This is a genomic window from Flavobacterium luteolum (genome assembly GCF_027111275.1).
In the GTDB taxonomy this organism is placed as follows: Bacteria; Bacteroidota; Bacteroidia; order Flavobacteriales; family Flavobacteriaceae; genus Flavobacterium; species Flavobacterium luteolum.
Map to the genome: position 1 here is coordinate 3,791,541 of NZ_CP114286.1, position 57,671 is coordinate 3,849,211.

Sequence of the window (57,671 nt, forward strand, 5' to 3'; positions counted from 1 at the left end):
GCCAAATGCAGTAACTGTGGTTGCAAAAGTTAATGATTATTGTTTGAATGCTCCAGTTTCTGTAGCAGTTTCGGGATTAGGAAGTTTAACCAACGCTAGTATCTCTTATACGTTGTCTGAAAGCAATTCTTCATCTGTTCAAACTATTACTAAAGCTGTAACAAATGGTAAATTAGATTTTATAATTCCGGCTGAATTGCTTTTAAATACAGGCACCACAAAAATTACATTATTGAATTTAATCAATACGGTTACAAATTGTGATGTAGACTTAATCAATGTTACAGATGATTTCATAATAAATCCAATTCCGCCAGCGCCAATTGTTCTAGATCAGAATTTTTGTAAAGTTGATGAAGCGGTAATTGCTAATTTAGAACCAAAAGGAACTCAATATAAATGGTATAATTCGGCAACAGCAACAACATCGCTTGCTGCTGATTATGTTTTAAAAACAGAAGATTACTTCGTTAGAGAAACTTCTACAGCAGGCTGTGTTTCAGAACCTGCCAAGGTTACGGTAGTTATTTACGATACTCCTGCACCGGAAATGAATGAAACGGCAGATTTTTGTGGATTGGCAAACCCGAAAATAAGTGATTTGTCTAATAAAACAAATGTTCCGACAACAGTAGCTTGGTATGATGCTGTAGATGGAAATCTATTGGCTTCAACCACCATGTTAGTTCATAATGCAACTTATTATGGGTACGATTTAAATGAAATAACAAGATGCCTATCAGAAAATTATAAAGAAGTAAAAGTTTCACTTCAGGACTGTGAGGTTGCTCAATATGAATTCTTTATTCCAGACGGATTTTCGCCAAACGGAGATGGAGTAAACGATTCGTTTGTGATAAAAGACATTGAATTTTTATATCCAAATTATACACTTGAAATTTATAACAGATACGGAAACGGAATGTATAAAGGAGATAATAATAAACCAGCTTGGGATGGCAAAAACTATGAAAAGAGCGGTATCGCTGGAGGTATTGCGCCCAACGGAGTTTATTTTTATGTACTGCATTTCAATAAAGACAATAAGCCTCCAAAACAAGGACGTCTTTATTTAAATCGCTAAATCTCTTTTACATTTTTAATATAATTTTCAAATGAAAAAAATAATACTCTTTATAAATTTCCTTTTCTGTTTATCCATTTCTGCCCAGCAAGATCCCGAATACACGCATTATATGTACAATATGAGCGTAGTCAATCCAGCTTATGCTACAGGTATTCCTGCCATGATGAATTTTGGAGGATTGTACAGAACACAGTGGGTAGGAGCAGTTGGAGCTCCTAAAACATTTACATTTTTCGGTCACACCGCCATTTCAGATAAAATAGAAGCTGGTATCTCATTTATTTCAGATGATATTGGAGATGGTGCAAAAAAAGAGAATAATGTGTATGCTGATTTTGCATACGTTTTAAAATTGGGCGGACAAAATAAATTATCATTGGGTTTAAAAGCAGGTTTTTCATCCATGCAGACCAATTTTAATGGTTTTCAGTTCACAGATCCTCAGACCGATTTAGCTTTTGCAGAAAATATAAATGCAACAAAACCAAACATTGGAGTAGGAGCCTATTATTTTAGAGATAATCTATATGTTGGATTATCCGTGCCAAATCTGCTGAAATCCAAATACATTGAAGAAAAGTCAGGAATTAATGCTTTTGGTTCCGAAGAAATGCATACTTTTTTAACTGCAGGTTATGTTTTTCAGCTGAACGACGCATTGAAATTGAAGCCAGCATTTATGTCAAAATTTGTAAAAGGCGCACCAATAACATTAGATGTTACAGCCAATGTTCTGTATAACGAAAAATTTGAATTTGGAGCCGCCTATAGAATCGATGATTCGGTAAGTGCATTATTTAATATTAATGTTACGCCGACCCTAAGAGTGGGGTATGCTTACGATTATACCCTCACAAACTTCGGACAGTTTAATTCAGGAACACATGAAATCATGCTGCTGTTCGATTTAGATTTGTTAGGAAAAGGATTTGATAAATCACCAAGATTCTTCTAAAATGAAAAATATGAAAAAACTACTCGTTATTGTATTCGTATTTTCAATACAGTTTATAAGCGCCCAAAGTCAGGAATTAAGCAGAGCAAAACGATTTTTTGACAAAACGTATTACAGCGAAGCTATTGTTTTGTATCAAAAATTAGCAGATGAAAAACCTTCGCAAGAAGTCATTAAAAATCTGGCTGATTCTTATTTCTATACAAACGATTTAGTAAAGGCACAGCGATATTATCGTCTTTTGGTTTCAAGTTACAGTAATAATTTGGATCGAGAATATTATTTTAGATACGCGCAAACTTTAAAAGCAACAAATAGAGACGATGATGCAAATGCCAATTTAAAAGAGTATTATGCTAAATCTGCCAATTCTGAAGATCTTGCCAATTTTGAAAAAGACCTTAAAACTTTAGAAAATGTTACCGCAATTGGTAAGCGTTTTGAAATTAAAAACTTAGCGATAAATACACCGAATTCTGAGTTTGGAGCAGTGAAATACAAAGAAGATCTTGTTTTTGCAGGTGTTAAATTGAAGCCTGGTCTATTCGATAAAAAATACAAATGGGATAACGAAACCTATTTGAATTTGGTTTCAGTTCCGCTTAAAAACATTAATTCGGCAGATTCTATTGTTCATTATTTTGCTAAAGAATTGAAAACCGGAATGCATGAATCGAATGCTGTTTTTACAAAAGATGGCAAAACAATGTATTTTACTCGAAACAATTCTAAAAACGGAAAGAAGAAAAAAGACGATAAGAAAATTTCCAATCTTCAGATTTTTAAAGCAGAATTGGTTGATGGAAAGTGGACTAAAATTACGTCCCTTCCATTCAACAGCCCGAATTATTCGGTTGAGCATCCAGCCTTAAGTCCAGACGAAAAGGTCTTGTATTTTGCTTCAGATATGCCTGGGTCTTTAGGATCTTTTGATATTTATTCGGTTAATATCAATAAAGGTGCATTTGATACTCCAAAGAATTTGGGTCCACAAATTAATACCAATAAAAGAGAGCAGTTTCCTTTTGCTTCGACAGATAATAAATTATATTTTTCTTCAGACGGACATTTGGGGTATGGATCTTTGGATGTTTTTGTTTCTGAAATAAATGGAAGTGAATATTCAAAAGCTGTAAATATTGGACTTCCTTTAAATTCTAATTTAGATGATTTTGCGTTTAATATCGATTCTAATACCAAAGAAGGTTTTTTTGCATCAAATAGAGAAGGAGGAAAGGGAAGCGATGATATTTACCAATTTAAAGAAATAAAAGATTTAATTGTTGAAGATTGCAAACAGTTTATTGCCGGGACGATTATAGATATTGATACGCAATTGGCTTTAGAAAATGCGACGGTACTATTGCAGGATTCAGAAAATAAGACTTTAAATACGATTACCACTTCGGCTGACGGAAAATTTAGTTTTACTGTTGCTTGTGAGACTTCGTATAAAATTAGTGCTTTCAAAGAAAATTATACTAACGCTTCAAAAGTACTGACATTAGACAAAACAAGAGATAAGGTTAATGATGGTTCTTTGGCATTGAAATCTTTAGACGTAATCAAACAAGAAGAAAAACAAATTGCTGAAAACAAGAGAAAGCAAGAAATTATTATTGAAGAAGAGAATAAGAAAAAAGAAGCTTTGGTTGCAATTGAATTAAAAGAAAAAGAGAAAAAGGCCAAAGAAGCGGCTATCGTAGCTGCCGAAGTTAAAAAGAATGAGAAAGTAAAAGAGATATTAGCGAAAGAAAAAGATGTTGTAAAAGACAAAGACAGATTAATCATTAAAACAGATCCGATTTACTTCGATTATGATTTGTGGTACATTCGTAAAGAATCCAAAGTGATTTTAGGCAGAGTTGTAGAATTAATGAAAAAATATCCTGAAATGGTAATCGAAATTGGATCGCATACCGATTCAAGAGGAAATGAAAAATACAATGCCGATTTATCTCAGAAAAGAGCCAATTCAACAAGAGAGTTTATTATTCAATCTGGAATTGAAGCCAAAAGAGTTTCTGCAAAAGGTTATGGTGAATCAGTGCCAATTATAAAATGTAGAACAGACGAATCGTGCTCAGAAGAAGAACACGAATTGAATAGAAGATCTGAGTTTGTAATCAAAAATTTATAAAATTATAGTAAGAAGAAAATCTTTTTTCTTTAATTTTATAGTAGTATCAATAAAATAGAAAAAATTATGAGAAATCTAGCCTTATCTTGTTTGCTTTTATCCTTTGTAGGATTGCAAAGCTGTAAAAATGAAGAAAAACAAAAAGCCGCTGAAGCTGTTAAAGCTGAAGCTGAAACAGTAGTTAGCACTGCTTGCTACAAAGCAATTTATGAAAAGGATACAATAGATTTAAAATTGAATACTTTAAAAAGCGGAAAATTAAATGGAGATATGATTATGAGAGTTGCTCCTTCGACTGTTAGAACAGGAGAAGTTGCGGGTGAGTTTCATGGTGATACTTTATTTGTAGATTATACTTTTAAAGACAATGTGAATGGAGAAAAAACATTCAAAAATCCAATGGCACTTTTAAAACGTAACAATCAGCTTATTTTAGGAAATGGAACCATGCAGACAACAATGGGAGTTACTTATCTAGTAAAAGATAAACCAATTGATTTTGAAAGCGTAAAATACAAGTTTGATTCTGTTGAATGCGCTGCGAAGTAATAAAGAAGAAAGATTTGAGAAGCAAGATGTTTCTCTATGTAGATAGAGAAAAGATTTTAGAAGGAAGATATTTCTCTGTAAAAGTAAAAAGCCGTTTCTTATATAGAAACGGCTTTTGTTATTTAGGTTTTTTAATTTTTATTGAACTTCACCTTTAATTTTAAGGGCTACTCTTCCATCAGGATAGTTTACTGCATTGGTTTCAACAGTAATTGTTTTACGAATTGGCCCTGCAACCATATTATATTTTACATCGATTTTTCCTTTTTTGCCCGGCAAAATGGCTGCGGCAGGTTTAGTAACAACGATTGAACTTACTGTAGATTCTGCACCAGTAATTAATAAAGGAGCATCTCCGGTGTTTGTAAATTCAAAGGAACGAAGTCCATTGTCACCTTTAGAAATTTTTCCATAATCAATTGTATTGTCTGGGGCTGCAAATTCAATTTTTGGGCCGTTTTGAGCATAACTTATTGCGCTAAACAATAAGGCTGCAATAAAAGAGGCTGCATTTTTCATATGAAATCTTTTTTTAATTGTAAGTAAATATACATTCTTTTAATTAACACACAAATTATTATTTCTCTTTTTATAGTCTACTTAATTATTTACTTTTGCTGTCAGTTATAAATACAAAAATTGAACCAGTTTTTTTGTTTAACTGTTTAATCGTTTATTTGTTTAATCGTTGAGATTGATTTATAAATGATTTTTTAAAACAGAAATAAGAAAACAAATCAATTTGAAATTCGATGATCAAAACCGATTAAACGGTTAAACAAATTAACGATTAAACAACCCTAGTAAATGACAATTCCAGCACAATTTGACGCTAAGACGATTGAGAGTAAATGGTATGATTACTGGATGAAAAACAACTATTTTCATTCAGAACCAGATCATAGAACACCGTACACCATTGTAATTCCGCCGCCAAACGTCACTGGAGTCCTTCACATGGGACATATGTTGAATAATACGATTCAGGATGTTTTAATTCGCCGTGCACGTCTTAAAGGTTTCAACGCTTGTTGGGTACCTGGGACAGATCACGCTTCTATTGCTACTGAAGCAAAAGTGGTAGCAAAATTAAAAGCAGAAGGAATCAATAAAAACGATTTGACCCGCGAAGAATTCCTAAAACATGCTTGGGAATGGACAGATAAATACGGTGGAACAATCTTAGAACAACTTAAGAAATTAGGTGCTTCTTGCGATTGGGAGCGCACTAAATTTACTATGGATCCAGATATGTCTGCATCTGTAATTAAATCGTTTGTAGATTTATACAACAAGGGTTTAATCTACAGAGGATACCGTATGGTAAACTGGGATCCAGAAGCAAAAACGACTCTTTCTGACGAAGAGGTAATTTATGAAGAACAACAAGGAAAATTATTTTTCTTAAAATATAAAATCGAAGGTTCAGAAGATTTCTTAACCATCGCTACAACACGTCCTGAAACTATTTTTGGAGATACTGCAATCTGTATTAATCCAAACGATGAGCGTTTTACAGATTTAAAAGGTAAAAAAGCGATCGTTCCAATTTGCGGAAGAGTAATTCCAATTATTGAAGACGAATATGTTGATGTTGAATTCGGAACAGGATGTTTGAAAGTAACTCCTGCACACGATATGAACGATAAAACTTTAGGAGAAAAACACAATCTAGAAATCGTTGATATTTTTAATGAAGATGCAACTTTAAATAGTTTCGGATTACATTATCAAGGAAAAGATCGTTTTGTAGTTCGTACCGAAATTGCAAAAGAATTAGAAGAAATTGGAGCTTTGGCGAAGACCGAAATCCATTTAAATAAAGTTGGAACTTCTGAAAGAACCAAAGCGGTAATCGAACCAAGATTATCAGACCAATGGTTCTTGAAAATGGAAGAATTAGTAAAACCGGCAATTAAGTCAGTTTTAGAAACGGGAGATATTAAATTGCATCCAAAACGTTTTGAGAACACTTATGCGCATTGGTTAAACAACATTCGCGATTGGAATATTTCTCGTCAATTATGGTGGGGACAACAAATTCCGGCTTACTATTACGGAGACGGAAAAGAAGATTTCGTAGTGGCTGAAAACATCGAAGATGCTTTAAAGTTAGCAAAGGAAAAAACTAACAATCAACAATTAACAATTAACAATTTAACGCAGGATGTTGATGCGTTAGATACTTGGTTTTCATCTTGGTTATGGCCAATGTCAGTTTTTGGCGGAATCATGGATCCAGAAAGTCCAGATTTTAAATATTATTATCCAACAAACGACTTGGTAACAGGTCCAGATATTTTATTTTTCTGGGTTGCCAGAATGATCATTGCAGGTTATGAATATGCAGGTGAAAAACCATTTACAAACGTATATTTGACTGGTTTGGTTCGTGATAAACAACGTCGTAAAATGTCTAAATCATTAGGAAATTCTCCTGATCCTTTAGACTTGATCGATGCTTTTGGAGCTGATGGTGTTCGTGTAGGATTGCTTTTAAGTGCTTCTGCAGGAAACGACATTATGTTTGACGAAGAATTATGTAATCAAGGAAAAGCGTTTTCAAACAAAATCTGGAACGCCTTCAAATTGATTAAAGGATGGGAAGTTTCTGAAACGATCGCACAGCCAGAATCATCAAAAGTGGCAATCGAATGGTACGAAGAGAAATTACAGCAGACTTTGGTTGATATTGAAGATAATTTCGAGAAATACAGAATTTCAGATTCTCTTATGGCAATCTATAAATTGGTTTGGGATGATTTCTGTTCTTGGTTCTTAGAAATGATCAAACCAGCATACCAACAGCCAATTGACAGCGTGACTTTTGCGAAAGCGATCGAAATGTTAGAAAACAACTTGAAGTTATTGCATCCGTTTATGCCTTTCTTAACTGAGGAAATTTGGCAGTTAATCGCTGAAAGAACTCCAGAAGAAGCTTTAATTGTTTCAACTTGGCCAGAGGTAAAACCATTTGACGCAAAATTAATTTCTGATTTTGAAAACTCAATTGAAGTAATTTCGGGAATTAGAACAATCAGAAAAGACAAAAATATTCCGTTTAAAGATGCAATTGAATTAAAAGGAATCAACAGCGAAAATGTTTCGACTTATTTTGATTCAGTTGTAACGAAATTAGGAAACGTTTCTGCTTTCGAATATGTTTCTGAAAAAGTAGATGGCGCTTTATCTTTCCGTGTAAAATCAAATGAATATTTCATTCCGATTACTGGAAATATCGATGTTGAAGCTGAAATCGCAAAACTGACAGAAGAATTGAATTACACAAAAGGATTCTTGAAATCAGTAGAAGCAAAACTTTCTAACGAGAAATTCGTAAACGGAGCTCCAGAGAAAGTCCTTAATTTAGAAAAACAAAAACAAGCTGATGCTTTGGCTAAAATTGCTACAATTGAGCAGAGTTTGGCTGGGTTGAAATAAGAATTAGGTTTTCTCTTAAATACAAAAGCTGTCCATTTAGGACAGCTTTTTTTGTTTTTGTCATTTCGACGAAGGAGAAATCTTCGCAAGTAACTCTGCAACGAAAACCCAATCTTTGTCGAGCTACTTGCGAAGATTTCTCCTTCGTCGAAATGACAAATATTGGGCATTTTTTTAGTTAAAAACCGATCCTATTTATTGTTTTAATAATAACAAAAATCTAAAAAAATAGTTGGTATTTTTTAATTTTTTTATTTCAAAAAGATATAATTTTAATACGATTTTACGTTAAAATAAAAAATATCATTGCAATGAAAAAATATCTGTTACTTGTGATTATTTCTTCTTTTTTATTGGGCTGTTCCAATAAAGAAAATAAAGTTAAAAATGTCGAAAGAGCCTTCTATTACTGGAAGAGTGGATCTTCTTTAAATCAGGAAACAGTCGATCAGCTAAATAAATTGCAAGTAAAGAAAATCTATTACAAATTTTTTGAGGTGGATTATAGTGAAACGATGGGAAATTTCCCCTATCAAAAAAATAGTCCTGATCGATACACATTAAAAAATCTGGATTCCGTAAGTATCGTTCCAACCATTTTTATCAAGAATGAAATCTTTCAATACAATAATGAAAAGTCACTTGATAAGCTAGCAGATAATATTGTTTTTTTAATAAATAAATACCGTAAAGGTCGTTATCAATACAACAACAACGATGAAAACAATTTCGATTTTTCAGAAATTCAAATTGATTGCGACTGGACAAAATCAACAAAAGATAAGTATTTCTATTTATTGAAAAAGATAAAGCAATTATCTAAAAAAGAAATTAGTTGCACGCTACGTCTATATCCATATAAATATCCTGATATAATGGGAGTTCCGCCTGTAGATAAGGTAACATTAATGTGTTATAATTTGATTAAGCCACAATCTCAGAAAGAGAAAAATTCAATTTTAGATATAAATGAATTAAAATCTTATTTAGATAAAAAAAGAAGTTATCCGGTACATTTGGATGTCGCGTTGCCTGTTTTTTACTGGACATTATGGTATCATAACAATCGCTTTGCCGGATTGGTCAATTTTAATTCTGCAGATATAAGCGGAATTGCTAAACAAACTAAACCAATGTGGTACGAAATGACAGAAGATTATACTTTTGAATATGAATATTATTTAAAAAAAGGTGATCAATTAAAGATAGAAGAAGTCGATTCGAAAACAATTCAGGAAGCGATTTCGATTATTAAAAAAAATGTCGAATTAGACGACACCACAACAATTTCATTATTCCATTTAGACGACAGTACTTTTAAAAAATACAATCATGAAGAAGTTTCTAGTTTTTATAGTTCTTTTAGTAAGTAGTTTTTGCAAAAGTTTTGCTTGCGGATATTCGCCCTATGGTGAAGATGTGCGATATTGTTTGTTTAAACCTCAGTATTTTAATTATGCGCAATACAAATCGTTTTTTTACAATGCAGATTTATGGGGATTTGATTATAGCAGAAATCCAGAAGATTATAAGCTGAATGTAGATTCTAATATTGCAGACTGGTATAATTATACCAATAAAAAAGTTTCGATTGATGCTATTGAAGATTTTAATTTCAATTTGTCTTACACTGATATTCATTCTAAAAGCGACAATGACTTTATAAAATATTTATATCGACATAATAAAACAACTGCAATTGCTTACGTCAAAATGGCAAAGAATTGCGAAATGATTGGTGATGCAGAAGATGTTTGGGAAAGAAATGAAAATGCAAACAATAAAAGCAAAGCTGAATTATTAGATAAAATTGTAGAAGTTACCAATAAAGAACAAAATCAATATTTTAAACGAAAATATGCTTTTTTAACTATTAGATTAGCTTATTATTCTGGAAGAAATGATATTATCAAATCGGTTTTTGAGGCTAATTTTAATAAAGCTAAAAAGGATTATTTGTACTACTGGAGTTTGTTTTTCTACACTTTTACAAAATCAAATCCGGGATATATGGTTGATGTTGCCAATTTAATGGCAAATTCTCCAGAAAAAAGTTATGCGAGCTATTTCTATTTTCATCATGATTTCAAAATTCAGGAGGCTTTGAAATATGTTGAAAGTAAGGAAGAAATCGCAAATGTTTATGCTTATGCATCGGTTCAGAAAGTAGATAAAAACCTCGATTATTTGAAAGCGATTTACGAGAATAATCCAAAGTCTCAGATATTAGGATTCTTGCTCTTGCGTGAGATTAATAAAATTGAAGATTGGGTTTATACACCTTATTATTCTAATTATAATCCGTCTACAGATTTTGGAGATTTTTGGAGAATTGACGAAAAAGTAAAAGTTACAACCGAAACCTTACGCAATCGCTCTGAAAACGATAGGCTGTATGCAAAAGAAGTTTTGAATTTTATAAATACAGTAGATGTTACTAAAACACAAAATCCGATTGTTTGGGAAGCTTCAAAAATCAACTTGCAATTTATTACAAGAAATTATACGGATTGTTTAAAAAACATTTCCCTTTTTGAAAAAGCACATCAATCTGAAAAAATAACGGCTGAAATAGAGAAAATAAAAGCGCTTTGTATTACAGCAAATCAGGAAAAAGGGAATGCAATTATCAAACCTGAAATCGAACCGATTATCTTAAAATATAAAGACGATCCACGTTTTATTTTTGCTTTAGGAAGAGAATTAGAATTTAAAGAAAATAGTACTGACGGATTGGCTTTAATGTCTCTAATTGAAGAAACAACAGAGCGATCATACGATTCAGGTGATGTAGAATGGCGAGGAAACAGAATCAAAACATCAGGTAATTTACAGGAGTTTTATGTTTATTTTGATTATTTGGATTTTGTTTATTCTGCTAAAGATTTGCAAAAGATTGTTGATCAAATTGACAAAGGTCTGTCTACAGAATTTCAAAAAATAATTTATGCAAAACTCTTGAAAGACAAAGATTATCTTAAAGATTTACTAGGTACTAAATATCTTAGAGAGAATCAATTAAACAATGCATTAATTACGTTTAGATCTTTGGATAAAAAATACTGGGATGATAATTATAATGCTTGGGAAAGAGGAAGCTTTGGAGATTATTACGTTTTTGATCAAAATCCGTTTTATGATTTTAAGTACACAAATTCTTTTATAGAGCATAAAGAAAAATATTTGGTTACTAAACTTTCTGTGACAGAACATTTAATAAAATACACCAGTTTAGCGAATAATCCAAAAACGAAAGATCGCGATTATTACTATTTTCTAATTGCAAATTGTTACTATAATATGTCAGATTATGGTAATTCCTGGATGATGAGGCGTTATTCAAGCTTTAGTTATGGAAGTAATGAAGTAAATGAATCTTATATCGACGAAATTGAATACCGAAACAAAATTAAAGCTATTGCAAATTATAAACTGGCCTATCAAAGTGCAAAGACAGATAAATTTAAAGCGCTCTGTTTGCGAATGATGGATTATGTAGAAAAAAATGAATATTCGAATTCAAAAAGAGTGGACAAAGAATTTCCGCAATTCAGTTCAGATTTATCAGGTTGCGAAAGTTTAAAAAACTACTTTACCTCGAGAAGATAATTCAACCCGACAGGTTTTTAAAACTTGTCGCCAGAAAGAAAACCGGCATATTCGCCCAAAGCTCTTTTAATATAATTGTACGATCCACCTGATTTTGGCAGCATTGTAGCCAATTCTGAATACGAATTTGCTCCTAATAAAACATACGCCCCCCCAAAGAGCCAAGAAGCAAGAATAAGCCAATAATTATTCAACATTTCTGCAATAGTTCCAGGCGTTCTTAAAATTCCAACACCAATTGTTCCGCCAATTAAAACGGCAATATTAAAACTAAGGCCTAAACTTTTTTGTAATTGGTTTTTTGTAGAATCCGACATTCTTGAATTTGGTTTTAAGTATGATAATTTTAAGCAAAAATAGTGTTAATTGAATTAGTATTGAGCTTAAAATAAAAATCCCAAGATTTTCGAGTGAAACTGAAAATCTTGGGATAAATCAAAAAAACATCTAATTCAATATTTTAGAACTTGTAACGCAGACTTGTCATAACCTGACGAGGAGCGATTGGGTTCACACTATAATTTTCGTGAACAGTATAGTTTAATTCGTTTGTAATGTTTGATAGTTTGCAAAGAATAGAGAATTTTCTCCATGTATATCCAGCTGAAACATCAATAGTTGTATAACCATCAATTGGAATTTCTCTGTGGTAGATACCATCAGGGTATTTAACAAGGTCTGTACTGTATTGATCGTTCCATCCACCTAAACGATCACCGATGTAATTTCCTACTGCCCCTAAAGATACTCCTTTAAAGAAACCGTCTTGTACAGTATAAAAGAAGCTTAAGTTTGCAGTGTTTGCTGGAGTTCTAACTAAACGGTCACCTTCGATAAAACTTCCGTTTAAACCAGATGTTTTAGTATAGCGCATATCGTTATAGCTGTAACCAGCGATAATGTTTAAGCCTTCAATTGGTCTTGCAGTAACATCAATTTCGATACCTTTACTTTTAGTTTCACCACTTAAAACTTTAATGTTTGTATCTGAGTTTAAACTTCCGTCAGCTTTAAATTCAGCTGTTTGAGCTAGATTGCTGTTTACGATTTGATAAACAGTAACATTTGTGCTTAATAATCCTTGTAAGAAGTCGGTTTTAATACCAGCTTCATATTGGTCAATAATAGATGGCTCAATTGGTTTTAAATCCGCTGTAGTTCCTGTGTTTGGAGTAAATGAAGTAGAGTAGCTACCAAATATAGAAACATCTTTTCTCGGCTGGTATATTAATCCAAATTTTGGAGAAAATGCATTGTCTAATTTTTTAGCACCAACTGTTGGAACAGCATTTTCTGGGCTTACTGTTTGTACTTTATTAGCATAAGTTTCTTTGTAAGTTGTAACCTGAGCTTCCTGCCATGACCAACGTACACCTGCCAATACTTTGAATTTTTCAGTAATTGAAATCAAATCTTGGAAATAAACACCAAAACGATTCGTTTCTGTTTTTGCAATTTGAGTTGCTCTTGCATTTGGAATATCATTTCTTTGTGTTGACGGATCAAAATTGAAAAGATTGATAGTGTCATAATTTGCAGGATCAAATGCAAAAGTATAAGCTGTTGCAAATGAGTTTTCCCAGTCTGCACCAGTAAAAATTTGATGTCTTACAGATCCTGTATTAAAGTTTCCTTGAAGGCTTAACTGGTCTCCTAAGATTTGTTCTGAGTTGTCGTTTTGAACTAAAGGTCTTGTCCAGTCTCCATTATCTTTTACAGATGATAATTGTGCTGTAGATTTTGAAGCTCTATCATAATTTTGGAAAGAAGAATTAAAGTTTAATTTCCAGTTTTTGTTAAAATCGTGATTTAATAATACAGAAGCACTAGAAGATTTAGTTGTACCATTAGACCAAAGCGCTCCGTAGAAAGTCTGACGAGGTAAATCAAGAATTTGTGTTCCAATAATTCCTGTTCCAAAGTCAGGAGTCCAATCTGCAGATAAATAATCTCCTTGTAATGTAATTTGTGTTTTAGGGCTAATTACAAAAAGCAACGATGGATTAATGTATAAACGCTCGTTTTTTACAACATCTCTAAAGCTTTCTGAATTCTCGTAAGAACCATTAAGTCTAAATGCGATCGATTTAGTCAAACCTCCATAAAAATCAAAAGCAGGTTTGTAATAAGAAAAGCTTCCTATTTGCATTGATACCTCGCCACCGCTTTTAAATTGAGGAGTTTTGGTTACTAAGTTTACAATTCCTCCTGGAGCCACATTTCCAAATAACAGGGCAGAACCCCCTTTTAGAAACTCTACTTTATCTAAACCAGAAACATCAGGAATTGATCCTGCATTGTATCGGAATCCATTTTTGAACATATTATTAGCAGATAAATCGTAACCTCTAGAAAAGAATGATTCCTGAGCCCCACCGCGAGAAGAACCAACATAAACACCGTTGGCATTTTTAAGAACTTCACTCAATCTGATGGCTTGCTGTTGTTCGATTACTTCAGAACCGATAACTTGTATCGCTTGTGGATTGTCCATTGGTTTTAATCCAGAACGAACTGCTGTTACAGGTTTTGGTTCTTTTGTTTTGGTAACCACAACCTCGTTAAGAATTTCTCCTTTTTTATTTTTTACAGTATCATTAACTGAAGAAGTAGTCTCGTTACTTGAGTAATCTTGAGCGTAAGAGCCAAAACTTAATAATCCTAATGCAAATAGTAAATTATATTTCATGGTATTTATTTAGATTCAATAAAAATTATCAAGTGCAAATATAAATAGACAAAGTCTTTAACAGGAAATTATGAAGCGATTTTCTTTATTAAAACTTACTTATTCTTTTCTTAAGATTTGCTTAATGATTTTCTAATGTTATTTTAATTTAGTATAAATAGTAACAAAAAATCCTTGCTAAGGAGCAAGGATTTTAAATTGAAATTAAAATCTAAGAATGAGATTAACTGAAATTATTTTACAGCAATTTGATACGTTGCCATTTTCCAGATTTCATCATATTTTTTTCCATTATGTTCACCAGAAGATTTATCTGTGTGAGCATATTCTACCATATAATTTCCAGACCAGATTGGTGTAAAAGAGAACTCTCCTTTATCGTTTGTCCATAATTCTTTTTCCCATCCGTTTGGAGCAATTACTTTAATTTTAGTTTCTTTTGCGATAGCTCCTTCATAAGAAGCAACTCCAGTGATTTTAGTGTCTTTTTTTGCAACATCTGCATTTTCTGAGAAAACAGCAATCTTGTTTGTGTTAGAAGCAATATTGTTTCCTGTGGCTTTGTTTCCAACAACAACAGTTGCGCTAGAATTGTAATCTAATTTCATAGTGCCATAAACATCTTTTACAGTATGATGCATTACGATCGTGTAAACGCCGTCTTCGTCTGGAGTAAAGAAAGCTTGATATTTATTATCTAAAGCTTTAGAAGTTAATTTAACCTCTTTTTTGGATGGAGAAATTACAACTAAAGAAAAATCCTTTAAATCAGAAAACCATTTATCTGCTTTTGTAATATCGTTATCAGAGAATTCTCCAAAATAAACAGAAATTTCTTGAGCTTTTCCTTTTGTTCCCGTTGCTTTAGTTTCTATCCAAAGGGCATGAGCAAAAAGCTGTGGTGCAGCAAAAAGCATTAAAAATAAAAAGCTCAGTGTTTTTAAAGTATTTGATTTCATAAGATCAAGTTTAAATTATAGAATTATATTTTTCACAAACATAAGCCTTATTTAGAATAAATAAAAATAAAATATAAAAAAACCTCGAAATGCATTTCACATTGTATAGATTTCGAGGTTTTAGAAAATATTTGATTAGGAAAACTAAAGTCTTACTGTTAGGTTTACTAATAAGTTTGCAGGAGCTTGAGCCATTCCATAAGAATCCCAATACTTTGTGTTTGTCAGGTTGTTGAATTTAACGCCAAGTCTCCATACTGGTCTGTCGTAAAATACAGTTGCACTGTAAATTGAATAAGAAGGAGCATAAAAACTTTCATCTTCAAATTTATACTGTTTGTCTACATAGTTTCCTCCAAAGCCAAATCCTAAATTTTTTAGTGTGTTTTGAAATTTATACGAAACCCAAAAATTGACAATATTTTCTGGTGCGCCGCTAGCCTTGTTGCCTTCAATTGAGGCATCAGACGATTTAACGATACGATTGTCATTATAAGCATAACCAGCTGTCAAGTTTAAACCGTTTATCGGATTGGCAATAAATTCAAAATCAATTCCTTTACTTACTTGTTTTCCGTCCTGAATATTATATCCATCAGGATTTGTTCTTGTAGCATTATCAATTGTAATGTTGTAGTAGCTAATTGTTGTGCTTAATTTTTTATTAAATCCTTCTACTTTCACACCACCTTCATATTGATTGGCATAAATTGGCTTTAAGATTAATATTGATCCGTCTGGCTGATTTACAGGTCCAGCATTTTGAAAACCATTCATATAATTTCCAAATAAAGAAACCTGTTCTTTAACCAGTTCATAAACTAAACCTAATTTTGGAGACAAAGCAGTTTGGTTGTATCCATCTGTATCTTCCAATTTTTTCTGAACAAAGTTGTCTAGACGAAGGCTTAACATTGCCGATAAGCGATCTGTAAAACTAACGACATCTGAAGCATAAACACTAAAAGTCTGCTCATTTGGAACACCAAATTGCATTTCTTTCAATTTCGGATCTACATCGCTTTTTCGAATTGGTTCGAAAGCTGTCGTTACATCAATTACATCTAAAACTTGCGTTGTGGCATATTTAAATGTGCCTTTTGTAAATCTGTAATTAACGCCCGCTAAAAGTTTATGTTTTATGCTTCCTGTAGAAAATGCACCATTAATATTTTCTTGAAAATTGGTGAAATTATTATGAATTGGCCCAAAACGCGATACCATTCTTTGAACTTCTGTTGGCGATTTCCATGAAGTATAGTATTGGTAACTATGATCTACGCGTTCGTCTACCAATGAGAATAGTGTTGTAGATTTCCAGTTGTCAGAAATTTTATATTCTGCTTGAGCAAATATTTTAGGAGAAGTTGTTTTAGCATCAAGATCATCTGCAAATAAACTCGTTCTGTAATCTACTTTTAAATCTGTTGGGTTGGTAAGTCCTGCAGCATAAGAACGTCCGTAAGTAGGGCGTGTGTTATTGGTGTTGAAAATCTCTGTGTCTAAACTCAGCGTTAATCTGTTGGTCGCTTTATAAATAATGCTTGGTGCAAATAAGACAGTTTTATTAAAACCATAATTTAAGAAGCTGTTTTCTGTATTGGCCGAAGCGTTCATTCTAAACAAAACTTTTTTATTCTGAGTCAAAGGCATATTAAAATCTACCGCAACGCGCTGCAGTCCAAAGCTTCCTCCAGTATAAGATATCTCTGTTTTGCTAGTTTCAAAAGGCTTTTTGGTAACTAGGTTGACAACTCCTCCAAATGAAGAAACAGAAGAACCAAACAAAGTTCCAGAAGGACCTTTTAGCACCTCAATTCGCTCGGCATTATCAATTGAGATTGAGCTTCGTCCAGAAAGAGTTTCCATTCCGTTTCGTGCGTTTACACCTGTACTGAATCCTCTAAAACTAATTTCAAGTCCACCAGACGGATATATTTTTGATATCGCACCAGTAGCATTTTGCACTGCGCTTCTTATGTCTACCGCAATTTGCTCTTGTAATAGTTCTTTGTGAATAACATTGTAAACCTGTGGATTTTCAAGATTCTTTAACGGCATTCTAGCAACATAATCGGTCTTTTTTGATAAATTGCTTTTCTTGCCATTTACGACCACTTCATTCAATTCTTTATTAGAAACCTTTAATTGTAAATTAGTGGTAATGGTTTCATATTCAGTGACAATTATTTCTCTTTCAAGCGTTTCATAGCCCGATAGAGATACTTGTATAATGTAAGTGCTGGGTTTTACTCTGTTAAATTCAAAACCGCCGTCGTCATTAGAAACGGTGCCGTATTTCGTATTTTTAAGAATAATATTGACACCGGCAGCGGCATCGCCATCAGATGTTGTGATTGTTCCTTTAATTTTTCCGTGGTTTTGTGCAAAGGCAGATAAAAACGAAAATAGTAGACTGACTGAAAATAGAAAACGCGTAGTTTTCAAATGGAGGTAATTCATTATTATTTTAAATTGGTTTATAATTATTAATTTTATTTAGAATAAATAAAAACAATGCAAATGTAAAAATTAAAATAGTTTTAACAATTTTATTTTTTTCTCATTTAGTGTCGAAATTGTTAAATGTTGATTTTATAGTGATTAATCAAAATTCTTATTAGAACTTGTAGTGAGATAAACTTTAAAAAGGCTTAATTTTGCAGTCTGAAAAACGATTTCATGATTTTACCATTCTTTAAAAAGATTCAAAATACGCCTCGAGGATATCGTATTGCCAATACAGTTTTTTTCTTTCTTTCTGGTTTTGGTTATTCTTCTTGGGTTTCGAGAATCCCACATATACAAGCCCAATTAAAATTATCTGAAGCCGAATTTGGAGCCGTTTTATTTGCTTTTCCAATCGGTTTAATGTTGACAATGCCTTTTACAGGAAAACTGTTAAACAAATACAGCAGCCGTTATATCATGTTACTGGGAGCGGTTATGTTCAATGTTGCTTTGTCACTGCCAGGTTTAGCGGCATTTGTTTGGCAGTTGGTTATTATACTTTTGTTCTTTGGAGCTTCTCGTAATATTTTTAATTTATCTATAAATGCACAATCTCTTGAAGTGCAGAAATTATATCCAAAATCGATTATTACGCGTTTTCATGCAGTTTGGAGTATTGCCGTTTTTTCGGGAGCGGGATTAGGCTATGTAATGGTAACACAGAAAATTGCGCCATCGCATCACTTATTGGGAGTAAGTATTTTTATGCTGGCACTAACGGCTTGTTTTTATCCGATGAGTATTCACAACGAACCTGTTCCAGTTAAAAAGAAGTTCTTCTCAATGCCAGAAAAAAATCTGGTAAAATTTTCGCTGATTTGTTTTGTTTCTATGGCTTGTGAAAACACAATGTACGATTGGAGCGGAATTTATTTCGAAAATATACTAAAAGCTTCTCCAAAATTAACCAGCGCCGCATTTGTATTTTTTGCTTCGGCTGTAACTTTAGGACGTATTTTTGGCGATTATGGCGTAACTAAATTTGGAACTAAAAAAATCCTGCTTTATAGCGGAATCTTAATAACGGCTGGTTTCGGTCTTTGCTTTGTCTTGCCGTATGCATATCCAACAATTTTTGGCTATGTTTTAATCGGATTTGGAGTTTCTTGCGTGGTTCCTTTAGTGTTTAGCATTGCCGGAAGATCTTCAAAATTAAGCAGCGGTTCTGCCTTAACTTCCATATCAACAATTGGTTACCTCGGATTTTTATTAGTTCCGCCAATGGTTGGTTTTATTTCTGAATATCTAAGCATGAAATGGGCATTTCTGATTATGGCGCTTCTAGGTATTCTGATGATTTTTATGGTGAATAAGATCGGGGAGAATGAATAATTTTTAGGTACTAAGGTTTTGAGGTTTTACATTTAGTTCTTTTTTCTTTGAAAATTATGGGTATATATATCGCACAATTTCTAGCTTCTTGTCATCATAAAAATAACCATCATTAGCGAATTCATTCACTAAATTAATGTTATAGTTTTCATTGATATGATTAAGGATTTGCAAGAAAGAAATTAAAGTCTTTCTAGTATACCTGCAATTAATGTAAAATAGCTCTTTTTCGACTTGATTTTCTATGTAATAAAACCTAAAATCGAAAGTGGTGTTCATTGATTGTTCTATTCGATTATATTTAAAAATAAAAGAAGTAATGCCACTTTGAATTAAATCGATTAAAAAAGCTCGGGTTTCATTGTATTTACTATAACCATTCCATAGTTCACTCCCAATGGTATTTAATTTTATGTCTGACATCAGAAGGTTTTTTGGGATTAATGTATAATACTATTTTGCGATCGAAATTATAAGTTGCAAACCTTATTGGAATCTGCCCCTGGTATGTATGCTTCTCATTATTAAAAGTATATTCTATAATTGGCGTATAATACGTTTCTGATACTTCTGGATTGCTTGAACTTCCTGTAGCATCTCGCCATCTTATCCTTTCTTCGAAGCGAATTATTTTGCTTTCAAGAGGTATAAAAGATTTTGGAATAAACGAATACTTTAAATATAGGACACTATTCACTAGAATAAGAAGCCCCAAAAAAGAAAAAACAAGTACAATAAACCACATTCAAAAAAGCAATTATTTCTTTGTCATCACAAACTTTTCAGAACTCGGTTTTCCGTTCAGATTCCCAGAAATCTCTGCTGTCAAAGTATTGTTTGCACTTTTTGTATAAGTGATTTTTTGAGGGTAATCGTGTTTCGGATTTTCAAAAATCAATTGTTTATCTGATTCAGAAGTAGAAGGGAAGAAAACCGGTTTGTCATCATTTTGTCCTTTTACAGTTGCTTTGTAAGTTAGTGTTTCGCCTAGTTGAGCCAAAACAATAGTTTCAAAATGCAAAGTGTCTTTTCCTTTAATAAAATAAGAAGAAGCGCTAAAAGTACTGTCGTTTAGTTTTTGCCAATTTTCAGATAAAACTCCATCTTGAGTTTTATTTTCCCAATTCCCGATTAACCAGTCGGCTTTTTTGATTTTATCTTTTTCAACCGTTTCTTTTTTCTGGCAGGAAACTGCGGCTAGTACAAGAGCTAAAAGAGTAATTTTCTGAAACATATTTATGAGATTTTTGGTTTGGTAATATGCTACTAAAGTATGAATTTTTTTTTAGCCACGAATTCACGAATTTTTCTTGATAAACGGAATGGAAAGTTTTCTGTGAATTTTTCGAATTATTATTGAAGAGTAAAATTATTTTTGGCCACAGATTAAAATGATTAAAATGATTTTGTCTCACGCAGATTTAGCAGATTCAGCAGATTTAATTTTGTACTCTGCATTATAAAAATCTGTCAAATCTGCTAAATCTGCGAGAAAAATTTTGTGGAAATTCGTGTAATTACTACGTCTGTCCCTTCGGTCGAGTCGTGGCAGAAAAAATCTGTGTGAATCCTTTTAATCTGTGGCAAAAAAATCAAACGCTAGCGCTCAAAATAGAATAAACCAATTCCTTAGTTGGTTTTTGATCTTTTAGTTTTTCACGAACTTCATCAAAAGTCACTTTAAAATCACAGCCTGATTTGTATTCAGCGCAGCCATAAGCTGTTTTGCCTTTTAGGATCGTTCCTTTTTTGCATTTCGGACACATCAAAGCATCTGAACTTTCTTTTGTTTCGGCTTTTTTATCCGTTTTCTTTGGCTCTAATTTCAGTTTGTAATTCTCTTCAAAACGAATTAAACCCTCAATAGCTCCAGAATCGGTTTTAAAGCCTTTTATATTTACTGTAGAACCTTTCTGAACCAATCTTAAATACTGACTTTCCGTAATTTTTTTATCGTGAAAAACAAAAGGCAACACAAAATCACAGCCCGATTTGTATTCGCTGCAACCAAAAGCCGATTTTCCTTTTAGTATATTTCCTTTTTGACATTTCGGACATGTTTCTGCCGAAATTCCGGCCGCTTTCTTTTTCTCTTTTTCTGCTTTTACAACAGGTTTCTGAATCGTTGCAGCATGTGAAATATTGGCATGTTTGGTTTCGCTTCGAACTTCATAAACCAAAGCTTCCACCATATGCTTCATGTTTCTGATAAACGCAGCAGCGGTGAAAGTTCCTTTTTCAATATCTTTCAGTTGTTTTTCCCAAGTTCCAGTAAGTTCTGCCGATTTTACCAATTCGTTCTGAATCGTATCGATCAATTGAATTCCCGTTAAAGTTGGTAAAACCTGTTTTTTATTTCGAACAATATACTGACGTTTGAAAAGCGTTTCAATAATATTCGCTCTAGTTGACGGACGTCCGATTCCGTTTTCTTTCATCAATTCACGTAAATCTTCGTCGTCAACCTGTTTTCCTGCGGTTTCCATGGCGCGAAGTAAAGTCGCTTCGGTAAACTGATTAGGCGGTTTGGTTTCTTTTTGAAGAAAAGATGGTTCATGCGGCCCTTTTTCGCCCACAGTAAAGCTCGGCAATAAATCGGGTTCTTTTTCTTTCGCATTCGGATCTTCAAAAACAACACGAAAACCTTTTTTTAGGATTTCTTTTCCAGTTGCTTTAAAAGTCACATCGGCAGCTTTTCCGATTACGGTTGTATTGGCAACGAGACAATCATCGTAAAAAACGGCAATAAAACGTCTTGTAATAATATCGTAAACCTGCTGTTGATTGAACGGCAGATTGTTTTGAACTCCCGTTGGAATAATCGCATGGTGATCGGTTACTTTTTTATCGTTGAAAACCTTTGGCGATTTTTTGATTTTTTTCTCCAAAACAGGCTGGGTCAACGCTGCATAATTCGTCAATTTCTGCAAAATCCCAGACACTTTCGGATAAATGTCATTCGGTAAAAAAGTCGTATCTACTCTGGGATATGTAATTACTTTCTGTTCGTATAAAGTCTGTGCAATTTTCAACGTTTCCTCTGCCGAAAATCCAAATTTCTGGTTGCAATAAACCTGTAAACCAGTTAAATCAAAAAGCTTTGGCGCATATTCGTTTCCGTTCTTTTTATCTACAGAAACAATTTCGAAATCACTTTCTTTAACTTTCGCTGCTATAATTTGTCCATCTTCTTGGTTTAGAAAACGGCCTTCTTCATAACTAAAAAGTGTTTCTCTATATAAAGTCTGCAATTCCCAATAAGGCTGAGGTTTAAAGTTTTCGATTTCTCTAAAACGATCCACAACCATTGCCAGCGTTGGCGTCTGTACGCGCCCAATAGATAAAACCTGTTTGTAACCACCATGTTTTACGGTATACAAACGTGTGGCATTCATTCCTAATAACCAATCGCCAATAGCTCTAGAAAACCCGGCGTAGTATAAATTATCGTAATTGGCTGATGGTTTTAAGTTTTCAAAACCTTCTTTGATTGCTTCTGTTGTAAGTGACGAAATCCATAAACGCTGAATTTCGCCTTTATAATGCGCTTCATTCATTACCCAGCGCTGAATCAGTTCTCCTTCTTGTCCAGCATCCCCGCAGTTGATAACCACTTCGGCTTTCTCAAAAAGGCTTTTAATAATTTTAAACTGTTTCTGAATTCCCGAATTCTGAACGACTTTGGTTTCAAATTTTTCAGGAAGCATAGGTAGATTATTCAAATCCCAACTTTTCCAATGCGGTTTATAATCGTTGGGTTCTTTTAAGGTGCATAAATGCCCGAAAGTATAAGTCACAGCGTAGCCATTGCCTTCATAATATCCGTCATGTTTGGTATTAGCGCCCAAAACAGATGCGATTTCACGTGCTACACTTGGTTTCTCAGCAATACAGACCTTCATTTTTTCCTTTTCTTATTGAAGAGCGAAAGTAACGATTTTATGGGAAAGGGGCAAAGTTTATAAGGAGCAAAGGCTTTAGCTTGGCTTTAACAAGTTTTTTATTTTTATGATTCGCTATAAATAGTAAATGATCATTTGTCAATTATTTCGCCATTAACATAATCTGTTTTTTTTATAAGTTTGCCTTTCTCATCATACCATTTAAAAGTACCATTCTCAAGATCATTTTTATAGAACCCTTCGGCTTGAAGGTTTCCATTTTCGTGATATTTAACTGCTTTTCCATTTTTTTTGCCCATAGAAAAATTCATGTCAGCTCTTAATTTACCATTAGAGTGCCATAGTTTGTAATTTCCATCAGTAAGTCCAGATTTATAAAATTGGACACCTTTTTTCTGACCATTATCGTACCATATTTCACTAGTGCCCTCTGTTTTATCATTACGCCAATTAGTACGTGTCTCGAGTTTGCCATTTTCATAAAATGATTCGTATAAGCCATTTTGCATTCCATTATTCCAGTTAGACACCTCTTTTCTTTGTCCGTTTTTATGCCAACTCTCATTTTTACCATCTATTTTGTTCTTAACATAATCCGTTGAATGAGACAATTGGCCATTTTCAAAATACCATATTTTTTTTCCTGTTCCATCGTTAAGATTATTAGACCATTCGATATTACCATTTTTATAATATCTTGTCCATTGATCTTTAATTTTATGATTTTTTACGATTGCTTTTTCAAAAACTTTTCCATTTTGGAAATAGGAGATATAAGGTCCATTGTTTATATAATATTGTGTGAAAGTATCAGATTTAGTTAGCGAATAATGAATTAATTTTTCATTTAGATCATACCAATAAATCGTATCGATATTTTTACCATTTTTCAATTTTCCTTTTTCGTAAATTGTTCCTTTGGCATAAAAAGAAATATATTTTCCATTTTTAACTGTAGTTTGATCACTAACAGGAACCCAAGATGCTTCACCAGTTTTGGAGTCAACCCAATAAACCCAGTTTTCATTTCTTTTATCTTTGTCGTTTAAGTCTGCTTTATTGCAACTATAGATTAAAATTGAAATTAATAATATTATTTTTTTTGTCATGAGTTGATGATGGTAGTTGAAAGAGATAATGCTCAATCAAAATTCAGTTGTAAAAGTTAAATTAAATTCTGGTTTTTTGATGGCAAGTTCCTTGCATTTTTTTTCAAACTCCATTTTATTGAAAGGGCCAAATATGGGTTTGTCCTGAAAAATGCTTTTTGTTCTTTCAATAATATAATAGTGCGTTATGTTTAAATTTATTTTGTCTTTGGAATTCTTTAAAAGTGGATGCTGTTTTGAATAAATATATTTAGAATTGTATCCTGTGGCAAAAACAAAAGCAGGAACTAATATTTCTACTTTTTTCAAAGACCTTGATTGATGTATATCAATCCAAAGAACCTCGTAGTCGTCTACGATGGTCTCAATTTCGTAATCATGAAAACCAAAACAAGAAGTTAATGTAATAGAGGTTAAAACTGCAAAAACGAATTTTTTCATGAGTTTAAATTCTCTTTTCTATAATTTATTTTAGATGATTTAAAAACAGATTTGGATAATTTCAGAACCGTTAAGCTATTTACACTTTAAAAATATCAATTCTTCTCATCCAGAAGATTTCCGATTCTAAAAATTGAAGTTTTGTCTTCACTACTTTATCACTTTTGTCCCTTGCATTTTTAGTGACAAATCTTGCTGTAGAATGGCTAAAATCTAAAGTATATTTTTCATCTAAGTCTGTTTTTTTATCAGACGAAAAAGTAATCAGATTGTCTTTTGCACTCCATTTTCCTTTTCCATACAAGTTGCCTTCCTCTGGATTTCCGCCTTGCATATTGGAATACGAATGAAACTCAAATGTTCCATCTTGACTTAAAGTAAGTTTATATTCAATTTTATGTTTTTCTGTAGAAAGAGAACGAGTGTAATCTCCTGCAAACTGATTAGACTGTGCAAATAAGTTTAATTTTATAATTAAAAGTAATGCCGTAAGTATTAGTTTCATTGGTTTTGTTTTTCGGATAGTTTTAAGAGTTTTTTCAAAAATAAATGGTTTAGAATCAAAATCCTTACGTAAAACCGTATTGATAAATTTATAATTTTTTTATTGTCAGAAAATAAGCTTATCTTGCTAACAGATTACAATTAACATCATAATGATCACTGCAAATTTTTATTTAATAAACAGCTGTTTAATGTGCTTAATGTGCACATTGCTGTATTTGCATGACGATACTTTCTTGAAAAGCTCAAAAGAGTTTATTTCTTTTGCCCTGTCACAACTCTAGGCAGGGGATATTTTACCATTTTAATTTTATTATTTAATCTCATTTATTCAGGATATGATATCGTTGAATAGTCGCTTTGCGTGCTGTTCACTGTAGAGTTGTGTCATATCTTAGAAATAATGGAGCAAACAAGAAAGTCATGTCGCAACATATTATTTTAACAACAGGAACCTACGATTTAATTAAAGATCACGTAAGAAGAAAAAAAGTAACTGTACAAGAAGAAGAGCTTTTATTAGGTCAGTTAAAACACGCCACACAAGTATTGAGAAAAAATCTGCCAGAAGATGTAGTTTCAATAGATCGAAAAATTACTTATAAAGACCATATCAATAACCAAGAAAGAACAATTCTTCTTGTTGGTCCAGAAAAAGCGAAAGTCAGTAAAAACAAAATTTCGGTTCTTTCAGATGAAGGAATTGCAATGGTGGGTTACAAAGAAGGCGATATTATTGAATGGCCTGCTAAAAAAGGAAATCTTAAATTAGAAATTTTGAAAGTAGAAGAGTAATATAAATATTGTTCGTTTTCGTTTTAAAGTCAGTAATAATCCCAAAGGAGTTTTCTTTTGGGATTTTTTTTTGAAATAATAAGAGTGCGAAATAATAGGAGAATTACCTCTAAACGACGTTCATTGAAAGCTTAAAATAATTAAATTCGTTCATCCCAATTTAGTTATAACCAATTCTGAATGAGTATGAAACAAGCTGAAACTATAGACGAAGTAATTCTGTTATTGGATCAAATAATAGAAAAGTCAAAAATAGACCAAAGCAATTTAGGTCTATTTGCTATTCTGTATCGCGAAGTGACGGTAAGAGTAAAAGAAGGTATTCTGGCAGGTTCTTTTCAGAATGGTGAACGAATGGAAAAGCTGGATGTTATTTTTGCCAATCGGTATTTGAAAGCATATTATCAGTATCAAGCCAAGGAAAAACCGTCTGAATGCTGGGCATTTGCTTTTGAACAAGCCGAAAAGTTCTGGCCAATAGTTTTACAGCATTTACTGCTCGGAATCAACGCTCATATCAATCTCGATTTAGGAATTGCCTCGGCAGAAGTCAGTACAGTCGAAGATATCGAAGATTTAAAAGCCGATTTTGATAAGATAAACTTCATTTTGAGCAATTTGGTTGGTGGTGTCGAAAAATGCTTAATCAAAATTTGGCCTACACTTACGTGGATATTAAAATTTACAGGTAAAGTAGATAATTTCTTTATTGATTTTAGCATGGAAACCGCAAGAAACGGCGCATGGAAATTTGCCAACGAATTTGTTGCAGTTCCAGAAAACGAAAGAGAAGCCTGTACGAAATTACGAGACCAGAGAATAACAGAAATCGCCAGATTGGTTTCAAATCCTGGGTATTTTGCAAGCGCTGTTTTTAAATTCATTCGCTTATTTGAAAGAGGAACTATTGCTCAAAAAATAATCGATATGCAGATTATGGAAGAAAAAAATATGGAATGTATCGTGGCGTGATTTGGGTTTTTAAAAGTTAGATTTTCTACGTCGAAAATATAAAAAGCTGCCAGATTTTGCAGCTTTTATTTTTTATCATAAACACATTCAAATTCCTGAAATGTTAAAGTGATTTTGTACTTATATTTTTATATTTTTGACTGCATAACCACCCAATCACCAATTAACAAACTAACCATTCTATGAACAACATTACCTCAAAGGCAAGATTGCCTAAAATTTATAATACCGCTGCAATAGTAGCATTTGTATATGCTGCTTTAATGCTAATTTTTTCAATTTACAAAGATTTCATTTATGTCGACCAAACTTGGCTTCATGGTCTTACAGCTAACGGATTTTCTGTTTTCAGTAATCTAATTTGGATCGGACTTTTGTTAGCCCTTAAAGTTCTTTTGAATAAAACATTGCAATACAATAAAGCAAATTCATTAATAAATGCTTCTTTCATTTTTTTAGGAATAGGAGTTTATTCTGTTGGTGTAATTTTTTTTAAGTCTCTAAAAGTTTATTTTTCTTCAAACGATGTTAATGCGCTGCTCTCCTTTAGTACAAGTTCTATTTCGAGTGCCATTCTTTTGCTTTTATCCAGTGTGGTATTGATTGTACTTGATATTATTTTAGGAAACCGTCTTAGAAAAATTGATATTGTTTTAAAAGATTACTTTAAAATCTTAGGTTTTTCGTTTATAGTTTATGCAATCGTTTCGGCGCTTCAAATGGTAAAAGTCATAAACAGCGATATCGTTGTGTTTTTGCCAAAAATAGTTTTGATTGTAGTTTTAGGAAATATTTTTAAAGAAGTTTCTAAAATGAATCCTGCCGATTTACCCTCTGAACCAGAACCTAAAGTTGCGGTTAATTATGCTCCAGCTAAAACTTTCTCTGAAAATAAAGCTGAAAAAGTTGAGAAAATAAACGTTTCGGATAGAAAGAAAGAAATTGCAGAGCAGGAAATAATTCCAGTTTTTGATATTAACGAATTGGAAAATAAAGAAACCATACTTTCTTATTTTGAAAACCTGTCAAACGATGAAAAAAACAGACTGGGAGTTGTAGTGGCAAAAAAATACAATCAGGATTTGACAGCAGAACAGACAAAGAATCTTATTTTGCATTATATCACAGAGAAAAAACTATACGATCATAATCGATTTGCGCCACAATAAAAGGTAGTTTTTCTTGTGTTTTCATTTATAAAAAACATCCCAAAAAGAGCTTTCTTTTTGGGATGTTTTTATAGAATGGCTTTCATTAGAAATAGATTTAATACGTAAAAAAAAACCGTATTGTGGTAAATTAAAGCTCAAAATTATAATGTTTTTAAATTTATGTTTTTGTATTTTCGCGCTAAAATTAACCCGAATAATATGAGAAAAAATATTTTACTTATTTTGCTTGTTTTTGCATTTGCATCTTCTTCTAATGCTCAAAATTTAAAGAAAATTGTTTGTGCAGAAACCAATACTAGCAGATATAAAAGCGATAACGAAGTTCCGGATATTACAGAATATAATTTTGCCAATAACAAAATAATAACAGTAACCGAGAGTAGGGGCTATGTTTCAAAATATAGTTACAATGATAAAGGATTATTATCGCGTATTACACGAACTTATACCAAAAATCCTGATGCTGAAGATTCTATTACAGATTTTGAATACAACAATGATGGTTATTTAATAAAAGCCTATAGGTATAATGCTAAAAATGGGGTCAAAAATGATAAAGTGAATACTACTGAAACTAAATATGAGTATCAGATTAAGAATGATAAGGAATTTACAATATTAGGAAAAAGTATTTGTACTAATACTCGTAAGGCCGATTGTGAAGAAGAGATTTTTATAATGAAAAATAACGTTTTAACAGAGAATCGTAATTTTATGGACATTAAAACAGTTTCTGTATATAATTTTAAGGACGGTAATTTGGTTTCTTATAATAAAAATAAAAATAACAGAGAAAATCATACTTTGATTTATGATTATGATAATACCCCAAGTGTAAACGAAACTATTTACAAAGGTTTGTTTGGCGACAAATATTTTTATGCATTAATATGTTACAAAATGTCAATTAATAGTACGCCAGCCTTTAGTAAAAATATGATTAAATCTTCTAATCTTGAAAAAGCAATTAAAGCGCAGATAGGTATAATAACTGATAATGTTGAAACGGAATACAATTCAAATAATAAGCCTGTAAAATCTACTAATAATCAAAGTGTTCATGAAGGAGCTGAGACTAATCCAAGATCTTTGATTGTAGAAACTTATTTTTACGAGTAAATAAAAAAACATCTCAAAAAGAGCTTTCTTTTTGGGATGTTTTTTTTTGAATTAAGTATTAAAGATAATCATCAGCATTACAAAACCTCCCAAGCAAAGAACTCCAATCATATGATTGCGATTACTATTATCATCTTTTTTCTGATTGCTTCCGCTTGGTGACCAGAAACTTGAAAATGTTCTGAAATCATTATCGTTTGAAAGAGTCCATAAATTGTAACCAAGAAATCTTGCTGAAGCTCCTAAAAACTCCAGAATAATTCGCCCTAATACTATTTGCTCAAGATCCATTTTAAGCGATCTAGTTAATTATTAATCATCGGATTCAAATTTTTATCTTTATTACGCAAATCCAAACCGCCTTCGTAAACCGATTTTAGATTGGTCAAATAAAAATGCCAGCCGTTGGAACAGCCTAGCCTGATGAATTTTTTCGAATTATCGTCTGTCGGAATGTTATGATGACGAAGTTCTACAATCGTGTAACCATTTTCTTCACTCAATTTTATATCTACAAGACATGTTCCTTCAAACGTAAACTGCAATTGGTCTTTTCCGTTGGCCGAAGTGATTTTTCCTTTCATGGCATCATCATACAAATACCAAAGCCATTCATAAGCATTGCCTCCCGAAACATTTTGGTCTTTGCTGATAGGCTCCAGATTCGCATCAAAAAAAGATACTTTTTCTAGAAACCATTTTTCCAGTTCGTTCGCAATTGTCCAAGCATTGTACATGTCGCTGAGTGGCGCTTTAATGGCTATTTTTTTGGTAAAAGAAGTCCAGTCGAAGTTTTCCATGGTTTGTTTTTTCTAATTTTTTTAAATTATCTCAGCTCGCCAAAACCTGTTTTTTAGAATCGTTTGTTAATGCAATTACCAATGCAATTCCGCAGAAAAGTAAAGCAATAATGGCGCGTACAATTTCATTTCCGCCACCAACAGTTGGATTTGCAACAGCATCTTGAATGTGGAAGAAAAGTACAAAAAGTAAAAGCATTAAAGCCAAAAGTAGCGAAATAGGTTTAATCCAAAGCTTAAAAATAATCGAAATGCCCGAACAAATAAGCGCAACGCCTACAAAATAAGTCCAAAACATAGTTCCTGGCAACCATTTCGGAACCATTGTAGACACAAACTCGGCAAAAAGAAAATGACTTAAGCCAAACAAAAGCATTAAAAGCGAATAGAAAATTCGCCCAACCGGAATAAGTTTTTCTAGAAATTTGTCGAATTTGCTTTCGCTTATGTTTGCACTATAAGAACCCGCCAATACAAACGCTCCGCCGCTATAAGTGAGTTCCTCAATAGCGTTGATCCAGATTTGTGTGGCGTTGGTTTTATCGGTATTAAAAATGAAAATAAACGGAAGATGCGAAACAATAAAAGCGGCAAGAAAAGCAAAACCTAAATAAAGACATACTTTTCTGGTGTCGATAAATGTAATGGTAACGATTCCCGAAATAATAATTCCTGCCAATATTAAAATAATTCCGACAAGGATAGAAAAAATAGGATATTGATGCGCCCAAGCGGGAAAAGGGGATAAAATTTCAGATCGAAAATCTTTAATAATAAGCTGATGTACTCCCAAAGCAATAATGCCAATACCGTAAAATAAACGGCCGAGTTTAATAAGTCCTTTCATTAATAGTGGTTTTAGATAGTAAATTTGTTTTTGGTATAACCAAATATATAAATTTCTTGCTAAAATACTGATTTAGTGCAAGTTGGTTTTGTTGGATTTGTCGCTCGCCAGTTTATACACATAGTAACCATACAGTTTTGTCATTTCGACGCAAGGAGAAATCTCCGCAAGTAGCTCCGCAACAATTTTCCATATTGTAACCACAAAGTATTGTCATTTCGACGTAAGGAGACCCGAGCGTTAGCGAACTGGCGAAGCAAATCACACGAGAAATTCCGCAAAGGATACTTGCCAATCTTTGTAGAGTTACTTACGGAGATTTCTCGTTCCTCGAAATGACAAAACTAGAGGGAAATAGAATGATAAACGTTTGTTTATATACCTATTTCACTTCCGATTTCCTTTTTAAAATCAGCAAAATTATAAGAAGTGGAATAAATGAAAAATAAAAGTAAATGTGCATTACAGCATTCGTTTTTTCCGATTCAAATTCTTTTTTATTTCCTAAAAAAACTTCATCATTAATAGTGTTTCTCCAAACTTTTATGGGTTTTATATTTTCGTTTAAAATATAAGTGTCATGAAAGAAATTTGAATTGACACCATCATATATTAATTCTTGTTTCTTATCAGAATGCAATAGATTGCCTCTAATTACCGTAATATCTTTAGAAGTAGATTTTCCCATACTAGAAGATGTTTCTGTTCCAACATAAGCAGTATCTACTGCAAACAACTCTTTCTTGAGATATTTTTCAGGATTTTGAAATGCTTTATAATTTTCAAAAGGTTTTTCGAAAGTTCCCAAAACATCATTGTCGATAAGACCATGTACTAGCATCGTAACCAAAATAATAGACGAAAATATTACATGAACTAATAATGCAACTTTGGCAATTTTATATTTTTTGAAGAAAGGATGATTTTTAAGTTCCATTTTAGTTATTAATCGTAGAGTTTTTCTGCTTGTGTGAGTGTCTTGCTCATACACGTATTGTTTTTTAAATTGATTTAGATTGCGTTCACGAGCGAGAGGCTCGCGCTTGCAGAGAAGTAAAAATAAAAAAAAATACGCAAATAGCTTTTAATGCTTTTTGCGTATTTTGTTTTATACATTAATTAGAAAAACTATTTCATAATTGTTTTGAGTTGTAATTTAAAACCTTCCAGTTTAATTAAATAATATGTGGAAAATAACAATACCCATCCTATGAAAGTTAAAAATAAATTGGTTAATGAGCTTCCTGTAAATTGTAAATATTGACATAAAAAACCAAAGAATAATAGTAGGATAAAATTATACAGGATCGCATTTTTTAAACTCATTTTGATACAGCCTGTTAAAAAATTCCAATTTTCGAGATGATCCGTAATAATAATTTTTGAAGGATTAGATAAATCAATTACCACATTTTGAGAAAACTCAAGAGTTACTGTAATAATGCTGTTTCTCAATTTGTATTTATAATTGAATTTCTCTAACATTTCTATACTTTTATTTAACTCGATATTTATCATTATTGCTCGTTTTTATTTTTTAAGGATTTATAGATTCTTCTTCGTATGGAAACTCTTCGTATGGAAACTCTTCGTATGGAACCTCTTCAAAAGGTACAGCTTCATTAACAAAAAGTGAGCAAATCCCTCCTGCAATTAATGACATTGGACCGCTGTAAACAAACATTAAAGCTCCCATTGTGTCAGCAATAATTGCTTTTGATCCTGGTTGGTTATTTGTTTTTTTTGTTGGATTGCTTTTAGAAGTCCAATATTGATTTGAACTTTTCAATACATTTTCAAATACTACTAATTCATTTTGCTCATTTACTGTTAATGGATTATTTGTTTTCGATAAATAATTGGCTTTCTTGAAATTTTCAATTGCAACCATACATTGGTTATAATTCATATCATTTTCAATTATTTTGTCAACCAAACCTCCTAAACGTTTTGATACTTTATTAGAGGCATATAATTCCTCTTTTTTTGAATTCCAAAAAGAATAAATGTCAAATTTTTTTGGATCAATGTTTTGAAATGCAAGTTTTACCTCATTTGTATCCATATTTTTGAATTGATCTGGATATTTTATTTTAAGCTCAGCCAACATTTCGTCTATTATCAGACCAGTTGTTTTCCCGTCAATTCCTTTATATTTTTTATAGTATAAATCTAATGCTTCATTATGATAAAAACCATAATCAGTCAGAGGAATCTCAATCTTTTCTTTGGAATACGATTCTTTGGGATCTTGTTCTTTTGAACAACTTACAAATAAGGCATTTGCAGAAACAGCTACGAGTAAAAAAATAATTCTTTTCATTTTTATTGATATTAAAGTTAATACAATTGAAATGCTTCTTAATTCGAGTTGGATATAGAATTTCTATGAAGCACATGGAGAATTAAATTTTTATTTTGGAAGATTTTTTTGCACCTGAAGTGGTATTGACGCTAATCGTTTAATAGAATTGAATAGTTTTAATTATAAAAGTAAGTAAAAGATTGTTATTAAGAAAATTAAATGTAAGAAATATTTTCTAATCTTTTTCTATAATGCGGATTTGCAATCTGGATTGCAGGTTCGCGCTATTGGAATTTTTTATTAAACGAATTTGTATTTGTATTGATTAACTTGTTGTAAATTAGTTATTTGATTTTGTTGTCATGAACAAAAATATCAGACATTATAGCCGAATTTTCAAAGAGAATGCAGTTTTACTTAGTTATATAAGAAATACGATTAGAGAAACTGCAGAAGAACTTCATATTGATGCAAAACAACTTTCTAAATGGCGCAAAATTTATGAAAAATTTGGAAAAGGAAGTTTCCCAGGTCTAGGAAATAAAAGAGTTTATTATGAAAATAAGAAAATCTACGAATTAGAAAAGGAGCTTTCAGAATCCGAACTTAGATTAGAAATACTAGAAAAAGGATTAAAATATATATATCAAGGTAAACACGTACTATGTAATTTTATACATCAAAATAGAGATAAATATCCTTTATACAAAATGTGCGAAGTTTTAGGCGCTTCTCATTCCACCTACGATTTATGGATAAAACAACCTTTTTCGAAAACAGAAACTCGTGTCTATTTACTGAAAAAAGAAATAAGTTCTATATTTTTTCAATTTGAACAATATAAAGGAGCAATATTGATTACGAGAGAACTACACAGTCGTGGATTTCAAATTTCTAAAGGACAAGTATCGTTTTGGATGAAAGAGCTTGGTTTGCGAAGTAAAGTAAAAAAGAAATTTATTGCTACAACCAATTCAAAACATAATTCATGTATTGCTCCAAATATTTTAAACAGACAATTTAAAGTAGATAAACCTTCTAAGGTATGGGTTTCAGATATAACTTATATTCGGATTGATAGAAGGTTTTCATATCTCACTGTTGTCATGGACTTGTATGAGAGAAAAATAATAGGATGGCATTTGAGTTTTGGACTTTCTACCAAGGTTACGACTTTACCTGCTTTTGAAAAAGCAATAGTTAATCGTTCAGTTTCAGAAGGATTAATATTTCATTCTGACAAAGGAATTCAGTATGCAAATAAGTTGTTTACTGATAAATTAATTGAACATAATTGTAAACCAAGTATGAGTAGAACAGGCGACAGTTATGATAATGCTGTTGTGGAAAGTTTTTTTAATACATTAAAGAGAGAAGCAATTTATAAACAGACAAAATTACTAACAACACGCGAGATGAAAATAGTAATATTTGATTATATAGAAAACTGGTATAATAAGAAAAGAATACATTCCAGTCTTAATTATAAGACAATTGAGGAGTTTAATAATTTTAACTATGAAAAAGAGGAGAATACATTATAATCGAGATTTCAAGTTAAAAGCTATTCAACTAAGCTATGAAAATGGAAGTGTAACTCGGACGGCAAAAGATTTGCAAATAAGTCTAAAATCTTTGTCTTTGTGGCGAAATATTTTAAAAAAGAATGGAGATATAAGTTTTCCTGGTAAAGGGAATCCAATTTTAAGTTCTGATGACAAAAAGATTAAAGTGCTTAAAAAAAGATTAAGAATATAAATCTAAAGTTTGAAATTATTGCAAATGCTAGGGAATTTATTGTTTGTGGGAAACCTTGTATTTTTCAATTTATTGCAGAAAATCAAAGAAATTATTCTAAAGAATTAATGTGCAAAACATTAGGTACAAATACAGTAAGTTATAGAGCATGGAAAAAAAGTTCCCTCACAGAAAAGCAAAAACGTAAAATTATTTTAAAAAATAAGATAAACTCCATTTTTGTCGCTTCAAGAGAAACTTATGGATGTTATCGAATTGCTGTAGAACTTGAAAAATGTGGATATTTAATATCGCCTATTACAGTATTAAGATATATGAGAGAATTAGGAATATACGTTTCAATTAAAAAAAACAATCAAGCTATTAGAAAAACAGAAATTACAAATCTTTAATCAATTCACTTGGATGAATTTTTAAAGCTTGTGCAATTTTAAACAAAGTGCTTACTTTCATTTCTTGCGAGCCTTTAATGTATTTTCTTAGACTTTCAACATCCATTTCTGCATCATGAGCAACCTCTCGTCGCTTGAATTTCTTTTCTTCAATTATATCTTTAATCTTGATTCCTAGGTCTTTTACAACTTCTGGAATTTCACTTTTTCTTTCTCTTTTCATAGAAATGAAATTACAAGTAATCGATTGTTTTTAAGTGAATGTAAAAGAGGGGTTGTATGTTACTGATTTTTTATATATTTGTTTAAAATTGTAAATTAAATCTTATATATAAATGGAAGCACAAAATAGAGAAAGAGCCGAAGAATTGTTAGAATTAATAAATAAAGGAAGGTATTTCACCAAACTAAAACCAGTGCCAAAAGAAACCAACTCGTTTACCATACCGCTAAAAGTATCTTCGTATAACGAAGTAAATCTAATGGTTTCAGATTTGCTAAAAGCAAGTCTTATTTTGCTTAATCCAGATGCAAACGGTTTGTCGAGTTTTACAAAAGACAATAATGTCAATGTAATGACTTTGCTTGAAATTGCCTTGCAATTATTGCCAGAAGATGAAATGGAGTTGTTGGATGATTTGTGTAAATTTTCGCTAGAACACTAATTTGATTTGTTTTTTCGACGCTGCGCAATCCCGAAAGCTTTCGGGACTGACGTTATATCACTCGTGCTTATAAAAAATCATTTTAGAAAGATTCGTAAAAAGTCGGGAGACTTTTGAGTGGTTTTCGGATTCATAAGAAACAAAAAAAAACGCAAAGTCAGAGACATTTGCGTAGCTTTTAAGTTGAAGACTTCGGGGAGCGGGGCTGCGCAAATGTCTCTGACTTTGTGCCATTTTCGCTATCGTTAATTTGAAAACAGAAACTTCTCAAAGTCTCCGACACTTTGGGAAGCTGGGAAACGATATTTTTTATTCACAATCGCATTTGTAATTAAAAATATATTTGTGAAAACGTTCTCCATAAGAATTACTATCGTTATAATCTCCAAATTGGAAATAATTCCAATTCATATTAGAAATTCCACAGAAAATATATGTGCTAGTTTTGTAGCTATATTCATTTTCTTTTATTTCAGCAATAACATAAGTTTTATAATTGTATTCATACGCAGTTACTTTATAAAGCCATGACGAATCCAATATGTAATTAGATAAACTAGCTTTTTGGTAACCTTTATCTATAATATATTCATATAAAGCTTGACAGCTTACTTCTTGTGATTGTTGATTATAATTTTGATATACTCGCATCAAATTGTTATTAGATGTTGATTTGTAGTTAGATGTACTAACTTGTGAATATCTATTTTGACACAGCATGTTTGTTGTAATCAAAATGAATAAAATTATAATTTTTTTCATATTTCTATATTTTTGTTTAGTTTTTAGAAATTTCACTAGATTTCTAGTTTAAACGTTTCCTTCTTAATTGTTTTTGAAAATTATTAGTTTTTTGTTACAAATGATTGACGTTATTAGTAGTCTTATCTCTTAGGAGGTGGAGGAGGTATATGTTTTCTTGATCCTCCGTCTTCACGAGGTGGCACTTGTCTTGGTTTTGAAGGCACAGATTTTGGCTGTGGTGTAGGTTTTGGATTTTGAGGACTATCATTTCTCATTGTTGACAAGGATTTTTAGTTTTTGGCCTTCTATAAAGAACTTTTTTTATAATAGAAGTGTCTACTTTACCATTGTTATTAATAAATATAGGGTTATTTTCTATACTAATTGGAGGAGTATTGTATTTACTCTCAACTGTATTTACATAATTACCGGTAGATTCATTTTTTTTATTTTTATATAAAAAATTTATCGAAAAAAAAAGGCTTATAAACAATAAACCTAAACACATAATGATAGTAGATATTCTGTTTATTAGCTCTAATTCTCTAATTTTTCTAATGTAAATTTTAAATATTTCTTCCTCTTCCTTTTTTTTTGAAAGAACTTCTTCAAGTTTTAAAATTAAATTACTTGTACTGCTTGTTACTAGACGGTTATAATATACTTGCAATAGAATTGTAAGAAATAAAAGTGCCCAGCCAATAATTAATATGAAATTAAATAATGTTCCTTGTGAAGAAACAATATTATCACTAAAGGTCATGCTAATTGTTAAAGCTCCGCCAGAAAGTCCCATTATTATTTTTTGGTATTCTTTCTGGGTATCCAATTTATGTTCAATTAATTTCTCATAATAATTTGTGAGTTCTTTTAATCTTTCTTCTTTCATTTTTTTGTAAATAGTTAATATAGGTTTTTAATTTATTCAGCTTCGCAGACATAACGATAAACTGCGCTCATAATCGTTCCAGGTATTACTTTATCGTTATAAGAATCAATGTAAATTTTCTGAATTACTTTTCCATTTCGATCATAGATAACTCCGTCAGAAGTAGAGTATCTTTTCTCGGCACAATCTAATTTATAAAATTGTACACTGGAGTCGCCACCTGTTTTAACTAATTGACCTTTTTTATTTTTAACTGTTTTAGTTGGATTAATCATTTTTAACCAAAACTCTTTCATGTCATCATTCCCTTTTTCAAGATAAAGATATATTTCAGTTCCATCTTTTGCAGAAGTTACATACTGAAATTCATCATTTTGAGAAAATGATCTGCTATAAACTATAAAAAGTAAAATAGTAAATAATATTTTTTTCATATCCTTGATTTAAAAAACAAACATCGTATTTATTCTAAAATAAGAACCAAGTAAATTCACCTGATTTAATCTCCTATTTTATATTCTTGAATATCTTGAGAGTTATCGTCGAAGGTTTGAATAATTTCAAGCTTGTTGTCTTTTTCGACAAAAGTTATTTTCTCATCATATTTTGAATCCCTCCATCTTCCGTCAATGTTTGCCCAAAGAATTTTATTTCCATCGATCTTTATTTTATAATCAAATTTCTGATGATCAGATTTTCTAATGTAAGACACGAAATATAATTCGTCTTTTTTCCTCACTTTAATTATTTTTGATGATTGTCCCATAATAGAAGCCATTGTATAGCGAGCAATATCTTCATAAGTAAAGTTCTTTAAAGTTATTTCTTCCTTTTCTTTAATTTTTGGAATTTCAGTTTCAACTGTTAAATTGGTTTCAGTTTGTTCTTTCTGATTACAGCTAAAAATTAAAATAAGAAACAGGCAACATGTTAGTGATTTCATATGTAATTCAATTTTGTTTTTATGTAAAATTTATTTGCTAAAAGTAATTGCATTATATTCAATTACATTACGGAAAACCGTAAACGCAATTATGAAAACCAAAGCCCTAGCCCTGATAGAAGCGGCATCCTTTTTAGGCAAACGAAAAAGAGCTTATTAAACTGTAAATGTTTTGCCTAAAAAGATAGTAGTCCCGATAGCTATCGGGACAGGAAACAGCTCCTAAAAATCATTACAATTCCACTAAATATTCAACTTAAATTCCCCAAAAAAGGAAGACTAGAATTTTCAATAAAAATTTTGTAATTTTGCCGTCCAATAAAAGGAATTAGAAAATGTTAGATAGACTTCAATATGTAAAGCAGCGTTTCGATGAGATTTCGGATTTGATTATTCAGCCGGATGTTATTTCTGATCAAAAACGTTATAAGCAGCTTAACCAAGAATATAAAGGGATAAAAGCGCTTGTTGAAAAGAGAGAAGAGTACATCATAATTTTAGCAAACATCGACGAAGCAAACGAAATTATTGCTGACGGAAGCGATGCTGAAATGGTGGAAATGGCCAAAATGCAATTGGATGAAGCAAAAGAACGTCTGCCAGAATTGGAGGAGGAAATCAAATTTATGCTTATTCCTAAAGATCCTGAAGACGCGAAAAACGTAATGGTGGAGATCCGCGCCGGAACGGGTGGGGACGAAGCGAGTATTTTTGCTGGTGACTTGTTTAGAATGTACACGAAATATTGCGAATCTATGGGATGGAGATCATCTGTTGTAGATATGAACGAGGGTACTTCTGGAGGTTTCAAAGAGGTTATTTTTGAGGTTACTGGAGAAGATGTATACGGAACTTTGAAGTTTGAAGCGGGTGTTCACCGTGTACAGCGTGTTCCGCAGACAGAAACTCAAGGTCGTGTGCATACATCGGCTGCAACGGTTATGGTTTTGCCAGAAGCAGAGGAGTTTGATGTTCAGGTAGATATGAACGATGTTCGTGTAGATTTCTTCTGTTCGTCTGGACCTGGAGGACAATCGGTAAATACTACGAAATCGGCTGTACGTTTAACGCACATTCCAACAGGTTTGGTGGCGCAATGTCAGGATGAGAAATCGCAGCACAAGAATAAAGATAAAGCTTTGATGGTATTACGTTCTCGTTTGTACGAAATGGAATTGGCCAAAAAGCAGGAAGAAGATGCTAAAAAACGTAGTTCTCAAGTAAGTTCTGGAGACCGTTCGGCAAAAATCCGTACGTATAACTATGCGCAAGGTCGTGTAACCGATCACCGTATTGGTTTAACGCTTTACGATTTAGGAAATATCATGAATGGCGATATTCAGAAAATCGTTTCTGAGCTTCAGTTAGTTAATAATATGGAGAAATTGAAGGAAGCTTCTGAGGTGTACTAATTGTACATAGTTTCAAAGTGACAGAGATGCAAAGGTTCAGAGGTTTTTCTCTGGAGTGATTTATATAAACAGAAAAGCCAAACTTATGTTTGGCTTTTCTGTTTTTGATTATAAAGAAAAAATTGCAAATTTTTTCAAAACCTCTGAACCTTTGCATCTCTGCTACTTTGAACCTAAAAAGAAAGAACCTTCTTTCTTTTTATATCGTTCTTATAATCTTATACTTTCATCGAAAAAACTTAACATACATATCATTTGTTAAATTTTTTATTACTGTTTTTTGTTTCATATTTGTCATGCTAAAACAACCAACTAACATTAATTTATGAAGAAAACTTTACTCTTATTTTGCTTCTTTGGAAGCTTTTTTTATGCGCGGTCGCAATCGTATTTCGGATTCAGGGATGATAATTATGCTGGAATTCAGAGTGCTATATTTAATCCGTCTAATATTGTTGAGTCGAAGTATCGCGCCGATGTGACGCTTTTCTCGGCAAGCGGAACGGGACAAAATGATTTGTACGGAATTAATATTTTAGATGCATTAGACGGCGATTATGATTTGGCAACCGATGCGAGCAAAAATTTTAAATCGAACAACAGAGGAAATTTTAATGTCGATATTCTTGGACCTTCTTTTATGATGAATATTACGCCTCTGCATAGCGTGGCGCTTTTTACGCGTGTGCGAAGCGTTTCGAATCTCGTTGGCATAAACGGACAGCTTATTGATGAGGTGAACAAAGATATGGATGCTTCGAATAGTTTTTTAATCACAGGAGGGAATCCGAATAGTGTTACAAATTCTTGGGCGGAGATAGGAGCGAGTTATGCAACGGTTCTGTTAGATCGTGACGATCATTTTGTAAAAGGCGGAATTACTTTAAAATACTTAATGGCGGGAGTAAACGGCTACATTAACGGAAGTGATTTGAGTGTAGCGTTCAATAAAAACAATGCAAATCCTGCTGCGAGCGAATATCTTTCGACAGGAACGATTAGAACTGCCGCAAGTTACGATTATGCAAACGGCGATGATCCAAAGTTTGATGCAGCTTCGGCTGGAGTAGGTGTCGATTTGGGTTTTACATACGAATACCGCACCAACTGCCATACGTGCGAAGGAAATCGTTATAAGTTTAAAGCAGCGGCTTCTGTAACCGATATTGGAAAAGTAAATTATAAAAACATAATCGAGAATACTTATAATATTACAGGAAAAGTGACGCAGCAAGATATTGACGATGCAGATGATATTTTTGATTTTTTCGATTCAAACTATACTAAAATTTCATCTAAGAAAGGAGTAAAAGCAAATCTTCCGACGGCTTTGCACACCAATTTTGACTGGAACATCGATCAGAGGTTTTATTTGAATCTAAGTGGTGATTTTAGCCTTGTAGATGCCAAAAAAATAAACGGAACTGCAATTGCCAATTCGGTTACTTTTACGCCTAGATACGAAACGAGACAATTCAGTTTCTACGTTCCTGTAACGTACATGCAATACAGCGGAACAACAATCGGAGCAGGTTTTAGAGCTGGACCAATATTTATTGGCTCAGGTACTCTTTTTTCCAGTCTATTCTCGAACAATACAAAAGGCTGTAATATTTATGCCGGTCTTAAAATACCGATTTATCAGGATTATAGATAAAGGTTCTGAGATACTAAGGTTCTAAGGTTTTGTGTCTTTTAGTTTAGTATAACAAAAAACAGCATCACAAAGTGATGCTGTTTTTTTTACTTTTTCTTTAATACCAAGTCAAGGTAAAAAGATTCGCAGAATCTTAAAAAAAACTTAGAACCTTAGTATCTCAGAACCTTAGCAACTTTAAAAAAAAAGCTATATCCCTAAAAATACTCTCGTATATTCAAAACATTTATATAGATTCGAGTAAACGTATACACCATTTTTTATTACTATTTCGCTAAATTTTTCCATAATAATTAAATTAAGTTAGACAAATTACTCTCTAGACGGTTCGTATTGTGATGATTCTTCTTCTTCTTCTTCAGAAGATTCATTATGAGGTTTCGAAACCAGATTGGTTACAATAAGCTGAACGACAGAACCCAGGATTCCTTTGAACATCGAATCGCCTTTTCCGACAATAAATCTTTTTGCCAGATAACCAATTCCGATACTAATTGCCGACTGAGCGATATGACTTTTAAAACCAACAGTTTCGTTAATTTCCTCCACTGTATTTCTAATTAGATTAATAGGTTTTAAATTGTTTTTAATCTCTTCGATTTCGTCTTTTATGTCGCACCATTCTTTATCTTGGCGAACTTCTAATTCCTCAATTCTTTGATTTAACTGATCAATATTGTAAATGGCTTCCATAGTCTTTTATGTTTATTAATAATTAAATCAGTTTTTTGTTTCTTTTAGAATACTGGAGATAATCGTATTTCCAATTGGTGTTTTTATCAATTTATGATGTGATTTTACCACAATAATTACGACGATTAAATAGAATAGCGCCATGATAAAAAAGCCATAATAATACTCTCCAAGTTCTTTACCAATCCATAAACTAATTCCGATATTTAGGAACAAAGTAAAAAATGCAACAACAATACCAATCGCTATCTTAGATGCCAACGATGATACACCATCGGCAACAGAACACACTGTTTTTAGTTTAAGTAATTCTAAACTTGTTTTAGCATAGTTCTCTGCTTTCTCATAAAGATTTAAATTCTCGTTTGTTGTTGCATTTGGTTCCATGATATAAGGTTTTATGGTTTTGAAAATTTCACTAATTAATACTTGCGATTAATAGTTTGATTTTACTGTTTTAACATCGTCTTTTAGCGTGTTGTAATCTTCTTTAACTTGGTTAAGTTTAGATTTTCCTTCTTCGATAATTTCTTTACCGTTTGAAGAGATTGTACTTACGATGCCATCAAATTTTGATTTCAGGTTATCTCCGTAATCTTTTGATTTATCTTTGATTTTTTTTCTTGTGTTCGATCCTTTATCTGGTGCAAATAAAACACCTATGAATGCTCCCGCCGCTGCGGCTCCTAAAATTCCTAAAATTGTGCTACTAGTTTTCATAATAATTAATTTAATGGATTAATATTTAATAATTTGTTGATTTAATAAATTGTGATTTTTAAACTTCTCGACCTTTAATAAGTCGAAGCAATACGGCAATAATGGCAATTACCAAGAGAATATGGATAATACTTCCGAAACTGTAAACAAAGAACCCTAAGGCCCAAAGTATCACCAGAATCACTGCGATTGTATATAATAAATTTGACATGGTTTTTTATTTTAGCGGTTAATAATCAATTCTCGTTTAGTTTAACTTATAAGAAAGGTATAATGTAAGGTTGCTGTTTTTTGCATCAGGAAATGTGTATGTCGTTCCTGCAACCGTTCTTTCTTTACCCACAGTCGTTAAACCATAATTGTAACGCAATCCTACGCTAATTGGGTTAAAATCAACTCCAACACCTGCAGAAAGACCAGCATCAAATTTGTTTAGATCGTCTGTGTCAATATCTTGGTCAAAATCAACAGTACCGTTTCCGCTTACTTTAGAACTTACTAGATAAGAAGCATAACCACCGGCGTGAATGTTAAAGTTTTTTGTAACATTAACTCGCACTAAAAGTGGAAGCTCGATATAATTAAGTCTAAATTTTGCATCCCCACTTGCAAAAGCGTTGTTGTATTCTAATTTTGCCCCTTTTGTGGTAAACAAAAGCTCTGGCTGAATGGCTACAAAATCTGAAATAGGAAGTGTAGCATAAACCCCGGCGTTGAAACCGTATAAGACATTGTTGTCATCTACATTGTCTCCGCTATCGTAAAGGTTAGACATATTGAATCCTCCTTTTACACCGAATTCGGTATTTACATTATTGTCCTGAGCATGCAGCATTCCAAATGAAGCTGATAAAAAAAGTGTTAAGGCGCATAAAAAATTGGCTTGTAATTTCATAGTAAAAAATTTAGTTAATAGATAAATAATAGGCGTTTATACATTTTGTCTTTTTATTCGTTCAGTCTCTCGTAAGAGTCTATATTGTTGTGGCAAAAAGCGAAGAACAAGTTCGAGAATTTCTTTATCGTTTGTTTCTCTAGAAATTGCTTCGAGTAACTCAATTTGGTTGCAGATCGCATCTGTCATACCATTTAGATAAATGCTGTTAAAATCATAACCGTTGGCATCAATGAGGTTGTACAGGTCTCGTTTGTGCGTGGCATTTATTTCAGTAATGACAATGAGCTTCGATGTGGCCATTTTGGTTATCGCTTCCAGTAATTGACTCTCTTGAACTTCTATTCTTTTGCTTAATTCCTGAACAATTACATCTGAACTTTTTTGTTGTGCAATTTGACTTTTTGAAATAATAGACTTACTAACATTCGCCGTAGATATAAAAAAGAAAACCTCTGTTTCTTCTCTGTCATTTTTTGCAAAAGCTTGGTTCTTCAAAGTATTTTCGATCGGATTAATTTTTCTGCAAGAGGTGATGCATAGAATTAAAAGGAATGAAAAAAGAACTCTAAAAATTGAAGCTTTTAAGGGGGGAATTGCTTTCATTATTACTTCCTAAAGTATTACATTACAAAGATGCTAACGAATGAAAGATTTTACTTTACAGCATAAAAAAGAAACGTTATATAATTCCCATAATGGATTTATATAACGCTTTTTATGTGTTTTTTTAATGAAGTTTAATCGGGCAGAAACACCGTAAATACTGAACCTTTTCCTAAAGTGCTATCGGCAATTATGTGACCTTTGTGGTTCTCTACAATCTTCTTGCAGATCGCTAATCCGATTCCGGTTCCAGGATAATCTGTTTTAGAATGAAGACGCTGAAAAAGAATAAAAATGGTTTCTTTAAACTGAGGGTCAAATCCCATTCCGTTATCTGTAAAAGTGATTTTATGAAACTTCTTTATAGACTGTTCTAATATTTCTGGATATTCTGATGAACTAACTTTTTCGCTTGAAATAGAAATCTGAGGTTCAGTATCGGGCTGGCTGTATTTTAATGAATTTCCAATTAAATTGATAAACAGCTGTTCGATCTGATACGGAATTACAGAAAGCTTCGGAAGTTTTCCAATTCGCTGAATAACGGCTTTCTTTTCTTCGATAATTTCTGCCAATTCAGATTCAGCATTGTCTAGAAGTTCATTAAGATTCATTTTAATGAATTCCTTTTTGGTAGTATTGGTTCTTGAAAACAAAAGAAGGTCGTCTATTAAAACACGCATTCTTTTTGCCGAACTTTCTATTTTGGTAATGTAATTTTTTCCGCTTTCAGACATCACTTCTTTATCTGCGCTGGAAACTCTCGAAATAAAAGTCTGTATTTTTCTAAGCGGTTCTTGCAAATCGTGACTTGCAACGTGGTTGAAAGAAGCCAATTCTTTATTGCTTTTCTCCAGTTCTTTATTTCGTTCCTGAAGTTCGATATTCAAAAGATGTTCGTCTGTAATGTCAAAATTGATCCCAAGCAAGATTTTACTTCCCTGCTGATCTGTTACCAATTTCCCTGTGGTTTTAAAATAACGGACTTCAAAATCTGGACGTACAATTTTATAATACACAAACGGAAGATGTTTCTTTTCTATAATTCCGTCAATTGCTTTTGCAACAGATTCTTTATCGTCTGGATGAACATATTTTATAAGTGTAGCTTTGTTTGGCGCAAAAGATCTCGGTTCGAGACCTAATAATCGGAATTGGTTGTCTGAAAAGTCAATTTTATCAGAATCCAAATCCCATTGCCAAGTGCTGAATTTACCAATATTTTCAGACTCAGAAATTAAACCTGTCGAAATTAAAAGTTTTTTATTGAATACTTTCAAGCGTTCAAAATCACGGCTAATTTGACGATATGCCAATAAAATAAAACTCAAAGCCACCAGAAATAGTGAAATAGAAAAAAGCGGACTCAAAGAGATTTCCGAATCGTAAATTTTTAGTCTTTTCTTTAGAAAGTCTTTCTCTATGTCATTCATTTCATCCACTTTAAAACGGATGTTTTCCATTAGAATACGGCCGCCAAACATATGATTGTCCAGCTTTCTTTTGTCGTACGTTTTAGGATCGCTGTATTTTAGACAGTTTTCAAAAGAGACAAAACGCTGGGTAATGAGTTTGAAAAGTTTCTGGAGATTATCCTGCTGTTTCGGATTATCGGCAGTGAGTTTTTTTAAAGTGATAAACGAAGTATTTACCTTATCTCGAGAATAAATATACGGAGTTAAAAAACGGGCATTGCGCGTAATAATATACCCGCGCTGGCCCGTTTCTGCATCTTTTATTGCCGACATTAAGCGTTCGAGCTGAATGTTGATTTCGTAAGTATGCATAACCAGTTTGCTCGATTCATTCAAGTCCTGGTTATGTTTGTAAGCAATTGAAGAAAGGAATAACAGAATGAAAACTGCGATTACAAAAATAACTCTCAAAGAGTTTGAAGAATTAAAATTTGGTATCCACTTCATTATTGGAATGCTTTTATTTTAGTCGAAGCAAGAAATTATCACGGTTTAGACCAGAAGTATGATAATGCCAGTTTACAGTCACGACTTCATTAATTATTTTTTTTAACGTATTGAAATCGCTTGGCTTTTTGATATAAATATTGGCGCCTTGAATAAAGGTATCTTCGATATCCTCTTCTGAAGAAGAAGTAGAATAGATTGCAATGATTATATCTTTTAAATGATCCGTTTTTTTGATTTCAATCAAACATTCTTTACCTGTTTTCTTAGGCATGTTTAAATCTAGAAACAAAATATCTGGAAGTTTATTGTTTGTGTCCATTAAATGATCCATAAGCTGCATCCCGTCGTGAACAAAATTTACATTCGTTTGTATTTTTATTTCTTCAAAAGCATCTTTAAAGAAAAGACGGTCATCTTCATCGTCATCGGCCAATAAAATGTGTAATGCGTTTTTTTGCATTTTAATGTGGTATTTGGGTTTTTATTTTAAATTTTCTCTTCGTTTCTTAATAATTCTCTGAAAAGCAGATGGAGTAATGCCAGTTGTGTTTTTAAACTGAGTACTCAAATGCGCAACACTCGAATAATTAAGTAAAAAAGCAATCTCAGTCAAACTCATTTCGTTAATGATAATAAGCTGTTTTGCTCTTTCAATTTTCTGTAAAATAATAAAGTTTTCTATAGAAGAATAAGTTACTTCTGAGAAAACATTAGATAAATATCCGTAACTGTGGTTTAGCTTTTCTGCCAAAAATACAGAACTTTTATAATTATTGCTGTCGTCCATAAATACAAGTTCGATAATCGCATCTTTGATTTTTTGGACTAATACACTTTTTTGATTTTCAACTACTTCAAAACCACACGGAGCCAATTTAGTTTTTAAATTGTCTAGCGCTTCGGCATCAAGATTGTCTTCAATCTCAATTTCGCCAAATCCCAGAGTTGTAAAATTTACATTGTTTTGTTCCAGATTTTGTTTCAAATAAAGAGAGCAAATAGTATTAATGTCGAACTTTATAAATAGTTTCATTTTATAGAAATTTGGTTAAAGATACTTAATTTATTTGGTGTTTTTGCTTTTAATTAGCACAGAATTACCTCAAAATACGATTTTAAAATAAAATTTTCAAAAAAATACCGTCTAATATTTTTACTAGACGGTATTTCCCTGATTGAGTTGTAAGGATTTACAATTCTGACAGGATTTGATGAAATTCCTCTTTTGTTTTTCCCAATTTCTGCTGAAGTCTTCCGTACATTTCGTCTTCTTTTCCTTCAGCAAACATCAAATCATCATCTGTTAGTGTTGCAAACTTTTGTTTCAGTTTACCTTTCAGCTCATTCCAGTTTCCTTTTATTTCAGTAGTATTCATGATATCTCTTTTTTTGTATTTTATTGTATTGTAAAATTGCAAATTCTAAATCAGGTTTATGTTACATTTATTTTCCCGACTGTTGCATAATTTTCATTTTAATAGAGAATGAAAATCAATTCATAACTCAAAACTACGCCTGATATCTTCTTAATATCCAAGCCATTTTTTCATGTTCTTGCAGTAATCCCGTCACAAAATCGGCTGAGCCAGCATCGTTGGTTTCGTTTTCAAAAACCGGAATATAATCTCTAAATTCTGTTACCAGCTGTTCGTGATTTTCTAGAAGTTCAGATAACATGTCTTTTTGTGAAGCGTATTCTTTTGGAGATTCTTTTAAAGTCGAATTATCAATAAACTCCTTCATTGTTCCAATTGTTTTTTCTCCCAGCTGATTAATGCGTTCTGCAACTTCATCAATTTGGGCTTCAAGAATGCGGTATTGCTCTTCAAACAATTTGTGCAGTTCCATAAAACTATTTCCAGAAATGTTCCAGTGAAATTTTCTTGTTTTTACATATAAAGTCATTTCATTGGATAAAATCGTGGCCAGTATAGAAGCGCTCTTTTTTAAGTTTTTTGGTGTAATTCCGATATTTGGGCTCATAATTGTCTTTTTAATGGTTTATTTCAAAGTTACTTTTGATTCTAATTTTTTTCTTACACAATTTTTGATAGATGTTATAGGAATTCAATGTTAATGAGATAATTTAGAATAAAGTATGATTAATGTCACCCTGAGCAGAGTCGAAGGGCGCAAAGAGGCTTCGACTCCGCTCAGCCTGACAACGTAACAAAAGGTGCAACCTGAAACCTGAAACTTGAAACTAATAATTTTATTCGTAATTTTGCGCCACTATTAAAACAGAATATGACAACACAACAACTACACGAACAAATTCTTCAAAAAAAATCATTTTTATGCGTTGGATTAGATCCAGATCTAACTAAAATGCCAGCACATTTATTAGAAACAGAAGATCCTATTTTCGAATTTAATAAAGCAATTATTGATGCAACACACGATCTGACTGTTGGCTACAAACCAAATACGGCATTTTTTGAAGCTTACGGAATAAAAGGATGGATGTCTTTGCAAAAAACAATCAATTATATCAACGAAAATTATCCTGATATTTTTACGATTGCCGATGCAAAACGTGGCGATATTGGGAATACTTCGAGTATGTATGCCAAAGCTTTTTTTGAAGACTTGAATTTTGATAGTGTAACCGTTGCTCCTTATATGGGAAAAGATTCTGTAGAACCTTTTTTAGCTTTCGAAAACAAGCATACAATTATGTTAGCTTTAACTTCAAATGAAGGTGCTTTCGATTTTCAGACTTTAAGTACAAACGGAAAGGAATTATACAAGCAAGTTCTAGAAACTTCTAAGACTTGGAAAAACAGCGAAAACTTAATGTACGTTGTTGGCGCAACCAAAGCAGAATATTTTACTGAAATTAGAAAAATTGTTCCAGACAGTTTCTTATTGGTGCCTGGAATTGGCGCTCAAGGCGGAAGTCTGTCTGAAGTGTGCAAATATGGAATGAATGATAAAGTTGGTCTTTTGGTAAATTCTGCAAGAGCGATTATTTATGCGTCAAAAGGAACCGATTTCGCTGAAAAGGCTAGAGAAGAGGCATTATCAGTTCAAAAAGAAATGGCAACTATTATTGACAGCAGATTTTAATTAAATAGAAAACAGATTTAACCGCAAAGTTCGCAATCCCGATAGCTATCGAAATTGCGAACTTTGCGGTTAAGAAACACAATTTAAATAAATGAAACAATTAACAGATCAGCTTGGTACTATTCATTCTTTTGAAATAGCTCCAAAACGTATTATTTCGCTTGTTCCTTCACAAACTGAATTATTGTATGATTTAGGTTTAGAAGAAAAAATTATCGGAATTACGAAGTTTTGCGTTCATCCGTTTCATTTTAAATCTACCAAAAAGACTGTTGGCGGAACGAAGAAAATTCACTTCGAAAAAATAAAGCTTTTAGAGCCAGATATTATTATCTGCAACAAAGAAGAAAACACGCCTGAGATTGTAGAACAGTTAAGTGCAATTTGTCCAGTTTGGGTTACAAATATTGTTTCTATTGAAGATAATTTCCAAATGATTTCAGATTTCGGACAATTATTCAATTGCAGAACCGAAGCGCAGAAATGGAACGACAAATTGGCTTTTGCATTAAGCGATTTCAAAAATTATATCCAAGATATAAAAGAAAAGAAAGCTGCCTATTTTATTTGGAAAAATCCATACATGGTTGCAGGAAATGATACTTATATAAATGAGTTGCTAAAACTCAATCATTTTAAAAATATCTACGAAGACAAAGGTCGTTATCCTGAAATCGAATTAAAGAAAATGCGTTTAGAAGGAGATCCAGATATTGTATTTCTTTCATCAGAACCTTATCCTTTTAAAGAAGAAGATGCTTTTGAAATTGGAAGATTTACACATCACGCCAAAACCATTTTCGTAGACGGCGAAATGTTCTCATGGCACGGAAGCAGATTGCTAAAAGCGTTTTCGTATTTCAAATTACTGCATGAAAGATTGAAGAATTAGTTTTGTTTCAAGTTTCAAGTTTCAGGTTTCAAGTTTCAGGTTTCAAGTTTAACCGCAAAGAGCGCAATCCCGATAGCTATCGGGAACGCAAAGTTCGCAAAGTTTTTTAGACAAAGCTTTGCGAACTTTGTGCTTTATACAAAGCCTAATAAATGAAAAAACTTTGCGCTCTTTGCGTTAAAATTATGTTCAAAGTAAAGCAACTTGAAACCTGAAACCTGAAACAAATAAAACTTTTAACCAAAAAAAGAATGCCGACATCTCGAAGACGTCGGCATCATTTAACTAACCAAAACCAAAATAATAAATAACCAGTTTATTACATTACAAATGTCCGACATATATCAAACTTATGCTGTTAAGGTCTTGTTATTACTTTGTTGGATATAAGTTAATGTTTAAAAGATTGTATTTTTTTAACCGCAAAGAGCGCAATCCCGATAGCTATCGGGAACACAAGGTTCGCAAAGTTTTTTTACACAAAGCTTTGCGGACTTTGCACTTTATACAAAGCTTAATAAATGAAAAAACTTTGCGCTCTTTGCGGTAAAATTATGTTCAAACTAAAGCAACTTGAAACCAAGAAAAACCTGAAACCTGAAACTAAACTTTTATAAAAAAAGAATGCCGGCATCTCGAAGAAGCCGGCATCATTTAACTAACCAAAACCAAAATAATAAATAACCAGTTTATTACATTACAAATGTCCGATATATATCAATCTTATGCTGTTAAGGTTTTGTTATTACTTTGTTGACCATACGTTAAGATTTGTCAAATCGCTGTTTTGAGCATTCAGCATCATAGAATAATCTTTAGTTATTAAAATATAATAACAATCAATTTTACTTATGAATATGCTAAGGATAAGTTTGTATATTTGATAAAACGTTAAAAATCAGCAAAATGGAATCAAACAAAAAATTAACAACTGCAACCGGAACTCCCGTTCCAGACAATCAAAATATTCAAACAGCTGGCCCTCGTGGACCTGTTTTATTACAAGATTTTTGGTTCTTAGAAAAGATGGCACATTTTGACCGAGAAGTGATTCCGGAAAGAAGAATGCATGCCAAAGGATCTGGAGCCTACGGAACTTTTACTGTTACACACGATATTACCAAATATTCAAAAGCAGACTTGTTTTCTGAAATTGGAAAAAAGACAGAAATGTTTGTCCGTTTTTCAACTGTTGCAGGAGAAAGAGGCGCTGCTGACGCCGAAAGAGACATACGTGGTTTCGCGATGAAATTTTATACAAATGAAGGAAATTGGGACTTGGTTGGAAATAATACGCCTGTTTTCTTTTTCCGTGATCCAATGAAATTTCCAGATTTGAACCACGCTGTAAAACGCGATCCAAAAACCAATTTAAGAAGTGCTGATAATAATTGGGATTTTTGGACTTTGTTGCCAGAAGCTCTTCATCAAGTTACAATTGTAATGAGTGACCGAGGAATTCCGAGATCGTATAGAGAAATGCACGGTTTCGGAAGTCATACTTTTAGCTTTATTAATTCGCAAAACGAAAGACATTGGGTAAAATTCCATTTAGTTTCGCAACAGGGAATCGAAAATTTATCTGATGAAGAAGCTGCTAAGTTAGTAGGAGGAGATAGAGAAAGTCATCAAAGAGATTTGTTTAATGCAATTGAAGAAGGCAATTTTCCGAAATGGAAAATGTTTGTTCAGATTATGTCAGAAGAGCAGGCGAGAACCTATCGTTTTCATCCATTCGATTTAACTAAAGTTTGGTTAAAAGGAGATTTTCCGCTAATTCCAGTTGGAGAATTTGAATTGAATAAAAATCCAGAAAATTATTTTGCCGAAGTAGAGCAAGCGGCATTTAATCCAGCTCACGTAGTTCCAGGAATTGGTTTCTCTCCAGATAAAATGCTTCAAGGACGTTTGTTTTCTTACGGAGACGCTCACCGTTATCGTTTAGGGGTAAACAATTACCAGATTCCAGTAAACGCTTCTAGATGTCCGTATAACAGTTTCCATAGAGACGGAGCAATGCGTGTCGACGGAAATTATGGCGGAAGAAAACACTACGAGCCAAACAGTTTTGGCGAATGGCAAGATCAGCCAGAAGTAAAAGAACCGCCATTGGCAATTTACGGCGATGCTTACGCACATAATTTTAGAGAAGATGATAGCGATTACTTCACTCAGCCCGGACTTTTGTTCCGTTTATTGACCGATGAGAAGAAACAGCTTTTGTTTAAAAATACAGCGGGTCAAGTAGGAGGAGCACAGAAATTTATTCAAGTACGTCATATTAGAAACTGCTATCAAGCCGATCCAGCATACGGAGAAGGCGTAGCAAACGCTCTAGGAATGACAATGGCCGAAGTTAATGCTTTTGATGATCCTAGATTGGCGATTAAAGCAAGGTGAGGTTCTAAGTTTCTGAGATGCTAAGATTCTAAGATTCTAAGATTCTAAGTTGCCAACTTTTGAGCTTATGATCGATAAATAATAAACCCGACAGATTTTTAAAATCTGTCGGGTTTGCTATATAAAAAACTTAGTATCTTAGAAACTCAGAACCTTAGCATCTTAAAAATTAAGAAAAAACCACCGTCTTATTGCTATAAACCATCGTTTTTCTTTCAGCGTGTAGTTTAATTGCTCTTGCCAAAACGATGCGTTCCAAATCACGGCCTTTCATGATAAAATCTTCTACAGAGTGAATATGAGAAACTCTTGCGATATCCTGTTCAATGATCGGACCTTCGTCTAATTCTTCTGTTACGTAATGGCTTGTGGCACCAATAATTTTTACACCGCGTTTAAAAGCCGAATGATAAGGCTTTGCACCAGGAAAAGCAGGTAAAAATGAATGGTGAATATTGATGATTTTATTTTCGTATAACGAAATCAATTTTGGAGTGACAATTTGCATGTAACGCGCCAAAACGATAAAGTTGACCTGATATCTTTTCAAAAGCTCAATTTGTCTTGCTTCGCCTTCTTCTTTGTTATCTTTTGTAAAAGGAACATAGTGAAACGGAATATCAAAACGTTCTGCAATCGAACGCAAATCATTGTGATTACTGATAATCATCGGAATTTCAACACCCAATTCATCGGCACTGTAACGTCCTAAAATGTCAAATAAACAATGATCATACTTAGAAACAAACAAAGCCATTTTAGGTTTTTGTTCCAGATTGTATAAATCCCAAGACATTCCAAATTTGACAGCAAGAGTTTTATCAAAGTCTTCTTTAAAACTTTCAACTGTGATAGTCGAATTTTCGAATTCGCATTCCAGACGCATAAAAAATACATTTTGCTCTACATCCACGTGTTGGTCGATATAGGTAATATTTCCTCCTACCTTAGCAATAAAAGTAGTGACTGAAGCAATAATATTCTTTTGATCTTTACAGTGAATGAGTATGGTAATTTTTTGCATTTGAGTTTGTTTTTGGTTAGTTGCAAAGCTGCTGAGATCCTAAGACACTTAGTTTTTTAGCTTAGATGCTTAATGTCTTAGAAGCTTAGCAACTTTAGAATTATTTTCCATCCTGCATTGCAAAAACCTTCTGTAATAAAGGCGTTGTTCTTGCAGAAATATCGTTTCTGATTACTTTTTCTTCAACAGCAATCATTTTAAAAACACCAGACAAAGCTTGATTGGTTGTATAATCAGTTAAATCTGGATTTACTTTTTTAACTAGCGGAATAGTATTGTATTTGTTTATAATTTTTATCCAGACAGCATCGGCGCCTACTTTTTCGAAAGAGCTTTTGATAACCGGATTAAATTTGGCGTATAATGCAGTTGTTGTACTGCCTTGTAAATAATTGGTTGCGGCATTATCACTTCCTAAAAGAATGTTTTTAGCATCTGTAAACGTCATGTTTTTTACTGCTGTCACAAAAATCGGAGTTGCTTCTTTTACTGCGTCTTCTGCAGCACGGTTCAGCATTTTGATTCCTTCATCTGCAAGAGAGCTTAAACCTACTTTACGCAATGTTGCATCTACTTTTTGTAATTCTTCGGGCATTAAAATTTTTACAGCTTCGTTTTTGTAAAATCCGTCTACAGCAGTTAGTTTACTTACTTGTTGCGTGATTCCTTTATTTAAAGCTTCTTTTAATCCAGAAGCAATATCAACAGTTCCTGAATTTGGAATCTGAGATGCGATTTGAGGCAATTGATTTAGGGTTTGTTGTACCTGTGCACAAGAAGTAAGCGAAAATGTAACGGCTAATAGTAAAATCTTTTTCATTTGGGGTTTTTATTTAAGTTTCAAAAATACTACTTATTCAAAAACAACGCCACAATTTTATTCAGGGTGAAGAAAGATTTTGTTTGATAATTAACAACAGATTACTATTTGTGTATTTGGGACTTTTTATGATTATAATAATAAAAGAAAGAGAATTATTTACTTTTTCAGAAGATCTATTTTCTCATCTGTTTTTTCAATATAAACAGACATTTCACTGTATTTCCATTTTCCTCTTTTTTCTCCTACAACAAACAAAGTTGCTTTGCCTTTAGGACCTTTTAGAGGAACTTGTACATCGCAAGCTCGTACATCGTTGTGTGAAGTAACAACTCCAGAAACCATTCCGTCAGTTTCGATGGGAGATCCGAGTTTTTCAACCACTAATTTATTATTCTCTACAGCAATCATAGATTCTTTATAGGCTTCAGAATCTTTAAGAACCGAAGTTACTTCATAGAAAATTCCGCCAATAAATAAAGCCGCTAATATGATAAGAGTTAAACATCCGCTGGGAATAAGCCATTTCCAGTTTCGGTTTAGCCAGCTTTGTTTTTGTATTAACTCATTAGAATCGTCCATAAATCAATTTTTTAGGTGAATGACAAAGCTAAAATAAGGATAATTTCTTGTTTATTTTATAATTTTTTAATGGAAGGTATTTATGTTCAGTTTTCTATAATTTTGATTTTCTATTAATTGGAATGAAAAAAATCATCTCATAACTGTACAAGATGATTTTTAGGAAAGCCTTTCAGACTTTAATTAATATGATAATTTAGATTGAGGGTTGTATAGATTTGAATTAAGACGTTATTTCAAAAGCTGTTAGATCTTCTATGTTGTTCATTTTCATAATAATTAGCTTTTAAATACTGTAAAATTAATGGCAGAATTAAAAAGAACAAAATTCGGCTTGATTACGAAGAATCTGAACCTTTAAAAGGTTTAAGAATAAATAAGTTAAGATTTTTTACAATTAAAAAAGAGAGGATTTGTCAAAAATTGACAAATCCTCTCTATAATTTATTAGAATTGTATTATTGAGCTACAACTGCATTTTCTGTTATTTGTTTATCATTTTCGTAAACATCTTGAAAGAATCCTATTTCGCCATTTTCATTTACCAATGAAGTAAAATAAGTGATGAAAATTGGCACTTTTTTAGACAGCTTAAAACTGTTTTCTGTTTTACCAGCCATTGCTTTATCAATTTTTGCCTGATTCCATTCTGGATAATCTTTCAGCATGGCAACAGCAAGTTCTTTAGCCATTTTAACATTAATACATCCGTGGCTGAAAGTTCTTTTTTCAAAATCGAATAAAGTTTTAGATGGCGTATCGTGCATGTAAATATCATCAGAATTTGGAAACATAAATTTTACCAATCCTAAAGAATTATCTGGTCCTGGTTTTTGTCTTACTTGTCCGTTTACCATTTCCATGTTTTTCGCTGCTAGATAATTAGGATCTTCAGCCATTTTAGATTTCAACTCATTTTGCACAATACTTTGAGGTACTGTCCAATATGGGCTAAAAACAATTCGATCAATTTCTCCATTAAAAATGGTTGTTTTGGTTAAAGGTGCACCAACAAATACGGGTGAAGTCAAAACTATTTTTCCGTTCTTAACATAAAACAATTCATAAGAAGGAACATTTACCAAAACATATTCATCGCTGGCAGCAATTTTGGCCGAAATCTCACGGCATCTTTCCATGTTAAGTTTTAAAGTCGCCACTTTATCTTCAAGCGGAATATTCATTTCGTTAATGTGTTCTTCTGCCAAAATATAATTAGGTTTAAATCCGTTACGGACTTTATATTTCATTACAGCGTCCATCAATTCACGATCATAAATATCGCTTTTAGAATCTGTTTTTAAATCGCCTAACAAATACAGACGAGTTCTAACTTGCGAAATAGTGCTAGAAACCGCATCTGGACGTAACTCTTTATAAGGTGATTCTGCCGGAACAATTGGTTTATATTTGCTAGATTTTTCTAATCTTTTATATTTTTTTAGAGCATCTTGCAATTTGTAATACTGGTCAAATTCTACTTTTTCATTTGAGGCAACTGCTGTTGTTTCTGCTTCTTCTAATGTGCTGTAGTTTAAGAAATCTTTCAGCATGCTATCATAAGCTAATTTTTTCTTGTCGGCATTACTTTTCTTAGTGTACACTATATATAATGAACTCAAAAGCATATCTGCGTCAGTTTTAGAAAGAGTGCTTTTATCTGATGAAGCATCAAATAGTTGGTCTATTTCTTTTTGATAAGGAATAATTAAATCATCTGTTTTTTTTGCTTTTTCGTACAAAACAGAACCAAATTCGTTGATTTCGTTTTCATCAAACCAGATAGATCCAAGAGTTCTGTTTTTATACAAAGACATGACATCTGATTTATATTTTTTTAAATCCGAATATCTTTTAAAGAAGTCGTTCGAGATTTCGTCTACATCATTTTGATTGTGGTAAACAGTTAAATGATTTGAAGTTTTTTTATAGGTAAGATTGTTTTTTTCAATACTGTTAAAAGAAAATACAAAAAAACTCAAACTTAAAATGACGGTGAATGAATATAATGTTTTCATTTTTTTAATTTTTACGTTATTACTTTTCTACGTAAGTTTTAGGTAAAAATTTGGGGCTTTTCTACACTGCTAAATTACTATTAGAGAGCTCGAAACATGTTTCCTGATTTTATTTAAATGTTGCGAAATTGCCATGTCTTTAAGCTTTCTTTAACTTATATCAATTAGTAGCAAGAATTGTTACCTTTATATTGAAGAAAAAATATTTTCTTTTTTATTAACATAATGTTATTTGACTGATCAAATATTAAAATAATTTGTACATTGGTCGCTTAAAATTATCATATTCATAAAATGGAACAACAAATACCATATATTCCTAAAAATAA

At 32.3% G+C, this 57,671-nt stretch carries 60 protein-coding genes (2 of these 60 cut by a window edge); 22 read left to right on the forward strand and 38 right to left on the reverse strand.

The features are described 5' to 3' along the window. The 4 genes from OZP10_RS16190 to OZP10_RS16205 form a co-directional block, all read left to right on the forward strand. Positions 1–1,084: the final stretch of a T9SS type B sorting domain-containing protein gene (locus OZP10_RS16190; RefSeq protein WP_281631808.1), read on the forward strand. Its footprint begins 1,553 nt before the window's first position; only the last 1,084 of its 2,637 coding nucleotides appear in the window; its start codon lies off the left edge, out of view; it ends in the stop codon at positions 1,082–1,084. A gap of 31 nt (positions 1,085–1,115) precedes the next feature. Beyond that, positions 1,116–2,042: a PorP/SprF family type IX secretion system membrane protein gene (locus tag OZP10_RS16195; RefSeq protein WP_281631809.1), complete on the forward strand. Its 927-nt coding sequence runs from the start codon at positions 1,116–1,118 to the stop codon at positions 2,040–2,042. 10 nt (positions 2,043–2,052) lie between these two features. After that, a complete protein-coding gene (locus OZP10_RS16200) occupies positions 2,053–4,182 on the forward strand; it encodes an OmpA family protein (protein ID WP_281631810.1) in 2,130 nt (709 codons plus the stop codon). A 66-nt stretch (positions 4,183–4,248) separates the two neighbouring features. Next, complete coding sequence (locus OZP10_RS16205) at positions 4,249–4,731, forward strand: hypothetical protein (protein ID WP_177210390.1); 483 nt, start codon at positions 4,249–4,251, stop codon at positions 4,729–4,731. A gap of 138 nt (positions 4,732–4,869) precedes the next feature. On the opposite strand, the gene OZP10_RS16210 is transcribed toward OZP10_RS16205, so the two are convergent. Continuing rightward, positions 4,870–5,250, reverse strand: a complete 381-nt coding sequence (locus OZP10_RS16210) for a DUF1573 domain-containing protein (protein ID WP_177210389.1) — start codon at positions 5,248–5,250, stop codon at positions 4,870–4,872. Positions 5,251–5,538: 288 nt separating this feature from the next. Here OZP10_RS16210 and OZP10_RS16215 point away from each other — a divergent pair, with 288 nt between their 5' ends. The 3 genes from OZP10_RS16215 (at position 5,539) to OZP10_RS16225 (ending at position 11,781) form a co-directional block, all read left to right on the forward strand. Next, on the forward strand, positions 5,539–8,172 hold the full coding sequence (locus OZP10_RS16215) for a valine--tRNA ligase (RefSeq protein WP_281631811.1): 2,634 nt from the start codon (positions 5,539–5,541) through the stop codon (positions 8,170–8,172). Positions 8,173–8,483: 311 nt separating this feature from the next. After that, the gene (locus tag OZP10_RS16220) at positions 8,484–9,545 is read left to right on the forward strand and encodes a hypothetical protein (protein WP_281631812.1); all 1,062 of its coding nucleotides are present in this window, start codon (positions 8,484–8,486) and stop codon (positions 9,543–9,545) included. Beyond that, a complete protein-coding gene (locus tag OZP10_RS16225; protein WP_281631813.1) occupies positions 9,505–11,781 on the forward strand; it encodes a hypothetical protein in 2,277 nt (758 codons plus the stop codon). The genes OZP10_RS16220 and OZP10_RS16225 overlap by 41 nt, the downstream gene beginning before the upstream one ends. A 17-nt stretch (positions 11,782–11,798) precedes the next feature. On the opposite strand, the gene OZP10_RS16230 is transcribed toward OZP10_RS16225, so the two are convergent. From OZP10_RS16230 to OZP10_RS16245, 4 genes are all read right to left on the reverse strand, one after another. Further along, complete coding sequence (locus tag OZP10_RS16230) at positions 11,799–12,098, reverse strand: amino acid permease (protein ID WP_281631814.1); 300 nt, start codon at positions 12,096–12,098, stop codon at positions 11,799–11,801. 143 nt (positions 12,099–12,241) lie between these two features. Then, entirely contained in the window at positions 12,242–14,470 is a 2,229-nt protein-coding gene (locus OZP10_RS16235) for a TonB-dependent siderophore receptor (RefSeq protein WP_281631815.1), read from the reverse strand. A 233-nt stretch (positions 14,471–14,703) separates the two neighbouring features. After that, on the reverse strand, positions 14,704–15,429 hold the full coding sequence (locus OZP10_RS16240; protein ID WP_281631816.1) for a DUF4198 domain-containing protein: 726 nt from the start codon (positions 15,427–15,429) through the stop codon (positions 14,704–14,706). Positions 15,430–15,573: 144 nt separating this feature from the next. Then, a complete protein-coding gene (locus tag OZP10_RS16245) occupies positions 15,574–17,892 on the reverse strand; it encodes a TonB-dependent receptor (protein ID WP_281631817.1) in 2,319 nt (772 codons plus the stop codon). 219 nt (positions 17,893–18,111) lie between these two features. On the opposite strand from OZP10_RS16245, the gene OZP10_RS16250 reads away from it, so the two are divergent. Continuing rightward, entirely contained in the window at positions 18,112–19,272 is a 1,161-nt protein-coding gene (locus OZP10_RS16250; RefSeq protein ID WP_281631818.1) for an MFS transporter, read from the forward strand. Positions 19,273–19,660: 388 nt separating this feature from the next. Here the strand turns inward: OZP10_RS16250 and OZP10_RS16255 are convergent, their stop codons facing one another. From OZP10_RS16255 to OZP10_RS16280, 6 genes are all read right to left on the reverse strand, one after another. Further along, positions 19,661–19,969 (reverse strand): hypothetical protein, encoded by a 309-nt coding sequence (locus OZP10_RS16255; protein WP_281631819.1) that lies wholly within the window; start codon positions 19,967–19,969, stop codon positions 19,661–19,663. Positions 19,970–20,029: 60 nt separating this feature from the next. Then, the gene (locus tag OZP10_RS16260) at positions 20,030–20,506 is read right to left on the reverse strand and encodes a DUF6265 family protein (protein WP_281631820.1); all 477 of its coding nucleotides are present in this window, start codon (positions 20,504–20,506) and stop codon (positions 20,030–20,032) included. A 358-nt stretch (positions 20,507–20,864) separates the two neighbouring features. Continuing rightward, the gene (locus OZP10_RS16265) at positions 20,865–23,174 is read right to left on the reverse strand and encodes a type IA DNA topoisomerase (RefSeq protein ID WP_281631821.1); all 2,310 of its coding nucleotides are present in this window, start codon (positions 23,172–23,174) and stop codon (positions 20,865–20,867) included. A gap of 131 nt (positions 23,175–23,305) precedes the next feature. Further along, on the reverse strand, positions 23,306–24,283 hold the full coding sequence (locus tag OZP10_RS16270) for a toxin-antitoxin system YwqK family antitoxin (protein WP_281631822.1): 978 nt from the start codon (positions 24,281–24,283) through the stop codon (positions 23,306–23,308). 36 nt (positions 24,284–24,319) lie between these two features. Next, positions 24,320–24,724 (reverse strand): DUF3997 domain-containing protein, encoded by a 405-nt coding sequence (locus OZP10_RS16275; protein ID WP_281631823.1) that lies wholly within the window; start codon positions 24,722–24,724, stop codon positions 24,320–24,322. Between the two features lie 79 nt (positions 24,725–24,803). Beyond that, entirely contained in the window at positions 24,804–25,229 is a 426-nt protein-coding gene (locus tag OZP10_RS16280; RefSeq protein WP_281631824.1) for a copper resistance protein NlpE N-terminal domain-containing protein, read from the reverse strand. Positions 25,230–25,651: 422 nt separating this feature from the next. Between OZP10_RS16280 and OZP10_RS16285 the strand changes: the two genes are divergently transcribed. From OZP10_RS16285 to OZP10_RS16300, 4 genes are all read left to right on the forward strand, one after another. Continuing rightward, positions 25,652–26,023 carry a GreA/GreB family elongation factor gene (locus OZP10_RS16285; protein WP_281631825.1) on the forward strand — a complete coding sequence of 124 codons (372 nt, stop codon included), beginning with the start codon at positions 25,652–25,654 and terminating at the stop codon, positions 26,021–26,023. A 186-nt stretch (positions 26,024–26,209) separates the two neighbouring features. Then, positions 26,210–26,995, forward strand: a complete 786-nt coding sequence (locus tag OZP10_RS16290; protein WP_281631826.1) for a DUF5995 family protein — start codon at positions 26,210–26,212, stop codon at positions 26,993–26,995. Positions 26,996–27,177: 182 nt separating this feature from the next. Beyond that, complete coding sequence (locus tag OZP10_RS16295) at positions 27,178–28,164, forward strand: hypothetical protein (protein WP_281631827.1); 987 nt, start codon at positions 27,178–27,180, stop codon at positions 28,162–28,164. Positions 28,165–28,365: 201 nt separating this feature from the next. After that, positions 28,366–29,286: a hypothetical protein gene (locus OZP10_RS16300; RefSeq protein WP_281631828.1), complete on the forward strand. Its 921-nt coding sequence runs from the start codon at positions 28,366–28,368 to the stop codon at positions 29,284–29,286. A gap of 51 nt (positions 29,287–29,337) precedes the next feature. On the opposite strand, the gene OZP10_RS16305 is transcribed toward OZP10_RS16300, so the two are convergent. From OZP10_RS16305 to OZP10_RS16330, 6 genes are all read right to left on the reverse strand, one after another. Beyond that, the gene (locus tag OZP10_RS16305; RefSeq protein WP_281631829.1) at positions 29,338–29,577 is read right to left on the reverse strand and encodes a hypothetical protein; all 240 of its coding nucleotides are present in this window, start codon (positions 29,575–29,577) and stop codon (positions 29,338–29,340) included. A gap of 14 nt (positions 29,578–29,591) precedes the next feature. Beyond that, entirely contained in the window at positions 29,592–30,086 is a 495-nt protein-coding gene (locus OZP10_RS16310) for an SRPBCC family protein (protein WP_281631830.1), read from the reverse strand. A gap of 31 nt (positions 30,087–30,117) precedes the next feature. Beyond that, the gene (locus tag OZP10_RS16315; RefSeq protein WP_281631831.1) at positions 30,118–30,933 is read right to left on the reverse strand and encodes a DoxX family membrane protein; all 816 of its coding nucleotides are present in this window, start codon (positions 30,931–30,933) and stop codon (positions 30,118–30,120) included. 382 nt (positions 30,934–31,315) lie between these two features. Next, the gene (locus OZP10_RS16320; protein WP_281631832.1) at positions 31,316–31,870 is read right to left on the reverse strand and encodes a hypothetical protein; all 555 of its coding nucleotides are present in this window, start codon (positions 31,868–31,870) and stop codon (positions 31,316–31,318) included. A 191-nt stretch (positions 31,871–32,061) separates the two neighbouring features. Next, on the reverse strand, positions 32,062–32,451 hold the full coding sequence (locus OZP10_RS16325) for a hypothetical protein (protein WP_281631833.1): 390 nt from the start codon (positions 32,449–32,451) through the stop codon (positions 32,062–32,064). A 19-nt stretch (positions 32,452–32,470) separates the two neighbouring features. Beyond that, positions 32,471–33,256, reverse strand: a complete 786-nt coding sequence (locus OZP10_RS16330) for a hypothetical protein (RefSeq protein ID WP_281631834.1) — start codon at positions 33,254–33,256, stop codon at positions 32,471–32,473. Positions 33,257–33,600: 344 nt separating this feature from the next. Between OZP10_RS16330 and OZP10_RS16335 the strand changes: the two genes are divergently transcribed. The 3 genes from OZP10_RS16335 (at position 33,601) to OZP10_RS16345 (ending at position 35,388) form a co-directional block, all read left to right on the forward strand. Then, positions 33,601–34,782, forward strand: a complete 1,182-nt coding sequence (locus tag OZP10_RS16335; RefSeq protein WP_281631835.1) for an IS3 family transposase — start codon at positions 33,601–33,603, stop codon at positions 34,780–34,782. Beyond that, positions 34,757–34,996: a transposase gene (locus OZP10_RS16340; protein ID WP_281631836.1), complete on the forward strand. Its 240-nt coding sequence runs from the start codon at positions 34,757–34,759 to the stop codon at positions 34,994–34,996. The genes OZP10_RS16335 and OZP10_RS16340 overlap by 26 nt, the downstream gene beginning before the upstream one ends. A gap of 107 nt (positions 34,997–35,103) precedes the next feature. Further along, positions 35,104–35,388: an IS3 family transposase gene (locus OZP10_RS16345; RefSeq protein WP_281631837.1), complete on the forward strand. Its 285-nt coding sequence runs from the start codon at positions 35,104–35,106 to the stop codon at positions 35,386–35,388. On the opposite strand, the gene OZP10_RS16350 is transcribed toward OZP10_RS16345, so the two are convergent. Next, entirely contained in the window at positions 35,375–35,611 is a 237-nt protein-coding gene (locus OZP10_RS16350) for a helix-turn-helix domain-containing protein (RefSeq protein WP_111283324.1), read from the reverse strand. The two genes, OZP10_RS16345 and OZP10_RS16350, sit on opposite strands and share 14 nt — an antisense overlap. Before the next feature lie 112 nt (positions 35,612–35,723). Between OZP10_RS16350 and OZP10_RS16355 the strand changes: the two genes are divergently transcribed. Beyond that, complete coding sequence (locus OZP10_RS16355; protein WP_281631838.1) at positions 35,724–36,053, forward strand: hypothetical protein; 330 nt, start codon at positions 35,724–35,726, stop codon at positions 36,051–36,053. 309 nt (positions 36,054–36,362) lie between these two features. On the opposite strand, the gene OZP10_RS16360 is transcribed toward OZP10_RS16355, so the two are convergent. The 5 genes from OZP10_RS16360 to OZP10_RS16380 form a co-directional block, all read right to left on the reverse strand. Beyond that, positions 36,363–36,704, reverse strand: a complete 342-nt coding sequence (locus OZP10_RS16360) for a hypothetical protein (RefSeq protein WP_281631839.1) — start codon at positions 36,702–36,704, stop codon at positions 36,363–36,365. A 233-nt stretch (positions 36,705–36,937) separates the two neighbouring features. Further along, a complete protein-coding gene (locus tag OZP10_RS16365) occupies positions 36,938–37,072 on the reverse strand; it encodes a hypothetical protein (RefSeq protein ID WP_281631840.1) in 135 nt (44 codons plus the stop codon). Further along, positions 37,069–37,686: a hypothetical protein gene (locus tag OZP10_RS16370; RefSeq protein WP_281631841.1), complete on the reverse strand. Its 618-nt coding sequence runs from the start codon at positions 37,684–37,686 to the stop codon at positions 37,069–37,071. The genes OZP10_RS16365 and OZP10_RS16370 overlap by 4 nt, the downstream gene beginning before the upstream one ends. 32 nt (positions 37,687–37,718) lie before the next feature. Next, complete coding sequence (locus tag OZP10_RS16375; protein WP_281631842.1) at positions 37,719–38,120, reverse strand: surface-adhesin E family protein; 402 nt, start codon at positions 38,118–38,120, stop codon at positions 37,719–37,721. 65 nt (positions 38,121–38,185) lie between these two features. Next, complete coding sequence (locus tag OZP10_RS16380; protein ID WP_281631843.1) at positions 38,186–38,629, reverse strand: hypothetical protein; 444 nt, start codon at positions 38,627–38,629, stop codon at positions 38,186–38,188. 335 nt (positions 38,630–38,964) lie between these two features. Between OZP10_RS16380 and prfA the strand changes: the two genes are divergently transcribed. Together prfA and OZP10_RS16390 are read left to right on the forward strand one after the other, a co-directional pair. Next, complete coding sequence (prfA, locus tag OZP10_RS16385; RefSeq protein ID WP_111365195.1) at positions 38,965–40,041, forward strand: peptide chain release factor 1; 1,077 nt, start codon at positions 38,965–38,967, stop codon at positions 40,039–40,041. 325 nt (positions 40,042–40,366) lie between these two features. Then, on the forward strand, positions 40,367–41,698 hold the full coding sequence (locus OZP10_RS16390) for a DUF5723 family protein (protein WP_281631844.1): 1,332 nt from the start codon (positions 40,367–40,369) through the stop codon (positions 41,696–41,698). Between the two features lie 312 nt (positions 41,699–42,010). On the opposite strand, the gene OZP10_RS16395 is transcribed toward OZP10_RS16390, so the two are convergent. The 11 genes from OZP10_RS16395 to OZP10_RS16445 form a co-directional block, all read right to left on the reverse strand. Further along, entirely contained in the window at positions 42,011–42,391 is a 381-nt protein-coding gene (locus OZP10_RS16395) for a hypothetical protein (RefSeq protein WP_281631845.1), read from the reverse strand. 27 nt (positions 42,392–42,418) lie between these two features. Further along, the gene (locus tag OZP10_RS16400; protein ID WP_281631846.1) at positions 42,419–42,778 is read right to left on the reverse strand and encodes a hypothetical protein; all 360 of its coding nucleotides are present in this window, start codon (positions 42,776–42,778) and stop codon (positions 42,419–42,421) included. A gap of 48 nt (positions 42,779–42,826) precedes the next feature. Further along, positions 42,827–43,111, reverse strand: a complete 285-nt coding sequence (locus OZP10_RS16405) for a YtxH domain-containing protein (RefSeq protein WP_281631847.1) — start codon at positions 43,109–43,111, stop codon at positions 42,827–42,829. A gap of 58 nt (positions 43,112–43,169) precedes the next feature. Next, positions 43,170–43,322, reverse strand: a complete 153-nt coding sequence (locus OZP10_RS16410) for a lmo0937 family membrane protein (protein ID WP_111365189.1) — start codon at positions 43,320–43,322, stop codon at positions 43,170–43,172. 36 nt (positions 43,323–43,358) lie between these two features. Continuing rightward, a complete protein-coding gene (locus tag OZP10_RS16415) occupies positions 43,359–44,006 on the reverse strand; it encodes a porin family protein (protein WP_281631848.1) in 648 nt (215 codons plus the stop codon). A gap of 36 nt (positions 44,007–44,042) precedes the next feature. Continuing rightward, positions 44,043–44,612, reverse strand: coding sequence for a DUF4142 domain-containing protein (locus tag OZP10_RS16420; protein WP_281631849.1), 570 nt, complete (start codon positions 44,610–44,612; stop codon positions 44,043–44,045). 134 nt (positions 44,613–44,746) lie between these two features. Beyond that, complete coding sequence (locus OZP10_RS16425; protein WP_281631850.1) at positions 44,747–46,534, reverse strand: CHASE3 domain-containing protein; 1,788 nt, start codon at positions 46,532–46,534, stop codon at positions 44,747–44,749. A gap of 13 nt (positions 46,535–46,547) precedes the next feature. Then, positions 46,548–46,997: a response regulator gene (locus OZP10_RS16430; protein ID WP_177210351.1), complete on the reverse strand. Its 450-nt coding sequence runs from the start codon at positions 46,995–46,997 to the stop codon at positions 46,548–46,550. Positions 46,998–47,018: 21 nt separating this feature from the next. Continuing rightward, entirely contained in the window at positions 47,019–47,570 is a 552-nt protein-coding gene (locus tag OZP10_RS16435; protein ID WP_177210350.1) for a helix-turn-helix domain-containing protein, read from the reverse strand. A 157-nt stretch (positions 47,571–47,727) separates the two neighbouring features. Next, positions 47,728–47,913: a CsbD family protein gene (locus OZP10_RS16440; RefSeq protein ID WP_095929846.1), complete on the reverse strand. Its 186-nt coding sequence runs from the start codon at positions 47,911–47,913 to the stop codon at positions 47,728–47,730. A 133-nt stretch (positions 47,914–48,046) separates the two neighbouring features. Beyond that, the gene (locus OZP10_RS16445) at positions 48,047–48,520 is read right to left on the reverse strand and encodes a Dps family protein (protein WP_177210349.1); all 474 of its coding nucleotides are present in this window, start codon (positions 48,518–48,520) and stop codon (positions 48,047–48,049) included. Positions 48,521–48,784: 264 nt separating this feature from the next. Between OZP10_RS16445 and pyrF the strand changes: the two genes are divergently transcribed. The 3 genes from pyrF (at position 48,785) to OZP10_RS16460 (ending at position 52,898) form a co-directional block, all read left to right on the forward strand. Further along, entirely contained in the window at positions 48,785–49,606 is an 822-nt protein-coding gene (gene pyrF / locus OZP10_RS16450; RefSeq protein WP_281631851.1) for an orotidine-5'-phosphate decarboxylase, read from the forward strand. Between the two features lie 91 nt (positions 49,607–49,697). After that, positions 49,698–50,498: an ABC transporter substrate-binding protein gene (locus tag OZP10_RS16455; protein WP_281631852.1), complete on the forward strand. Its 801-nt coding sequence runs from the start codon at positions 49,698–49,700 to the stop codon at positions 50,496–50,498. Positions 50,499–51,404: 906 nt separating this feature from the next. Next, on the forward strand, positions 51,405–52,898 hold the full coding sequence (locus OZP10_RS16460) for a catalase (RefSeq protein ID WP_281631853.1): 1,494 nt from the start codon (positions 51,405–51,407) through the stop codon (positions 52,896–52,898). Between the two features lie 169 nt (positions 52,899–53,067). On the opposite strand, the gene purU is transcribed toward OZP10_RS16460, so the two are convergent. The 4 genes from purU to OZP10_RS16480 all read right to left on the reverse strand — a co-directional run bounded on the left by purU (position 53,068) and on the right by OZP10_RS16480 (position 57,342). Beyond that, positions 53,068–53,922, reverse strand: a complete 855-nt coding sequence (gene purU, locus OZP10_RS16465) for a formyltetrahydrofolate deformylase (protein ID WP_281631854.1) — start codon at positions 53,920–53,922, stop codon at positions 53,068–53,070. A 100-nt stretch (positions 53,923–54,022) separates the two neighbouring features. Further along, entirely contained in the window at positions 54,023–54,742 is a 720-nt protein-coding gene (locus OZP10_RS16470) for a DUF4197 domain-containing protein (protein ID WP_281631855.1), read from the reverse strand. Between the two features lie 159 nt (positions 54,743–54,901). Next, entirely contained in the window at positions 54,902–55,324 is a 423-nt protein-coding gene (locus OZP10_RS16475; protein ID WP_281631856.1) for a cytochrome c oxidase assembly factor Coa1 family protein, read from the reverse strand. 458 nt (positions 55,325–55,782) lie between these two features. Further along, the gene (locus tag OZP10_RS16480; RefSeq protein WP_281631857.1) at positions 55,783–57,342 is read right to left on the reverse strand and encodes a L,D-transpeptidase family protein; all 1,560 of its coding nucleotides are present in this window, start codon (positions 57,340–57,342) and stop codon (positions 55,783–55,785) included. A gap of 294 nt (positions 57,343–57,636) precedes the next feature. On the opposite strand from OZP10_RS16480, the gene OZP10_RS16485 reads away from it, so the two are divergent. Further along, on the forward strand, positions 57,637–57,671 hold the start of the coding sequence (locus tag OZP10_RS16485; RefSeq protein WP_281631858.1) for a methylmalonyl-CoA mutase family protein. 3,406 nt of this gene lie beyond the right edge of the window; only the first 35 of its 3,441 coding nucleotides appear in the window; it begins with the start codon at positions 57,637–57,639; the stop codon falls past the right edge of the window.

Bases quoted from the DNA above. Each gene is read 5' to 3' on its own strand.
- OZP10_RS16195 (WP_281631809.1), top strand. From the start codon at position 1,116: ATGAAAAAAATAATACTCTTTATAAATTTCCTTTTCTGTTTATCCATT.
- OZP10_RS16200 (WP_281631810.1), top strand. From the start codon at position 2,053: ATGAAAAAACTACTCGTTATTGTATTCGTATTTTCAATACAGTTTATA.
- OZP10_RS16205 (WP_177210390.1), top strand. From the start codon at position 4,249: ATGAGAAATCTAGCCTTATCTTGTTTGCTTTTATCCTTTGTAGGATTG.
- OZP10_RS16210 (WP_177210389.1), bottom strand. From the start codon at position 5,250: ATGAAAAATGCAGCCTCTTTTATTGCAGCCTTATTGTTTAGCGCAATA.
- OZP10_RS16215 (WP_281631811.1), top strand. From the start codon at position 5,539: ATGACAATTCCAGCACAATTTGACGCTAAGACGATTGAGAGTAAATGG.
- OZP10_RS16220 (WP_281631812.1), top strand. From the start codon at position 8,484: ATGAAAAAATATCTGTTACTTGTGATTATTTCTTCTTTTTTATTGGGC.
- OZP10_RS16225 (WP_281631813.1), top strand. From the start codon at position 9,505: ATGAAGAAGTTTCTAGTTTTTATAGTTCTTTTAGTAAGTAGTTTTTGC.
- OZP10_RS16230 (WP_281631814.1), bottom strand. From the start codon at position 12,098: ATGTCGGATTCTACAAAAAACCAATTACAAAAAAGTTTAGGCCTTAGT.
- OZP10_RS16235 (WP_281631815.1), bottom strand. From the start codon at position 14,470: ATGAAATATAATTTACTATTTGCATTAGGATTATTAAGTTTTGGCTCT.
- OZP10_RS16240 (WP_281631816.1), bottom strand. From the start codon at position 15,429: ATGAAATCAAATACTTTAAAAACACTGAGCTTTTTATTTTTAATGCTT.
- OZP10_RS16245 (WP_281631817.1), bottom strand. From the start codon at position 17,892: ATGAATTACCTCCATTTGAAAACTACGCGTTTTCTATTTTCAGTCAGT.
- OZP10_RS16250 (WP_281631818.1), top strand. From the start codon at position 18,112: ATGATTTTACCATTCTTTAAAAAGATTCAAAATACGCCTCGAGGATAT.
- OZP10_RS16260 (WP_281631820.1), bottom strand. From the start codon at position 20,506: ATGTTTCAGAAAATTACTCTTTTAGCTCTTGTACTAGCCGCAGTTTCC.
- OZP10_RS16265 (WP_281631821.1), bottom strand. From the start codon at position 23,174: ATGAAGGTCTGTATTGCTGAGAAACCAAGTGTAGCACGTGAAATCGCA.
- OZP10_RS16270 (WP_281631822.1), bottom strand. From the start codon at position 24,283: ATGACAAAAAAAATAATATTATTAATTTCAATTTTAATCTATAGTTGC.
- OZP10_RS16275 (WP_281631823.1), bottom strand. From the start codon at position 24,724: ATGAAAAAATTCGTTTTTGCAGTTTTAACCTCTATTACATTAACTTCT.
- OZP10_RS16280 (WP_281631824.1), bottom strand. From the start codon at position 25,229: ATGAAACTAATACTTACGGCATTACTTTTAATTATAAAATTAAACTTA.
- OZP10_RS16285 (WP_281631825.1), top strand. From the start codon at position 25,652: ATGTCGCAACATATTATTTTAACAACAGGAACCTACGATTTAATTAAA.
- OZP10_RS16290 (WP_281631826.1), top strand. From the start codon at position 26,210: ATGAAACAAGCTGAAACTATAGACGAAGTAATTCTGTTATTGGATCAA.
- OZP10_RS16295 (WP_281631827.1), top strand. From the start codon at position 27,178: ATGAACAACATTACCTCAAAGGCAAGATTGCCTAAAATTTATAATACC.
- OZP10_RS16300 (WP_281631828.1), top strand. From the start codon at position 28,366: ATGAGAAAAAATATTTTACTTATTTTGCTTGTTTTTGCATTTGCATCT.
- OZP10_RS16305 (WP_281631829.1), bottom strand. From the start codon at position 29,577: ATGGATCTTGAGCAAATAGTATTAGGGCGAATTATTCTGGAGTTTTTA.
- OZP10_RS16310 (WP_281631830.1), bottom strand. From the start codon at position 30,086: ATGGAAAACTTCGACTGGACTTCTTTTACCAAAAAAATAGCCATTAAA.
- OZP10_RS16315 (WP_281631831.1), bottom strand. From the start codon at position 30,933: ATGAAAGGACTTATTAAACTCGGCCGTTTATTTTACGGTATTGGCATT.
- OZP10_RS16320 (WP_281631832.1), bottom strand. From the start codon at position 31,870: ATGGAACTTAAAAATCATCCTTTCTTCAAAAAATATAAAATTGCCAAA.
- OZP10_RS16325 (WP_281631833.1), bottom strand. From the start codon at position 32,451: ATGATAAATATCGAGTTAAATAAAAGTATAGAAATGTTAGAGAAATTC.
- OZP10_RS16330 (WP_281631834.1), bottom strand. From the start codon at position 33,256: ATGAAAAGAATTATTTTTTTACTCGTAGCTGTTTCTGCAAATGCCTTA.
- OZP10_RS16335 (WP_281631835.1), top strand. From the start codon at position 33,601: ATGAACAAAAATATCAGACATTATAGCCGAATTTTCAAAGAGAATGCA.
- OZP10_RS16340 (WP_281631836.1), top strand. From the start codon at position 34,757: ATGAAAAAGAGGAGAATACATTATAATCGAGATTTCAAGTTAAAAGCT.
- OZP10_RS16345 (WP_281631837.1), top strand. From the start codon at position 35,104: ATGTGCAAAACATTAGGTACAAATACAGTAAGTTATAGAGCATGGAAA.
- OZP10_RS16350 (WP_111283324.1), bottom strand. From the start codon at position 35,611: ATGAAAAGAGAAAGAAAAAGTGAAATTCCAGAAGTTGTAAAAGACCTA.
- OZP10_RS16355 (WP_281631838.1), top strand. From the start codon at position 35,724: ATGGAAGCACAAAATAGAGAAAGAGCCGAAGAATTGTTAGAATTAATA.
- OZP10_RS16360 (WP_281631839.1), bottom strand. From the start codon at position 36,704: ATGCGAGTATATCAAAATTATAATCAACAATCACAAGAAGTAAGCTGT.
- OZP10_RS16365 (WP_281631840.1), bottom strand. From the start codon at position 37,072: ATGAGAAATGATAGTCCTCAAAATCCAAAACCTACACCACAGCCAAAA.
- OZP10_RS16370 (WP_281631841.1), bottom strand. From the start codon at position 37,686: ATGAAAGAAGAAAGATTAAAAGAACTCACAAATTATTATGAGAAATTA.
- OZP10_RS16375 (WP_281631842.1), bottom strand. From the start codon at position 38,120: ATGAAAAAAATATTATTTACTATTTTACTTTTTATAGTTTATAGCAGA.
- OZP10_RS16380 (WP_281631843.1), bottom strand. From the start codon at position 38,629: ATGAAATCACTAACATGTTGCCTGTTTCTTATTTTAATTTTTAGCTGT.
- prfA (WP_111365195.1), top strand. From the start codon at position 38,965: ATGTTAGATAGACTTCAATATGTAAAGCAGCGTTTCGATGAGATTTCG.
- OZP10_RS16390 (WP_281631844.1), top strand. From the start codon at position 40,367: ATGAAGAAAACTTTACTCTTATTTTGCTTCTTTGGAAGCTTTTTTTAT.
- OZP10_RS16395 (WP_281631845.1), bottom strand. From the start codon at position 42,391: ATGGAAGCCATTTACAATATTGATCAGTTAAATCAAAGAATTGAGGAA.
- OZP10_RS16400 (WP_281631846.1), bottom strand. From the start codon at position 42,778: ATGGAACCAAATGCAACAACAAACGAGAATTTAAATCTTTATGAGAAA.
- OZP10_RS16405 (WP_281631847.1), bottom strand. From the start codon at position 43,111: ATGAAAACTAGTAGCACAATTTTAGGAATTTTAGGAGCCGCAGCGGCG.
- OZP10_RS16410 (WP_111365189.1), bottom strand. From the start codon at position 43,322: ATGTCAAATTTATTATATACAATCGCAGTGATTCTGGTGATACTTTGG.
- OZP10_RS16415 (WP_281631848.1), bottom strand. From the start codon at position 44,006: ATGAAATTACAAGCCAATTTTTTATGCGCCTTAACACTTTTTTTATCA.
- OZP10_RS16420 (WP_281631849.1), bottom strand. From the start codon at position 44,612: ATGAAAGCAATTCCCCCCTTAAAAGCTTCAATTTTTAGAGTTCTTTTT.
- OZP10_RS16425 (WP_281631850.1), bottom strand. From the start codon at position 46,534: ATGAAGTGGATACCAAATTTTAATTCTTCAAACTCTTTGAGAGTTATT.
- OZP10_RS16430 (WP_177210351.1), bottom strand. From the start codon at position 46,997: ATGCAAAAAAACGCATTACACATTTTATTGGCCGATGACGATGAAGAT.
- OZP10_RS16435 (WP_177210350.1), bottom strand. From the start codon at position 47,570: ATGAAACTATTTATAAAGTTCGACATTAATACTATTTGCTCTCTTTAT.
- OZP10_RS16440 (WP_095929846.1), bottom strand. From the start codon at position 47,913: ATGAATACTACTGAAATAAAAGGAAACTGGAATGAGCTGAAAGGTAAA.
- OZP10_RS16445 (WP_177210349.1), bottom strand. From the start codon at position 48,520: ATGAGCCCAAATATCGGAATTACACCAAAAAACTTAAAAAAGAGCGCT.
- pyrF (WP_281631851.1), top strand. From the start codon at position 48,785: ATGACAACACAACAACTACACGAACAAATTCTTCAAAAAAAATCATTT.
- OZP10_RS16455 (WP_281631852.1), top strand. From the start codon at position 49,698: ATGAAACAATTAACAGATCAGCTTGGTACTATTCATTCTTTTGAAATA.
- OZP10_RS16460 (WP_281631853.1), top strand. From the start codon at position 51,405: ATGGAATCAAACAAAAAATTAACAACTGCAACCGGAACTCCCGTTCCA.
- purU (WP_281631854.1), bottom strand. From the start codon at position 53,922: ATGCAAAAAATTACCATACTCATTCACTGTAAAGATCAAAAGAATATT.
- OZP10_RS16470 (WP_281631855.1), bottom strand. From the start codon at position 54,742: ATGAAAAAGATTTTACTATTAGCCGTTACATTTTCGCTTACTTCTTGT.
- OZP10_RS16475 (WP_281631856.1), bottom strand. From the start codon at position 55,324: ATGGACGATTCTAATGAGTTAATACAAAAACAAAGCTGGCTAAACCGA.
- OZP10_RS16480 (WP_281631857.1), bottom strand. From the start codon at position 57,342: ATGAAAACATTATATTCATTCACCGTCATTTTAAGTTTGAGTTTTTTT.